The 57,671-nt window shown below is 42.3% G+C and carries 57 protein-coding genes (1 of these 57 running past the window's edge); 22 read left to right on the plus strand and 35 right to left on the minus strand.

All coding sequences use genetic code 11. The features are described from left to right. Nucleotides 1-364 precede the first annotated feature (364 nt). The 3 genes from AB1401_00005 to AB1401_00015 all read left to right on the plus strand — a co-directional run bounded on the left by AB1401_00005 (nucleotide 365) and on the right by AB1401_00015 (nucleotide 4,103). Nucleotides 365-1,798: a hypothetical protein gene (locus AB1401_00005; protein ID MEW6613844.1), complete on the plus strand. Its 1,434-nt coding sequence runs from the start codon at nucleotides 365-367 to the stop codon at nucleotides 1,796-1,798. 148 nt (nucleotides 1,799-1,946) lie between these two features. Continuing rightward, on the plus strand, nucleotides 1,947-3,611 hold the full coding sequence (locus tag AB1401_00010) for a methylmalonyl-CoA mutase family protein (GenBank protein MEW6613845.1): 1,665 nt from the start codon (nucleotides 1,947-1,949) through the stop codon (nucleotides 3,609-3,611). 72 nt (nucleotides 3,612-3,683) lie between these two features. Then, nucleotides 3,684-4,103 (plus strand): cobalamin B12-binding domain-containing protein, encoded by a 420-nt coding sequence (locus AB1401_00015; GenBank protein MEW6613846.1) that lies wholly within the window; start codon nucleotides 3,684-3,686, stop codon nucleotides 4,101-4,103. Nucleotides 4,104-4,222: 119 nt separating this feature from the next. Here AB1401_00015 and AB1401_00020 read toward each other — a convergent pair whose 3' ends face one another. Next, complete coding sequence (locus AB1401_00020) at nucleotides 4,223-6,232, minus strand: PAS domain S-box protein (protein ID MEW6613847.1); 2,010 nt, start codon at nucleotides 6,230-6,232, stop codon at nucleotides 4,223-4,225. Then, entirely contained in the window at nucleotides 6,214-6,405 is a 192-nt protein-coding gene (locus tag AB1401_00025; GenBank protein ID MEW6613848.1) for a hypothetical protein, read from the minus strand. Before AB1401_00025 ends, AB1401_00020 begins: the two co-directional genes overlap by 19 nt. Before the next feature lie 275 nt (nucleotides 6,406-6,680). Between AB1401_00025 and AB1401_00030 the strand changes: the two genes are divergently transcribed. Next, nucleotides 6,681-7,691 carry an ABC transporter ATP-binding protein gene (locus AB1401_00030; protein ID MEW6613849.1) on the plus strand — a complete coding sequence of 337 codons (1,011 nt, stop codon included), beginning with the start codon at nucleotides 6,681-6,683 and terminating at the stop codon, nucleotides 7,689-7,691. Here AB1401_00030 and hemC read toward each other — a convergent pair. The 6 genes from hemC to AB1401_00060 all read right to left on the minus strand — a co-directional run bounded on the left by hemC (nucleotide 7,662) and on the right by AB1401_00060 (nucleotide 13,417). Next, nucleotides 7,662-8,597 carry a hydroxymethylbilane synthase gene (gene hemC, locus AB1401_00035; protein MEW6613850.1) on the minus strand — a complete coding sequence of 312 codons (936 nt, stop codon included), beginning with the start codon at nucleotides 8,595-8,597 and terminating at the stop codon, nucleotides 7,662-7,664. The two genes, AB1401_00030 and hemC, sit on opposite strands and share 30 nt — an antisense overlap. Nucleotides 8,598-8,636: 39 nt before the next feature. Then, nucleotides 8,637-9,350: a cyclic nucleotide-binding domain-containing protein gene (locus tag AB1401_00040; GenBank protein MEW6613851.1), complete on the minus strand. Its 714-nt coding sequence runs from the start codon at nucleotides 9,348-9,350 to the stop codon at nucleotides 8,637-8,639. Nucleotides 9,351-9,525: 175 nt separating this feature from the next. Further along, a protein-coding gene (gene prfB / locus AB1401_00045; protein ID MEW6613852.1) for a peptide chain release factor 2 occupies nucleotides 9,526-10,660 on the minus strand; the annotation gives its coding sequence in 2 pieces (ribosomal slippage) (nucleotides 9,526-10,572 and nucleotides 10,574-10,660; 1,134 coding nt in all). A gap of 43 nt (nucleotides 10,661-10,703) precedes the next feature. Beyond that, the gene (gene lnt, locus AB1401_00050) at nucleotides 10,704-12,272 is read right to left on the minus strand and encodes an apolipoprotein N-acyltransferase (GenBank protein ID MEW6613853.1); all 1,569 of its coding nucleotides are present in this window, start codon (nucleotides 12,270-12,272) and stop codon (nucleotides 10,704-10,706) included. 125 nt (nucleotides 12,273-12,397) lie between these two features. Then, a complete protein-coding gene (locus AB1401_00055; protein ID MEW6613854.1) occupies nucleotides 12,398-12,586 on the minus strand; it encodes a hypothetical protein in 189 nt (62 codons plus the stop codon). Nucleotides 12,587-12,775: 189 nt separating this feature from the next. Then, on the minus strand, nucleotides 12,776-13,417 hold the full coding sequence (locus AB1401_00060) for a CBS and ACT domain-containing protein (protein ID MEW6613855.1): 642 nt from the start codon (nucleotides 13,415-13,417) through the stop codon (nucleotides 12,776-12,778). A gap of 205 nt (nucleotides 13,418-13,622) precedes the next feature. Here AB1401_00060 and plsY point away from each other — a divergent pair, with 205 nt between their 5' ends. From plsY to AB1401_00100, 8 genes are all read left to right on the plus strand, one after another. Beyond that, entirely contained in the window at nucleotides 13,623-14,207 is a 585-nt protein-coding gene (gene plsY / locus AB1401_00065) for a glycerol-3-phosphate 1-O-acyltransferase PlsY (GenBank protein ID MEW6613856.1), read from the plus strand. 97 nt (nucleotides 14,208-14,304) lie between these two features. Then, the gene (gcvH, locus tag AB1401_00070) at nucleotides 14,305-14,691 is read left to right on the plus strand and encodes a glycine cleavage system protein GcvH (protein MEW6613857.1); all 387 of its coding nucleotides are present in this window, start codon (nucleotides 14,305-14,307) and stop codon (nucleotides 14,689-14,691) included. A 40-nt stretch (nucleotides 14,692-14,731) separates the two neighbouring features. Beyond that, on the plus strand, nucleotides 14,732-15,748 hold the full coding sequence (locus AB1401_00075) for a hypothetical protein (protein MEW6613858.1): 1,017 nt from the start codon (nucleotides 14,732-14,734) through the stop codon (nucleotides 15,746-15,748). Between the two features lie 197 nt (nucleotides 15,749-15,945). Next, nucleotides 15,946-16,743, plus strand: a complete 798-nt coding sequence (locus AB1401_00080; protein ID MEW6613859.1) for a TPM domain-containing protein — start codon at nucleotides 15,946-15,948, stop codon at nucleotides 16,741-16,743. Nucleotides 16,744-16,767: 24 nt separating this feature from the next. Next, the gene (locus tag AB1401_00085; GenBank protein MEW6613860.1) at nucleotides 16,768-17,499 is read left to right on the plus strand and encodes a hypothetical protein; all 732 of its coding nucleotides are present in this window, start codon (nucleotides 16,768-16,770) and stop codon (nucleotides 17,497-17,499) included. Nucleotides 17,500-17,583: 84 nt separating this feature from the next. Beyond that, a complete protein-coding gene (locus tag AB1401_00090) occupies nucleotides 17,584-18,159 on the plus strand; it encodes a LemA family protein (GenBank protein MEW6613861.1) in 576 nt (191 codons plus the stop codon). A 190-nt stretch (nucleotides 18,160-18,349) separates the two neighbouring features. Then, the gene (gene fusA / locus AB1401_00095) at nucleotides 18,350-20,425 is read left to right on the plus strand and encodes an elongation factor G (GenBank protein ID MEW6613862.1); all 2,076 of its coding nucleotides are present in this window, start codon (nucleotides 18,350-18,352) and stop codon (nucleotides 20,423-20,425) included. A gap of 12 nt (nucleotides 20,426-20,437) precedes the next feature. Further along, nucleotides 20,438-21,043, plus strand: a complete 606-nt coding sequence (locus tag AB1401_00100; GenBank protein MEW6613863.1) for a hypothetical protein — start codon at nucleotides 20,438-20,440, stop codon at nucleotides 21,041-21,043. 7 nt (nucleotides 21,044-21,050) lie between these two features. Here AB1401_00100 and AB1401_00105 read toward each other — a convergent pair whose 3' ends face one another. Beyond that, nucleotides 21,051-21,806, minus strand: coding sequence for an ABC transporter permease (locus tag AB1401_00105; protein MEW6613864.1), 756 nt, complete (start codon nucleotides 21,804-21,806; stop codon nucleotides 21,051-21,053). Then, nucleotides 21,803-22,795 carry an ABC transporter substrate-binding protein gene (locus tag AB1401_00110; protein ID MEW6613865.1) on the minus strand — a complete coding sequence of 331 codons (993 nt, stop codon included), beginning with the start codon at nucleotides 22,793-22,795 and terminating at the stop codon, nucleotides 21,803-21,805. The genes AB1401_00105 and AB1401_00110 overlap by 4 nt, the downstream gene beginning before the upstream one ends. Before the next feature lie 399 nt (nucleotides 22,796-23,194). Between AB1401_00110 and AB1401_00115 the strand changes: the two genes are divergently transcribed. Together AB1401_00115 and hisI are read left to right on the plus strand one after the other, a co-directional pair. Beyond that, nucleotides 23,195-23,647, plus strand: coding sequence for an MOSC domain-containing protein (locus tag AB1401_00115; GenBank protein ID MEW6613866.1), 453 nt, complete (start codon nucleotides 23,195-23,197; stop codon nucleotides 23,645-23,647). Nucleotide 23,648: 1 nt separating this feature from the next. Next, on the plus strand, nucleotides 23,649-24,044 hold the full coding sequence (gene hisI / locus AB1401_00120; GenBank protein ID MEW6613867.1) for a phosphoribosyl-AMP cyclohydrolase: 396 nt from the start codon (nucleotides 23,649-23,651) through the stop codon (nucleotides 24,042-24,044). Nucleotides 24,045-24,060: 16 nt separating this feature from the next. On the opposite strand, the gene AB1401_00125 is transcribed toward hisI, so the two are convergent. From AB1401_00125 to AB1401_00140, 4 genes are all read right to left on the minus strand, one after another. Beyond that, nucleotides 24,061-25,245: an acyl-CoA dehydrogenase family protein gene (locus tag AB1401_00125; GenBank protein ID MEW6613868.1), complete on the minus strand. Its 1,185-nt coding sequence runs from the start codon at nucleotides 25,243-25,245 to the stop codon at nucleotides 24,061-24,063. A 17-nt stretch (nucleotides 25,246-25,262) separates the two neighbouring features. After that, complete coding sequence (locus AB1401_00130) at nucleotides 25,263-26,399, minus strand: acyl-CoA dehydrogenase family protein (protein ID MEW6613869.1); 1,137 nt, start codon at nucleotides 26,397-26,399, stop codon at nucleotides 25,263-25,265. A gap of 135 nt (nucleotides 26,400-26,534) precedes the next feature. After that, nucleotides 26,535-26,657 (minus strand): hypothetical protein, encoded by a 123-nt coding sequence (locus AB1401_00135; GenBank protein MEW6613870.1) that lies wholly within the window; start codon nucleotides 26,655-26,657, stop codon nucleotides 26,535-26,537. Next, entirely contained in the window at nucleotides 26,654-27,982 is a 1,329-nt protein-coding gene (locus AB1401_00140) for an integron integrase (GenBank protein ID MEW6613871.1), read from the minus strand. Before AB1401_00140 ends, AB1401_00135 begins: the two co-directional genes overlap by 4 nt. A gap of 259 nt (nucleotides 27,983-28,241) precedes the next feature. Between AB1401_00140 and AB1401_00145 the strand changes: the two genes are divergently transcribed. The 6 genes from AB1401_00145 (at nucleotide 28,242) to AB1401_00170 (ending at nucleotide 31,764) form a co-directional block, all read left to right on the plus strand. Continuing rightward, nucleotides 28,242-28,709, plus strand: coding sequence for a hypothetical protein (locus tag AB1401_00145; protein ID MEW6613872.1), 468 nt, complete (start codon nucleotides 28,242-28,244; stop codon nucleotides 28,707-28,709). A 173-nt stretch (nucleotides 28,710-28,882) separates the two neighbouring features. After that, complete coding sequence (locus AB1401_00150) at nucleotides 28,883-29,293, plus strand: hypothetical protein (GenBank protein MEW6613873.1); 411 nt, start codon at nucleotides 28,883-28,885, stop codon at nucleotides 29,291-29,293. A gap of 106 nt (nucleotides 29,294-29,399) precedes the next feature. Continuing rightward, on the plus strand, nucleotides 29,400-29,735 hold the full coding sequence (locus AB1401_00155) for a type II toxin-antitoxin system RelE/ParE family toxin (protein MEW6613874.1): 336 nt from the start codon (nucleotides 29,400-29,402) through the stop codon (nucleotides 29,733-29,735). Further along, nucleotides 29,732-30,031, plus strand: a complete 300-nt coding sequence (locus tag AB1401_00160; protein ID MEW6613875.1) for an addiction module antidote protein — start codon at nucleotides 29,732-29,734, stop codon at nucleotides 30,029-30,031. The genes AB1401_00155 and AB1401_00160 overlap by 4 nt, the downstream gene beginning before the upstream one ends. Nucleotides 30,032-30,191: 160 nt before the next feature. Then, a complete protein-coding gene (locus AB1401_00165; protein ID MEW6613876.1) occupies nucleotides 30,192-31,031 on the plus strand; it encodes a metallophosphoesterase in 840 nt (279 codons plus the stop codon). A 97-nt stretch (nucleotides 31,032-31,128) separates the two neighbouring features. Beyond that, nucleotides 31,129-31,764: a DedA family protein gene (locus AB1401_00170; GenBank protein MEW6613877.1), complete on the plus strand. Its 636-nt coding sequence runs from the start codon at nucleotides 31,129-31,131 to the stop codon at nucleotides 31,762-31,764. An 18-nt stretch (nucleotides 31,765-31,782) separates the two neighbouring features. Here AB1401_00170 and AB1401_00175 read toward each other — a convergent pair whose 3' ends face one another. Both AB1401_00175 and AB1401_00180 read right to left on the minus strand, forming a co-directional pair. After that, nucleotides 31,783-32,532 (minus strand): MBL fold metallo-hydrolase, encoded by a 750-nt coding sequence (locus tag AB1401_00175; GenBank protein ID MEW6613878.1) that lies wholly within the window; start codon nucleotides 32,530-32,532, stop codon nucleotides 31,783-31,785. A 21-nt stretch (nucleotides 32,533-32,553) separates the two neighbouring features. Beyond that, nucleotides 32,554-32,739, minus strand: coding sequence for a DNA gyrase inhibitor YacG (locus tag AB1401_00180; protein ID MEW6613879.1), 186 nt, complete (start codon nucleotides 32,737-32,739; stop codon nucleotides 32,554-32,556). A 202-nt stretch (nucleotides 32,740-32,941) separates the two neighbouring features. On the opposite strand from AB1401_00180, the gene AB1401_00185 reads away from it, so the two are divergent. Further along, on the plus strand, nucleotides 32,942-34,840 hold the full coding sequence (locus AB1401_00185; GenBank protein ID MEW6613880.1) for a SurA N-terminal domain-containing protein: 1,899 nt from the start codon (nucleotides 32,942-32,944) through the stop codon (nucleotides 34,838-34,840). Between the two features lie 194 nt (nucleotides 34,841-35,034). Further along, entirely contained in the window at nucleotides 35,035-35,235 is a 201-nt protein-coding gene (locus AB1401_00190) for a cold shock domain-containing protein (protein MEW6613881.1), read from the plus strand. A gap of 112 nt (nucleotides 35,236-35,347) precedes the next feature. On the opposite strand, the gene AB1401_00195 is transcribed toward AB1401_00190, so the two are convergent. From AB1401_00195 to AB1401_00285, 19 genes are all read right to left on the minus strand, one after another. Further along, complete coding sequence (locus AB1401_00195) at nucleotides 35,348-37,687, minus strand: VWA domain-containing protein (protein MEW6613882.1); 2,340 nt, start codon at nucleotides 37,685-37,687, stop codon at nucleotides 35,348-35,350. A 7-nt stretch (nucleotides 37,688-37,694) separates the two neighbouring features. Beyond that, the gene (locus tag AB1401_00200; protein ID MEW6613883.1) at nucleotides 37,695-38,621 is read right to left on the minus strand and encodes a transglycosylase SLT domain-containing protein; all 927 of its coding nucleotides are present in this window, start codon (nucleotides 38,619-38,621) and stop codon (nucleotides 37,695-37,697) included. Nucleotides 38,622-38,847: 226 nt separating this feature from the next. Then, entirely contained in the window at nucleotides 38,848-40,023 is a 1,176-nt protein-coding gene (locus tag AB1401_00205) for a CaiB/BaiF CoA-transferase family protein (protein MEW6613884.1), read from the minus strand. A 133-nt stretch (nucleotides 40,024-40,156) separates the two neighbouring features. After that, nucleotides 40,157-41,335 (minus strand): acyl-CoA dehydrogenase family protein, encoded by a 1,179-nt coding sequence (locus tag AB1401_00210; protein MEW6613885.1) that lies wholly within the window; start codon nucleotides 41,333-41,335, stop codon nucleotides 40,157-40,159. 154 nt (nucleotides 41,336-41,489) lie between these two features. Next, complete coding sequence (locus AB1401_00215; GenBank protein ID MEW6613886.1) at nucleotides 41,490-42,686, minus strand: acetyl-CoA acetyltransferase; 1,197 nt, start codon at nucleotides 42,684-42,686, stop codon at nucleotides 41,490-41,492. Between the two features lie 146 nt (nucleotides 42,687-42,832). Further along, on the minus strand, nucleotides 42,833-44,281 hold the full coding sequence (locus AB1401_00220; protein MEW6613887.1) for an OB-fold domain-containing protein: 1,449 nt from the start codon (nucleotides 44,279-44,281) through the stop codon (nucleotides 42,833-42,835). A gap of 446 nt (nucleotides 44,282-44,727) precedes the next feature. Beyond that, complete coding sequence (locus AB1401_00225; GenBank protein MEW6613888.1) at nucleotides 44,728-45,057, minus strand: hypothetical protein; 330 nt, start codon at nucleotides 45,055-45,057, stop codon at nucleotides 44,728-44,730. A 130-nt stretch (nucleotides 45,058-45,187) separates the two neighbouring features. Further along, nucleotides 45,188-46,012, minus strand: coding sequence for an SDR family oxidoreductase (locus AB1401_00230; protein ID MEW6613889.1), 825 nt, complete (start codon nucleotides 46,010-46,012; stop codon nucleotides 45,188-45,190). Nucleotides 46,013-46,052: 40 nt separating this feature from the next. After that, entirely contained in the window at nucleotides 46,053-46,487 is a 435-nt protein-coding gene (locus AB1401_00235; protein MEW6613890.1) for a MaoC/PaaZ C-terminal domain-containing protein, read from the minus strand. A gap of 25 nt (nucleotides 46,488-46,512) precedes the next feature. Then, on the minus strand, nucleotides 46,513-46,959 hold the full coding sequence (locus AB1401_00240; GenBank protein ID MEW6613891.1) for a MaoC family dehydratase N-terminal domain-containing protein: 447 nt from the start codon (nucleotides 46,957-46,959) through the stop codon (nucleotides 46,513-46,515). Nucleotides 46,960-47,303: 344 nt separating this feature from the next. After that, nucleotides 47,304-48,332 (minus strand): C-terminal binding protein, encoded by a 1,029-nt coding sequence (locus tag AB1401_00245; GenBank protein MEW6613892.1) that lies wholly within the window; start codon nucleotides 48,330-48,332, stop codon nucleotides 47,304-47,306. A 255-nt stretch (nucleotides 48,333-48,587) separates the two neighbouring features. After that, the gene (locus AB1401_00250; protein ID MEW6613893.1) at nucleotides 48,588-48,983 is read right to left on the minus strand and encodes a pyridoxamine 5'-phosphate oxidase family protein; all 396 of its coding nucleotides are present in this window, start codon (nucleotides 48,981-48,983) and stop codon (nucleotides 48,588-48,590) included. Between the two features lie 33 nt (nucleotides 48,984-49,016). Further along, the gene (locus AB1401_00255; protein MEW6613894.1) at nucleotides 49,017-49,421 is read right to left on the minus strand and encodes a Zn-ribbon domain-containing OB-fold protein; all 405 of its coding nucleotides are present in this window, start codon (nucleotides 49,419-49,421) and stop codon (nucleotides 49,017-49,019) included. Nucleotides 49,422-49,425: 4 nt separating this feature from the next. Continuing rightward, nucleotides 49,426-50,589, minus strand: coding sequence for a thiolase domain-containing protein (locus AB1401_00260; protein MEW6613895.1), 1,164 nt, complete (start codon nucleotides 50,587-50,589; stop codon nucleotides 49,426-49,428). Between the two features lie 32 nt (nucleotides 50,590-50,621). Beyond that, complete coding sequence (locus tag AB1401_00265) at nucleotides 50,622-51,785, minus strand: acyl-CoA dehydrogenase family protein (GenBank protein MEW6613896.1); 1,164 nt, start codon at nucleotides 51,783-51,785, stop codon at nucleotides 50,622-50,624. A gap of 41 nt (nucleotides 51,786-51,826) precedes the next feature. Continuing rightward, nucleotides 51,827-52,606: an enoyl-CoA hydratase-related protein gene (locus AB1401_00270; protein MEW6613897.1), complete on the minus strand. Its 780-nt coding sequence runs from the start codon at nucleotides 52,604-52,606 to the stop codon at nucleotides 51,827-51,829. Nucleotides 52,607-52,635: 29 nt separating this feature from the next. Then, complete coding sequence (locus AB1401_00275) at nucleotides 52,636-54,630, minus strand: FAD-dependent oxidoreductase (protein ID MEW6613898.1); 1,995 nt, start codon at nucleotides 54,628-54,630, stop codon at nucleotides 52,636-52,638. 57 nt (nucleotides 54,631-54,687) lie between these two features. After that, complete coding sequence (locus tag AB1401_00280) at nucleotides 54,688-56,349, minus strand: methylmalonyl-CoA mutase family protein (GenBank protein ID MEW6613899.1); 1,662 nt, start codon at nucleotides 56,347-56,349, stop codon at nucleotides 54,688-54,690. Between the two features lie 152 nt (nucleotides 56,350-56,501). Further along, nucleotides 56,502-57,671 carry the 3' portion of an ABC transporter substrate-binding protein gene (locus AB1401_00285; protein ID MEW6613900.1) on the minus strand. 36 nt of this gene lie beyond the right edge of the window, so only the last 1,170 of its 1,206 coding nucleotides appear in the window; its start codon lies beyond the right edge, outside the window — the gene reads right to left on this strand; its stop codon occupies nucleotides 56,502-56,504.

The following is a 57,671-nucleotide window of genomic DNA, read 5'->3' on the forward strand; positions in this document are numbered from 1 at the left end:
TTCAAATCGCATCTTCCGAACCTCCTGTAATATCTCTGTCCGTCCCATACGTCACCTCCACTGGTGACCATTGTAAACCGGACAGATTATGTGCTACAATACAGGACAGTTTATTTGTTTCTGACAGTTAATCAAAAAACCCTTGCAACCTTGTATAATAAAAAGTAATATACAGAGAACTTTTGTAACTATTCAGGCAGGCGCAAAGGCACAGAGTACCAAAGGCACAAAGTAGGAAAAAACAACGAAACGACCCTGATATGCTTCGTGCCTATGTGCCTTTGCCACTTTGTGCCTGAGTAGTTACGAACTTTTCAAAGATTTCATACAATACCTTTTTGAAAGGAAAAGAAGGGAGGAAACAATGAATCCAATTAACCATATGAGAGACTATATCGAACAGCTCAAAAAAGAAGGGTCCATCAGAACGGAGCTGCCGCCCAGAAAAGAAGAGAGATTCTATAACCCGGCCATTGAGACCTTGCCACGGGATAAGATAGAGGCAATAAGGGACAGCCACATACGCTATATAGTCAAATGGGCATACGAGAAATCCGAGTTCTATCGCAGACTGTGGGACGAGAAAGGAATCAAACCCGATGACATTAATGGCTATGAAGATCTGGAGAAACTGCCCGTATGGAGAAGGGATTCTATACTGAAAGACCAGAAAGATAACCCCCCGTATGGCACCAGGGTAGCTAATGACCTTCTGCCATATGTTAACAAGCTGCACAAATCTGTAGAGAGTTCTGGAACCAGGGTTTTGCTGCCCTGGACATTGGAAGAGTGGAGTATATTTCTCCAGGAGGTTTGGGGAAGAGCATTCTGGATATGCGGATGGAGGCCAGGTGGAGTATATATAGTTCACGTCCCCCTGGAAAGGGGTGATACAAGCAGTTCTCTGACGATGCTAAGCCTGAAGAGATTGGGAATTTTGACGTATGCGGAAGATTACGTAGGATTTATGAGGGACAGAGAAGATGCGATTAATTTTACCTCTCTTTTAAAAACCAACTTCAAACCAATTTGTACCCTCCTCAGCCCAAATTTTTTCTTAAAGCTGGGACACCAATTTGAAAGGATGGGGATTGATTCTCCCTTTGATATAGTCAATATCAAGGGAAAGGCTATTACACCAAAAATGCGTCAGGAGATAGCATCACTCCATAAAAAGGCAATGTTGAATTACGTATACGAAACAACGGAATTAATCCTCTTCCCAGAGTGTTCATGGTCAGCGGAGAGGGGACTGAGTCAGATACACGAGCCCGAGGACCTGTATGTTTCAGAATCTGTTGACCCTGAAACCGGTAAAAGGGTCTTTCAGGGAAAAAGGGGAGAATTAGTGGTAACATCTCTCTTTCATCATACCATGCCCCTTATCCGGTTCGGAACAGAAGATGTTATCCCCAATGAGTGGACTACAGAGCCTTGCGGATGTGGGATAACACATAAGAGATGGCTTGCACCGGTCATTGGGTCTGTAAAAAATATCTTTAAGGTTAGGGGTAAAGAATTTCTACCATGGGATGTTGAGTTGATCATAGCTGACATACCCAGTACAACTATGGTCTATCAACTAATACTGGATGATTGGAATATGGACACTCTTAAATTAAAAGTGGAAACCTTCAGGGATCTTCCTCACCAAGATTATGAAAGGGAAGTAAAGAAGATACTAGTAGAAAAACTGGGAGTCCCTGTTGCCTTAGAGTTGGTTCCATCCAAGACAATCCCTGTATATCCTGGTAGTTTTAAGTTTGAAAACGTTGTTGACGTCAGAGGGAGAAAATAAAGGGAATCTGGGTCGAACTGCTAATTATGGGGAAAGACTCAAATAAGTTGACTGTCATTGCGAGCGGCAACGAAGCAATCCCAGAAGATTGCCACGTCGTTGGCCTTTGGCAAACTCCTCGCAATGACTGCTTTAAAGGAGGATATTAATGGAGGACAAGTTTGAAAAACTCGCAAAGGCATATAAAGAGGGGGCGAGTCGACTTAAAACATGGTCGGGATTTGAAGTAAAAGAGGTTTATAAGCCCGAGGATGTAGAAGGGATTGATTACAATAAGGACATAGGCCCCCCTGGTAAATATCCTTTTACGCGGGGGATACACTCCGATATGTTCAGGGGGAGAATCTGGACTAAACGGGAGGTCTGTGGCTACGGTACTCCTGAAGACGTTAATGGTAGGGTTAAGTACCTGATTGAACAGGGGCAGACAGGGTTAAACGTGATCTTCGATTTGCCTACAAATTTTGGAATTGATTCTGACCACCCCTTTGCTGAAGGGGATGTCGGGGTCCTCGGTATGCCATACAACTCATTGGTCGATATGGAAAAGCTGATGGAAGGTATCCCCATGGAGACAGTGAGCATGTCTCTTATTGCCTCATCATGTAGCGCACCTGTGGTAATGTCTCAGTACGTGGCACTGGGCAAGAAAAGGGGATTAGATATATCGAAGTTTAGGGGTACTATCCAGAATGATCCTGCCCACCACTATTACAGCGGGTACAGGGACAAATTTTTACCTATAGATGTAATGGTCGAAAATGCGATAGATATTGTAGAGTACTGTGCGAGATACATGCCATCATGGTATACGATGAATATAAATATGTACGACTTGCGTGAACAGGGGATAAATGCTGCCCAGGAGATTGCCTTTGGTTCAGCTTTTGGCATTGATTACGTGAAGAAAAGTTTAGAGCGGGGGCTGGATATAGATAGTTTTGCACCCAGGATTGCCTTTTACTGTTCTGCCCACATAGACTTCTTTGAAGAGATAGCAAAGCTCCGGGCTGCACGGAGGCTATGGGCAAGAATCATGAAGGAGAGGTTCGGGGCAAAAGACCCAAGGTCATGGAAGTTCAAATTCGGTGTTCATACTGCTGGCTGTTCACTCGTTCCCCAACAGCCTTTAAATAATATAATTCGAGTGGCATACGAAGCTATGGCTGCTGTTCTCGGTGGGGTGCAATCACTCCACTGCTGTTCCTACGATGAACCTATCTGCCTCCCTACTGAGCAGTCTCACAGACTGGCATTGAGAACCCAGCAAGTCCTGGCATATGAAACAGGGGTAGCAAGCGTGGCTGATCCCCTGGCAGGCTCTTATTACATTGAAAACCTCACCAACAGGATTGAAGAAGAAGCAGTAAGCATTATGAACGAGATTGAAGAGATGGGTGGTATGATAGCGGCGGTAAAGAGAGGTTGGTATGAAAAGGAGATAGAAAAGGCATCACTAGAGTATCAGAAAGAGGTAGAAACTAAGGAACGACTTGTCGTCGGGGTAAATGAATTTACCATACCACCTGAAGAGGATACAAAAGAGGAGGTTCATGTAACCCCGCCTGAATCAATCACAAAACAGATAGCGAATGTGAAAAAGCTTAAGGAAACAAGAAACAAGGAAAGGGTTAAGAAACAGTTAGACATTTTATACAGGATGGCACAGGAGAAAGAAAAAAGGGAGAATCTGCTTCCCTTCATAATAGATGCTACATCTTCCTATGCTACTATAGGTGAAATCTTGGGGACTATCAGGATGGCAAACGGATTGAGTTATGATCCCCTTGATATAGTGAAACCGCCGTTTTAGGCAATAGTAGGGGCAAACCTGCGTGTTTGCCTCAAAAGGGTTGAGAAGTTGATAAGGGAGCACAGAATCGCTATGAATTTAAAGAAAAAAACAAAGGTTTTAATTGCCAAGGTTGGGTTAGATGGTCACGACAGGGGTGCCAGGGTGATAAGCCAGATGTTAAGAGATAAGGGGATGGAAGTGGTTTACACAGGAACACTTCAAACGCCTCACACGGTTGTTAAGACTGCCGAGGAAGAAGATGTGGACGTTATTGGGCTAAGCTTCTTAGCTGGAGGGCATATTCCCCATACCAAAAGCATAATAAACCTTCTTAATGAGAAAAAGCTGGACAATATACTTATAATACTTGGAGGGGTAATCCCAAAACAAGATATCCCCATCCTTAAAGAACTCGGTGTAAGTGAGGTCTTCAGGGCAGATTCGGGAGTAGAGTCCATTGTTAAACACATCCAGGAAAATACCAGATGTAACCCTACTCGTAACAGTTAACGATTCTCAGTTAACAGTTTACGGTAATTATAACAGCAGGCTTAAGCCCGCTGTTATATAAAGCTTGAAGCATTTTTGCCAACTGTTAACTGCAAACTCTAAACTGTTAACTGATATCCTTACTCATGGATAGTTATTCTATCGCCACCTAATCGTTTCGCAGTGTACATGGCATTATCCGCATGCCTAACGAATGTTTCCAGGTCATATTCTAAGCGGTATTCAACCAAACCAATACTGAAAGTGACATCAACCAATCCATTATTATTAAAGGATGTCCTTATCCTTTCAGCAACTGGTAATGCCTGATCTTTGTCAGTCTCCGGCAAGACAACTACAAATTCATCCCCGCCATACCTGTATCCTGAATCAACATTTTCACGGATACTATTAGCAACTACCTTTCCAACCTCATATAAAACCTTATCGCCTTCTAAATGACCATACGTATCATTGTAATACTTAAACCTATCGACATCGAATAATAACAGAGAAAGGGGATGTTTGAGCCGCTTAGCCCTCTCTACCTCTCTCTTCAATTCATTATAGAAATGCCTCTGGTTATAGAGCCCTGTTAAGTTGTCTGTTATTGAGAGCTTTTCTAATTCTTTTTGCAGCTTTTTATTTTCAGTGATGTCTTTATAAATCCCAAGGCTGCTTATAATTTCTCCTTTATCATCCCGTAAAAATGAGACAGAAACACTTATAGGGATAGTGCGACCATCCTTTGTTATAAGGGCAGTTTCGTAATTTCTCAATTTCCCTTCTTTGCGTACCAGCTTCATTATCTTCCTTGCTTCCCCCATTCCCCCAACATAATACTTCGATATATGAGTATCCAGGATATTTCCCCTCTTATAACCCAGCATTTCCTCTGCCCCTTTACTAGCAAGGGTAATATTACCTTTGTTATCCAGTGTAGTAATCCCGTCTATTGATCCCTCAATAACACTCTCTAAAAAGTCCTTTATTTTCCTTAACTCTATTTCTATCCTCTTCTTTTCTGTTACATCCTTACCTATTGCGACTATCCCAACCGCTCTACCCTCTTTGTCTCTTAAAAGATCATAGGACATACTAAGGGTAATGGGCGTCCTGTCTTTTTTGATAAAGTCTAATTCTCCAAAATGCAGCCTGCCTTCTTTCTTGACAATCTTACCGATTCTCTTTGCCTCCTCCAATCCGCCAGCATAATACTGTGATATATGGGTCTCAAATACCTCCTCCTTTCCATAACCAAACATCCTCTTTGTCCCACTATTTGCAAAGGTGATCTTTCCATCCATATTAGTAACAACTATGGAATCTGTTGAACTCTCTAAGATTCTCTCCAGAAAATCCCTTGTCTCCTTTAACTCATTCTCCGTCCGCTTCCGCTCGGTGATATCACGTCCCTCAGGCACTAAATATTTAACTTTTCCCTTTTCATCATAAATCGGGTGCATACTAAATTCGATCCAAATCAGGCTGTCAGCCATATGGGCTTGAATCTCTTGGACCAATGTCTTTCCTGAAGCACATGCCTCTATATTTTCCTTAATCACTTCTCTTGCTTCCTCGGAGTATGCCCACCAATAGGTATCATAAAACATCTTTCCCACAACATCTTCCAGTTTGATTCCAGCAGCAAGCAGAGGCGTATTGTTTACAAATATAAGTTTTCCAGTGGGTTCCAAAACGCCAACAAAAGTCAGCATGTCGTTCAAGGTGCCAGAAAAGAACTCTTCCCTCTCCCGCAGGGCATCCTCCATCCTTTTCATCTTCGAGATGTCTCTGGCCATCCCCAGTGTACCTGTTATCTCGCCTTTAGCATCTCTTAAGAAGGATATAGAAACCAAGGTGGGGATTTCTCTCCCATCCTTGGATATAAAGACTATCTCATAGTTCTTTATCCTCCCATCTTTCTCCAATGCCCTCATTATCCTTTTTGCCTCTTCTTTACCATCTTTATAGAATAGCGATATATGCCTCCCAATCGCCTCTTCGTTCTTGTAGCCCAAAAATTCTTCTGTCCCTTCCCCCAAGAAGGTTATTATCCCCCTTAAATCCGTAGTCACCATAGGATCTACTATACAATTTATCAGACTTTTCATGTACTCTTTAGTCAGTGTTAATTCTTCTTTTCCCATTCATTCACATCCTCCGGGGTATGTATTCCAACCCCTAAAAAGGTGATAAAAACAGCAACTGTTAAGCCGACAATAATATTCGACCTGTCAAAGAAGAAAGCCAGGTATAATGAAGAAATAAGCACAATCAAAGCGGCTACAGGAATCAAAAATTTTGCCCGAATGTTTACCAATTCTAATATCTCCCTTCCCAGATTGATTTACAGGACTTCATCTCCCTCATTTTATGCTTTGAAAAACTATGTTCTTTCAGACCTGTCAGGCAGAAGCCCTTGACATAAAAAACAATTTAAGTTATACATGCGTAAAATGAGCTATTTTTTTATCGAAAATCCTATAGCTCCTGTTTTTGCGAGTTCGCCCAAGGTGCCAAAGCACTTTCCTGAAATAATGAGATTGCTTCGCCCGCCTCTGACGGGCTCGCAATGACATCAAAGGATCGCTTAACTTGAACCTTCAAATCCTTGAATCCTCGAACCCGAATAAAAGATTACTTGATATTATAAACCTGGAGACACACTTCATCACAGACCAGGGGACTGTAAGGGCCGTTGATGAGGTGAGTTTACATCTGGATGAGGGAGATACCCTTGGCTTAGTAGGAGAATCAGGGTGCGGAAAGAGTGTAACTGCCCTCTCTATTATGCGATTGATCCCTAACCCGCCAGGAAAGATTGCGGGGGGTGAAGCAATTTTTGAAGGCCACGACCTCTTTAAGCTCAAAGAGGCTGAGATGCGTAAGATCAGGGGGAATAAGATATCCATGATATTCCAGGAGCCTATGACCTCTCTAAACCCCGTCTTCAAGATCGGAGATCAGATCTCAGAAGTTATAAGGCTTCATCAGGGTGTTTCAAAAAAAGATGCCATTGATATATCCGTGAGTATGTTAAAACTGGTTGGGTTCCCATCCCCGGAGAGAAGGATAAAGGAATATCCCCACCAGATGAGCGGAGGAATGCGGCAGAGGGTGATGATTGCTATGGCTCTATCATGTAAACCAAAATTAATGATTGCCGACGAACCGACTACCGCTCTTGATGTAACAATCCAGGCTCAAATTATGGATCTGATGAGTCGGCTTAAAGCAGAAATGGGGATGTCAATTATACTCATTACACATGACCTAGGAGTAATCGCAGAGTCTGCGGAGTCCGTGGCTGTTATGTATGCCGGTAAAATAGTAGAATATTCTAACGTAGTTAACCTTTTCGGAAACCCCAAACACCCCTATACCAAAGGGCTTATGACCTCATTGCCAAGAATAAATGGAGGCGGAACAGGCAAAAAAAGATTAGAGGTTATACCGGGAATGGTGCCCGGACTATCAGATCTCCCCAAAGGATGCAGATTTTCCCCAAGGTGCAAGTATGTTATGCCTGTGTGTACTGAACAGAACCCTATCCTAAAAGAGCACACAGAAGGACATCTAGTAAGCTGCTGGACGTACCTCTCTTAGAATCTCTCCTGCCCCCTTAGCCAACAGCTTTTCAGCCAGTTTCTCACCCAATATAACCGGATTATTAGGATCTCCTTCCACGCTGTCTCTTAATATTACTCTGCCATCTATACTGCCTACTATACCACAAAGAGCTAAAACCCCGTCATTGATTTCAGCCAGGGCAGCTATTGGAACCTGACAGCCTCCCTCTAACCTTTTCAGGAATGTCCTCTCTGCTATAATTGAGGTTTCCGAATCAGGAGAATTCAGAAAATCTACAATCTCATTGCTCTTATCATCATCAACCCGGATTTCAATCCCAAGAGACCCCTGCCCTATAGCTGGAAGCATAATCTCGGGCGGGATAAACTCTGAGATTCTATCTTCCCAACCCATCCGTTTTAACCCTGCGGCAGCCACAATAATGGCATCCAGAGGATGGGTCTTTAACTTTTTCAACCTTGTGTCCAGATTACCCCTCAGGGCTACCACGTGAAAACTTTTGCAGAAATGCAGAAGTTGTGCCTGCCTCCTCAAGCTGCTCGTTCCTATCCTGGAATTTAGAGGCAAGTCTCCAAGTTTTATATTATCCCTTGAGATCAGAGCATCTCTGAAATCTTCTCTTTCTGTTATTGCCTTTATAATTAAGCCCTCTGGCAAAACCGTAGGGACATCTTTCATACTATGAACCGCAATATCTATCCTATCATCTAAGAGGGCATCTTCAATCTCTTTTAAAAAAAGCCCCTTACCCCCCACTTTTGCTAATGGAACATCTGTGATTTTATCTCCTCTGGTCTTTATCTTTTCCAAGCTGCACTGTATACTCGGGTATCTCTTCTCTAACTGTTCCTTTACCCAATTCGCCTGCCATAATGCAAGCCGGCTTGAACGTGTACCGAGCCGTATTCTATCCTTTACCATAGTCCTTCCATAACCGTTCGCATTCAGCCAAAAAGGGTTTTACTCTAAATGAAACCACTTACGGTTATTTAGCCACCATTTCCCCATAGAAACAATCTGCTCATTTAGAGACCTGATTCTTGTACTACATATCTGCAATATTTTCATCGTCATCTTTATAGCCAAGTCCTTGTCTTCCTCAATTATTTTAGAAAAATCCAGGTCACTGATTTCCAGAATACGGGTGTTTGTCATGGCAACAATGGAAGCTGAAGGAGGAAGGTTATCAAAAAAGGACACCTCTCCAAAGACATCACCGTCTTCTAAAACAGCTATGGTCTTAGCTGAACCCCCAGTTATATCTTTCAAAACCTTAACTTCTCCTGAGTAGATAATGTTTAATGTCCCTTTTTCTTTCCCTTCGGTTATTATCGATTCATCTTTGGCATAAGCAACATCCTTGCAATAGGGAAGAATCTTCCCAATCTCCTTCTCATTGAAACCATTAAAAAAAGCCAAGTTTTTTACACTATTGACTTTAATATCCGTGGCAATCTCTATCCTTCTTCTGAATCTCTTTTCTGAGATTATCAAATTGCTCAAAGGGCAATAGTTAATTATTCCTGATACAAAGGAGTATATGCCAACGAATAAGGCGATAATCCTGGCAGTGAAGCTTAAATACTCGCCCCCATAAAAGAAAACAGCACCAATAAGTATTACGCCCCCTAAAACCCGAAGCCCTCTGTCCATTGTGTATTCTTTTCTTCCCAAAAAGATTCACCCCCTTATTACTGAAATTATAACCTTTCACAGAATTCCCAATGAGAACTTTGAAAAACTATGTTTCTTTTGAGGTAACTATTCAGCTTTTATCTAAAGCCCTGTATTTTAGACAGCCGATCCGCCTCGAATCCTTGAATCCTTGACCCCTTGAATCCTCATGGTTTCACCAACTTTTTTGGAGATGATCCTTATTGGAAAGTAAAAAGGCATCAATTAACTGATCGATACCTCCATCCAATACAGCGTCTACATTACCTATCTCTTTGTTTGTCCTATGGTCCTTGACCATCCTGTAAGGATGCAGTATGTAAGAACGTATCTGGCTTCCCCATGCAATCCCCTTCTTATTGCTATGGAGTTCACTCATCTCCTCAGCCCTTTTTTCCAGCTCCAACTCGTAAAGCTTGGATTTAAGAACCTTCATTGCCATAGCCTTGTTCTTATGCTGAGACCTCAAATTCTGACACTGTACCACAATACCTGTTGGGAGGTGTGTAACCCTCACTGCCGAATCGGTTTTATTGACATGTTGCCCACCAGCTCCGCTGGCTCGAAATGTATCAATTCTTAGCTCATCATCATTTATATCCACATCGAACTCATCTTCAATGTCAGGGTATACGAATACAGAGGCAAATGAGGTATGCCGCCTCCCACCAGCATCAAAAGGTGATATCCTAACCAGCCTGTGTATCCCTATTTCTGCTTTCAGAAGACCGTAAGCATAATCTCCCTCCATAGTAAAGGTTACACTCTTTAGCCCTGCCTCATCGGCACCCAGGTAATCTATAATCTCTGTCTTAAACCCCTTACTTTCAGCCCATCGTAAATACATCCTCATTAACATCTGTGCCCAATCCTGGGCTTCAGTACCACCAGCCCCGGCATGAATGCTAACAATAGCATTATTAAAATCATTCTCTCCTCCCAGCATCCGCTTGACCTCCATCTCCAATGCCTCTTCTTCTATCCTGTCAAGGCTTGCTTCGATCTCAGCAACAGTTTCTTCATCACTCTCCTCTTCTACAAGTTCCAGGAGGACTCCCACATCCTCAACTTTCTTTCTCTGCTCTTCCCACTGATTTACCAGATTATGAAGAGCTTTACCCTCTTTTAAAACCAGCTGTGCCCTTTCTTTATCGTCCCAAAAATCAGGTTTTGCCATCAACTTTTCTATATCCCCTAAACGTAAATTTATCCCGGCTATATCAAAGATGGCCTCGAAGATCATCCATTTTCTTTTTCAGCTCTTTAAACCTCTCTTGAACGTCGTTTAACACTTTTGGTTCTCCTCCCATTTGTCCCGTTTAGAGATAAATCGTCCTGTAGTTTTTTAACATTTCACTTGAATCCTTGACCCCTTGACTCCTTGAATCCTTTCCTCGTGACTATTATTAATATTAATGTAATTCCCAAACATATCCTGGCAAAAATGTCTCCATATCTTGTATAAAAGGTATGGATCTCAACTAAAGGAACCCTGTCTACGAGAAACCCTTTTGTAAATATCTCTGTTGTAGCTCTTATCTTTCCCGTAGCATCGATAAATGAACTGATGCCTGTATTGGCAGCCCTGGCTACAAAGACCCTGTTTTCAACTGCCCGAAAAGTCACCATAGAAAGATGCTGATATGGAGCGGACGTCTCTCCAAACCAGGCATCATTGGTTATATTTACTAAAACATTTGCCCCTTTTTTGACGAATTTTCTAACCAGGTCAGGGAAAATGCCCTCATAACATATAAAAACGCCAAGTCTTCCCATGGGAAATTCCAATGGCTCAACCCTTTTACCTGAGGAAAAATCACCGATCCCTTCAACAATCTTATCAATAAAATACAGATACTTACCAAAGGGGACATACTCACCCAAAGGAACTAAATGGATCTTATCGTACCTCCCAAACAGATCGTTATCAGGTGAAATTAAAAAGGCACTGTTGAAATACTCTATCTTCCCCCTACTCTCCTTATAGGCAGGACTTCCGAACAGAAGGTATGAATCAGTTTCTTTAGAGATATCAATGATCAGATTCCTATACTTATCATAAGATTGGAAGAAAAAGGGGGTGGCCGCCTCCGGCCAAACAATCAGACTGGGACTGGACTTAGCAGCCTGATAACTCAGGTCTCTGTATATTTTAAAGGTACTGTCCTGAAATGCAGGATCCCATTTCCTGCTCTGATCGATATTACCCTGTATAAGCGCAACCTTTATATCTGAGAATGTTTGAGCCTTATCACTGACATCAGATAGCCGCCACCCTCCGTAACTAAAAGCTATCATCAAGAGAAGAAAGGTAAAGGCAGCCTCTTTATAAAACCTTTGCTCATTCTTTGAAAACCGGCAGTAAGATATATTAAACAATAGAGCATTTACTAAGACAATTAAGAAACTTATCCCATAGACCCCAGTAATATCAGAAACCTGGATAAGGGGCAGAATTAAAAACTGGGAGTATCCCAAACTCTCCCAGGGGAAACCTGTAAACAGGAAAGACCTGACATATTCTAAAGAAACCCAGATAAATGGGGCTGTAGTGACTTCCTTTAAACCAATCCTGCTCTCAATATATCTTACCAAGAATGCAAAAGCACCAATGAAAAGACTTAAATAAGATACAAGAAGCAGTAGAACAAAAACACTGAGTATACAGTTAAGGTTGCCATAACGAGAAACCGCAACGAAAACCCAGTATACCAGACCCAAAAAGAATACAAAACCAGTGATTGACCCCAGATAAAAACTATGGTGCAGTCTCTTTCCCTGAATTGCATAGAACAATGGGATAAGCGAAAACCAGGCAATTATTTCCAGATTAAACCTGGGAAATACAGTAACGAGCAATAAACCAGAAGATACAGCAAGTAATATGTCTCTCGATGCTATAGATGATTTATCCTTGATCACTGCCCTTCTTTATTACTTCTGAGTAACTTTAAAAAGTTACTTCTTGATAAACCGCCCCTGCGGGGCGTGGGTCGCTAACGATTAAAATTTCTCGATTCGCTGAAATGACGAGTTGTTGAGACTTCTTACTTGGCTTTATCTTCGAATTTATCTTCCATTATTTGATGAAATAGTTTAACAGCTCTATCCAACTGACTTTTTGAAAAGTATTTAGCCCTTTCGTGAAAATACTGACAGGCAGGATAACGTATACTAAAATCCGACACATCCTTCTCAATTGATTCAATCTCTTTAATAAAATCCTCTTCTTTCACTTGAAAATGTCCCTCTTCCTCTCATTGCGAACCCGCCAGAGGCGGGCAAAGCAACTCTCCCCTTTTTTTTCAACAGCACACTTAAGTGTGCTGTTATAGGGGTCGCTCACCTATAGCGAACTGACATTTTCTATGTCCTTTGTGTCTCTTTGAGGCATGCAGAGTTCACCTTATAAAATACCCCCAATGTTATCCACTTACTGCTGATACTACCTCATAGCCGTTATCTTCAATAGCTTTGGCGATAGAGTTTATGTCATCTGTATCCAGACGGAAATAGTAAACCCTTTTTTCCTTTCCTTCATGGGGTGACATACCAACGCTTATAATTTCAGCACCATTTTCTCTGATTATTTTAGAGACATTTTGGAATGCTTCAGCATCCTCACCCAAAGCTACATCTACCCTTGAGCTGTATTTTATAACTCCCATAATCTCTATAAATACCTCTAATATATCGGTCCCTGTAATCATCCCAATCAGCTTATCCCCTTCCACAACAGGCAGTCCTCCAATCTTATAATGCTGGAGAAGTATTGCCGCCTCTTCCACGTCGGTCTGGGGAGTAACTGTAATAGGGTCTTTTGTCATAATCTCCCCCACAGTAGAGAATTTTGATGTAAAATAGTATGTCTGTTCTGACCCTTCAGATTTTGACGGTATTAAAACCTGGCGAAGATCAGTGTTCGTTATGATTCCTACGAGTTTTTCGCCGTCTAATACCGGGATATGACGTATTTTTTTGGACTTCATGAGTTCAAAAGCCTTTTTAACATCGTCCTTAATCTTAATTGTTATAACTTTCCCCGATATTATGTCTCCTACTAACATGACAGTTACCTCACCATCTCAAGTTTTGTTATTCATGTTTATAGTACTTTTGTTGTAATATTCTATTCCAAAGGTTACATTTTGTCAATGCTTATAAAATCTTTGCTGCTTGACATACATGGCAAAATCATTTAATATCTTTCTTAAATTCTTAGATCAAATCTGTTCTTCCAGGTAGGACTTAAGGAAGAAAGATGAGGCCAATATGACTTCCTTAGGAATACTCCTTGTTGTCTTTGCCTATCTTTTTGGATCCATACCTACGGGCGTTATACTTTCCAGACATTTTGGTAAAATAGATATCAGAAAGGAAGGTAGTGGAAATATAGGAGCAACCAATGTGTACAGAACTCTGGGAAAGACCCTGGGAGTATTAACCCTTATAGGGGATGTACTAAAGGGAATGATACCTGTAATCACTGCCATCTGGCTACTAAAATCAGAGGGCTGGATAGGTCTAACAGCCCTTTCAGCCTTCATCGGTCATATATACCCAGCTTTCCTGAAGTTCAAGGGTGGCAAGGGAATAGCTACAGCACTGGGTGTCTTCGTAATCATTGTTCCGTGGGCTATTTTATTGGCTTTTCTCGCATTTGCAGGCACGCTATACAAATGGAGATATGTATCTCTTGGTTCAATGGTAGCCGTAGTAAGTCTCCCCATCTGGATCATTGTCCTATCCTATTCAAGTATCTACGCTATTTATAGTATTATTATAGCCTGTTTAGTAGTCTACCGACATAAAGAGAATATTCAACGACTAGTAAGGAAAGAAGAATCTCGTTTTTAAACGCCTTTTAATTATTTTTCAAGAAACCGAGAAGGATACTGAGGTAATTCAGCAGATGAGGTTTTGACAGTATAGAATAACAGGAAAGGAACATATAATGAACTTACCAGAAGAGTTGAAATATGGTAAACAGCATGAGTGGGCAAAGGTTGAAGGCAATCAGGTTACTGTGGGAATTACTGATTTTGCCCAGAGCGAACTTGGAGAAGTAGTATACATCGAACTCCCGGCAAAGGGAACAAGCGTACAGAAAGACAAACCCTTTGGTATAATAGAATCAGTAAAGGCAGTCTCTGATCTGTATTCTCCTGTGAGTGGTAAGGTAGCAGAAGTGAATGGCGGATTAGAAGAATCCCCGGAAATAGTGAATGATGACCCTTATGGAGAAGGATGGATGATAAAGATTATACCTTCAGATATATCTGAACTGGATACCCTCCTTTCCGCTAAGGAATACGAGGAGTTTTTAAAAGAGGAAAAGTAAGGGCACGATTTATCGTGCCCTTAAACAAGCGGAGACCACTGTGTCTTTCAGAAGGAAGATAACCAGTACAAAATTCATCGGTTTTCATGGAATCCTGGGATTTCTTGTCCTGATATGCTCTGAGTTTCTAATGCTGAAAGGAATAGAACCCTTTTCTACATGGTTCTATTCCTTTGCATGGTGGTCATATATACTGATTATAGACAGCATTATCTACAGGATAAAGGGGAACTCCTTAATAATAAACAGAACCAGGGAGTTTTTCTTATTAATGCCCTGGTCTATAGTTATCTGGCTTATCTTTGAACTGGCAAATCTTTCCCTTAAGAACTGGTATTATATAAATGTACCAGATATACTCTGGCTAAGGTGGGCAGGATACGCCATGGCATACTCTACCGTATTACCAGGGATATTCGAAACTATGGAACTCCTGGAATCGTTAAATATTTACAAAAATACCTCTATAAAAAGAATTGCCATAACCCCAAAATGGTATCTTATTTTTTATATCACAGGAACGGTTTTCCTGATCGCCCCCCTTGTCCTTCCAAAGTACTGTTTCCCTTTAATATGGGGGAGTTTTTTCTTTCTGTTGGAACCTATAAACCACAGATTCAACGGGAGATCTCTTTTAAGAGATTGGGAAAGTGGAACTCCCCGAAAGTTCTATTTATTCCTTACAGCAGGGTTTATCTGTGGCGGGTTATGGGAATTCTGGAATTACTGGGCAATGACCAAGTGGATTTATACCGTACCCTTCTTCGATGAGTTAAAGCTATTTGAGATGCCCCTTCTGGGCTTTTTGGGGTTTCCGCCCTTTGCAGTAGAGTGCTACGTTATTTATAATTTTATCTCCCTATTCCGATATCATCGGGGATGGGAGGAAGACAGTTACATGGTAAATCCTGATAAAAAAACCCCCGTTAGACTAGTTATACTATTGACCGTTATATTACTTGTATTCTTTGCAGCAGTGTTTTATAGTATCGATTCCAAGACTGTAAACTCATATAGATCCCATGTCAACTACCATCGGCTAAAGCCAATGGTTTGAGGGTTCAAGTCCGCCATAGGCGGAAAGGGGTCAAGTGATCAAGGGAGAATTTTCTCTTTACTACTCTCGAATCCTGGAATCCTTGACCCCTCGCACCCTTGTAGCGCAAAAGATCGAACTTAAGTCTTTCCGCCTCAGGCGGAAGTGTTTTTCTCCCATTCCCCGAAGAAGACAACAAAAAAGGATAATACAACCAAATGAAAAAAAACCTCTTTTTAAAAAATATATGCCGGCTAAGATTTTTACCCTTTATATGCGGGTTAATCTTATTAGCCAACCTAGGTACAGCCAAAGCGGAGATAAAATATCCAAAGCCCACAGGGGCAGTCAATGACTTAGCAGGTATTATCTCCCCGGATTACGAGAAACAGATGGAATCATTGTCCCATGAGGTTTTGCAAAAGACCGGAACTTCCATAGTCGTTGCAACAGTGGAGACTGTGGGAGATATAGACTATTCTATATACGCCAATGATCTCTATCAAGCCTGGGGTATAGGGAAAAAAGGAGAGGACAAGGGTGTCTTGATTTTCCTTGCCTTAAAAGAGAGGAAACTCAAAATTGAGACAGGCTACGGTGTAGAAGGAATCCTACCCGATGGGTTGGTGGGTCAAATAAGGGATGATTACATGGTACCTTACCTGAAGAAGAACGAGTTTGGGCAAGGCATATTGAATGGTCTGACCATACTGGCTGCCATAATTGCCAAAGATGCTGGGGTTAAACTGAGTGGCATGGATGACCAGCCAATAGTTAAAATGCCTGTATCGAAAAAGCGAATTTCAGCACTGGGATTTCTTCCCATCCTGTTCTTCATAGTACTCTTCCTGATATTAGCCCGATCCAGAACCGGCGGAATATTGCCCTTATTGTTATTGATGATGATGGGTGGCAGAGGAGGAGGATTTGGAGGTAGTTTTGGCGGTTTTGGAGGAGGCTTCGGTGGCTTTGGCGGCGGTAGTAGTGGTGGTGGTGGAGCCGGCGGCAGTTTCTAAAAGTTAAAACAAGGAGATGGAGCGATGGTAAAAATACCAAAGGAACCCAAAGAGATATTTCAGGAAATAACAAAGGACTTTCAGACAGCCTTTGGCAACGATCTCATGTCTATAATTCTCTACGGCAGTGGAGCCAGCGGAGACTACGTTCCTAAGAGATCAGATTTGAATTTTCTCATAGTTTTAACTGAAGAAGGGATAAATACGCTGGAGAGATCCTTTGAAGTTCTATCAAAATGGCGGAAAAGGAAGGTAAGTATTCCTCTCTTTTTAACAAAGTCTTATATAGCATCTTCTCTTGACACGTTTCCTGTCGAATTCTTGAATATGAAGATGAATCATATATTGGTCTATGGAGAAGACGTGCTTGCGAACCTTTCTTTTGAAAAAGGAAACCTTAGAGTACAGTGTGAAAGAGAATTGAAGGCAAAACTCCTACAGTTGAGGCAAGGGTACCTGGATGCCTCTAAAAGAGTGAGAAATCTGAGTCTCCTTATAGTCAGCTCAATCCCGGCTTTCATCGCCATATTCAGGGCATTACTCTATCTAAAAGACATAGAAGTGCCTGTCAAAAGGGAAGATACAGTCTCTCGTGTCTGCGAAGAATTTGATCTGGACCATGGGCTATTTTCAACCCTTCTCGGTGTTAAGAATAAGGGGAAAAAATCCTCAAAAGGGGAGATGGATTGGTTAATACACAGATATATAACTGAGGTAAGACGGCTCTCATTAATTGTCGATAAGATGGATATGTGATCCAGACATTAAGACTATAGACCTCAGACATTAGACTGAAGGCTGAATAGTTACAACTAATCTTAATTTTAACAGGAGGGAAAAATGACTAAAACAGGTAAGATATCGCTTATAGTAATAGCAATCATAGTAATCTTTCTTATCTCAACCTATTCTTTTGTAAAGGGGACGTATAACAGATTCGTAACCCTCGAAGAGGGAATAAAAGGTGCGTGGGCTCAGGTGGAAAATCAGCTTCAGAGACGCTATGACCTGATCCCTAATTATGTGGAAACCGTAAAGGGCTATGCCAAACATGAAAGAGAGGTCTTAATCCAGGTAACTGAGGCCAGAGCGAGCGTTGGAGGGGCAAAAACCGTCCAGGAAAAAATTCAGGCAAATAATCAATTATCTACGGCTTTAAGCAGGCTCCTGGTAGTTGTAGAAAGGTATCCTGATTTAAAAGCCAACCAAAACTTCATCCGTCTACAGGATGAACTTGCCGGAACCGAAAACAGAATTGCCGTAGAACGAATGAGATATAACGAGGCAGTCAAAGTATTCAACATCAGGATAAGATCATTCCCAGCAAACATCCTCGCAAACATATTCGGTTTTAAAGAGGCAGCCTTCTTCAAGGCTCCAGAAGAGGCAAAGGCAGCCCCCAAAGTAAAATTTTAATCAGGAAGTCTTTCAGAGGAAACCATCTGAGTCTCTGGTAGTTAACTTAGGAATGCCGCCAGCTTTTGTAGTTTGTATGGTCAATGCTTTTATCAAGGATATTTCTATTTAGGCTTGACTTTTCAAAACGAAGTAAAATAGAATGACCTTTTTAAAAAATCGACACCCATTGTTTTGAAAAGGAGATTTCATGAAAAAGCTCGAGGTGAATAAACTTAGGAATATAGGTATTGTAGCCCACGGTGGAGCCGGAAAAACTTCCTTAGCAGAAGCGATGCTTTTCAATGCAAAGACAACTGACCGCATGGGAAGAGTTGATAATGGAACCTCAATAATGGATTATGAACCTGAAGAGATAAAGAGAAAAATTACCATCAGTTCATCCCTGCACCATTTTGGTTGGGAAAAACACAAGGTGAATATAATAGACACCCCTGGAGATACAAATTTTAGTAACGACGCTAAAAACTCTCTATATGTGGCAGATGGGGCAGTAGTGGTTATCGATGCAATCTCAGGCATAAGAGTACAGACTGAAAGGCTCTGGCAGTATTGTGATGAATTCAGACTTCCCAGAATAATCTTCATAAATAAGATGGACAGGGAAAGGGCATCTTATTCCAACCTTCTTGATGATATAAATAAAATCCTTGGAAAGAAAGCAGTAATTACTCACATCCCGATCGGTGCAGAAGAGTCCTTTAGAGGTCTTATAGACCTGATGAAGATGAAAGCTCTGGTTTATGAAAACGACGGTAGTGGAAAGTATACTGAAAAAGAAATCCCTGGAGAACTCAGCGAGGAGGCTATAAATTTGAGGGGAAAGATGATAGAAGATATAGCAGAGACATCAGACAAGTTATTGGAAAAGTATTTAGAAGGGGAAAGTCTGAGCTCTGAAGACATGTATCAGGGGTTGAGGGAGGGAACACTCGATATGAAGTTCGTCCCTGTAATATGTGGTTCAGCCTTGAAAAATATTGGAGTCCAACCCCTGATGGATGAGATTGTTCACTGTCTCCCTTCCCCACTGGAAAAGGGGGAAAATAAAGGCAAAAATCCCACCACAAAGGCGGAAGATGTCCGTAAGCCTAATGAGGAAGATCCTTTCTCTGCCCTGGTTTTCAAGACAATAGCTGACCCTTATACAGGAAAATTAACATTATTTCGCATCTATTCTGGCACTATGAACTCTGATTCAACGGTATACAATTCTTCCAGGAAAGTAAAAGAAAGAATTGGACAGATATTTCAGATAGAGGGGAAAAGTCAAAAACCAATAGACTCTGCCGGTGTTGGCGAGTTAGTGGCAGTGGCAAAACTTAAAGATACCAGTACAGGAAACACCCTCTGTGATGAAAATGCCCCTATAACCTTTGAAGGAGTTACCCCTCCACCACCAATAATATCTTTTGCTATTGAGCCAAAGACCAAGGGAGATGAAGAAAAGGCTACTATATCCTTAAATAAGCTTATAGAAGAGGACCCTACTATCAGAATTCATCGGGATGAACAGACCAAAGAAATCATACTATCAGGAATGGGGCAGGTTCATCTGGAGGTTATCTTAGAGAAGTTAAAGAGAAAATTCGGCGTAGAGGTAGGGTTAAAATTGCCCAAAGTTCCTTATAAAGAGACAATCCGTGGAAAAGCAAAGGTACAGGGGAAATACAAGAAACAGTCCGGAGGGAGAGGACAGTATGGAGATGCATGGTTAGAGGTGGAACCCATGCCCAGAGGAGCAGGTTTTGAATTCGTCGATAAGATAGTGGGGGGCGTAATCCCCAGACAGTATATCCCGGCAGTAGAGAAGGGGATTATTGAGACCATGAATGAGGGTGTAATGGCAGGATACCCGGTAGTAGATATCAAAGCTTCATTGGTCTTTGGGTCTTTCCATACTGTGGACTCATCTGAGATGGCATTTAAGATAGCCGGTTCTATGGCATTTAAGAAAGGATGTCTGGAAGCCGGCCCGGTTCTATTGGAACCTGTCATGAATATGAATATTACCGTTCCAGATGAAAATATGGGCGACATTATTGGAGACTTAAACAGCAGGAGAGGCAAGGTTTTGGGCGTGGAAGGAAGGGATAATAGCCAGATAATAAAAGCCCAGGTCCCTATGGCTGAGGTCTTAACGTATGCCCCTGATTTGAGTTCAATGACAGGAGACAGAGGAACGTTTACTATAGAGTTTTCTCATTATGAGGAGGCGCCGGCACATATCAGCGAAAAGGTTGTCACAGCCGCCAAAAAAGAGTAAAGCAAGTTAGTTATGAGCGAAGATTTCAAGGATAATACGGATAAAGAAAATCCAGCTAAGGATACCAAACGTATCTCTGATCTTGAAACTCCAGAAGAAATCACAGACCAGGATACAGAGAAAGAGGGAATAGAGAAGGAAGAGGGAGAGAAAGAAGGTGAAGAAGGAGAAGAAGGGGAAGAAAGGAAAGAAGAGAAAAAGTTCCTTAGCTTATATCAGAGGGTTCAGATAATGTCTGTTCCTGAAAAGATTCAACTTGCCCTTAAAGGAGATAAAGAGGCAAGGAGTCTCTTGATCAGAGACCCGAATAAACTGGTGTCAACTGCTGTAATAAAGAGCCCCAAAATATCAGAGAGCGAGATTCAGCAAATCGTTCAATCAAGAAGTGTAACCGATGAAATCCTGCGGATTATAGTTCAGAACAGAGAATGGATGAGTAAATACAAGATAAAGGTAGGGTTAGTTAACAATCCTCTAACTCCCCTTACTATATCTTTGAATATTTTGAATAACCTACGGGAGCGGGATTTACGCCTCTTGTCTAAAAATAGAAACGTCCCAGCCGCCTTATCCAGAACAGCAAAGAAATTATGGGACGAGAGGTCAAAACACCAATAGGGATAACCTACCTCCATCTAAGAAGCCCTGCTTCTACCAATCTCAGTACCCTGTCCATCAGGTATCCCAATAATCCTATTACCACCATCCCGGCCAGAATATCATCAGGTCTTTGGATATCCCGCGCTGTCATAATCATATAACCCAACCCATAGCCCGTTTTAACCCCTGTGAATTCAGCTGCTACTAATGTCATCCATCCAATACCCAATCCAATCCTGAGTCCTGTTAAGATTAAAGGCATAGCCCCTGGCGCTAAAACCTTAAATAGGACTTCCTTTTCTTTTGCTCCTAAACTACGGGATGCCTCAACCAGTAAAACATCCACAGATACTATTCCAGCCATGGTGCTCAATAAAATTGGAAAGAATGCCCCTAAGAATATTATAAAGGCTGCCGATTTTATACCAATCCCAAACCATAATACTGAAATTGGTATCCATGCAAGAGGTGGAACAGGCCTTAACATCTCTATTATAGGATCCACCATCCTTTTAAGGGGTTTTGACCAGCCCATAACTATGCCCAGGGGTATACCGATCATTGCTGCAAATAAAAAACCCCAGAAGACACGATTTAGACTCTCCAGTATGTGCTGCATAAGTCTGTACCCCGGTGGTAACCCCACTATTAAAAGATCTCTAATCCCCAAAAGTACATCTGCCGGAGATGGGCATTTATACCTTGGAATGACACCAAAGTAAGAAAGAAGCTGCCAGACAACTATCATACCAACCAATAATATATATCTTGAAAGCCTCATCTCTTTATAATCTCCTTAAGAATCCTTGAGTCAATAAACGTGCGGGTAAAGGTCTTTGGGCTTGTTATCTTTATATAACCAAGCCTATTCAAAAAATCCACATATTCTACTTCACCTTCTATGCTAGGTTCATAGTCAAACTCTATATTCTTCACAGCCTGCCTGATTGTGACTTCATCCATTCCGGTATACTTCATTCCTATCTTTACAGCCTCTTCAGGGTGGTTTTTTATATAATTCGTTGCATCCACGTGGACCTTTACTATCTTTCTTACCAATTCAGGGTGTTCCTCCATGAATTTTAAGTCGGCCACCAATACACAACAGGGGTGATGTTCCCAGATATCACGAGAAGTTACGAGTATCCTCCCTATCCCTTTTGTAACGGCTTTTGCTACATGGGGCTCCCATGCAATAAAGGCATCAATATCTCCTGCTTTCAATGCCCATATCATCTCCGGGGGCTTAATCACTATGATTTTTACTTCATTAAATCCTAAACCATTCCTGATTAATGTCTTTCTTAAGAGAAAATCCTGTACTGTTGAGAAGCCCGGAATGGCAATGGTCTTTTCCCGAAGGTCATTGATACTCTTGACATTAGAGGCTCTATTCACTACCACCGCTGACCCTTCCTTATTGGCCTGAGCCAAAACCCTTACATTGGCTGTGTTATTGGCTACAGATGTTGTCGCAGGGGCTTCGCCTACATAACCAACATCCAAACTGCCTGCAGCGAATGCACTCACCTCCTCCGGTCCAGCCTTAAAGATACCACCAATCTCCATGCTAACACCTTCTTTCTTAAAAAGACCCCTTTCAAAAGCAACAAAAGCGGCTAGCTGATGCAAATCGCTCTGGAGGTACCCCATCCTTACTTTTACCTCAGTTTTATTTTTGCCTGTACACGAGAGGAGTAAAACTGGCAAGAAGAGTAATATTATGGTTATTACAAGATATTTAAAGTTCCTGTTATTAATACAACTCATTTTAAAAACCTCATTGCAGATAAGCTTTCAGTTCTTCCTCAGTTATCGGTTGCCAGTTGTCAGCGATCAGCCATTTTTCCTTTTTCCTGATCCCCGTTAACTGGAATCCGTGAACCGTTACAAGAATACAGAAAAAAGGATTGAAAGGCAAATTATTTCCACCCTAAAAACCCGGCAAATTATTCTTGACATTGCCTGATGATGACATATACTTCCATCAGCTTTTGACCTCTTTTGGAGTTCTGAGTAGCTAATGCCAATTTGCCTTCATTTAATGTAATTATGTCGGGCGAGACGCCCAACCTACTCAACGGTAGGACAGGTGTTCCGCCTGTCTGTAATATTAATGAAATAAAAGTAGTATAACATACGATATGTCAAAGGAAAGAGTTAATGCTCATGGAGAATAATCTTACAACAGGAAGGGTGATTGCTGTCTGCATCAGCAAAGATAAGGGCACCAGGAAGGAAAATATAAACAGAGGCAAAGTAATCAAAGGCTTTGGCTTTGAAGGCGATGCCCATGCTGGCAATTGGCATCGTCAGGTCAGTCTGCTATCTATTGAAAGTATCCAAAAGATGAGAGAAAAAGGGTTAGATGTTGGTCCTGGAGATTTTGCTGAAAATATAACCACACAGGGGATTGATTTATTAAAGCTACCCATTGGAACGAAACTCACCGTAGGCAAACATGCCTTACTGGAGGTAACCCAGATTGGCAAAGTCTGTCATACCAGGTGCGCTATCTTTTATGAGGCTGGCGACTGTGTGATGCCAAAGGAAGGGATCTTTGCAAGAATACTGACAGATGGCATAATAGAGATTAAGGATGAAATAAAGGTGGTGAGGTGATATGAGATTAGTATATGAGATAAAATTTGATGAAAAGGGGCTGGTACCAGCCATTATTCAGGATTACAAAAATAATGAAGTGCTAATGCTTGGTTATATGAATAGAGAGGCAGTCAGTAAAACCTTAGAATCTGGTAATGTTCATTTCTGGAGCCGCTCGAGAGGCAAGATGTGGGTTAAAGGAGAAACCTCAGGGCATACACAAAAGGTCATGGACATATTCTTCGACTGTGACATGGATACGATACTGGTAAAGGTAGATCAGAAAATAGCAGCATGTCATACTGGATACAGAAGCTGTTTTTATAGAAAGGTAAAGGGCAATAACTTAATAATCTGTAGTAAAAAAGTATTTGAGGAGAAAGAGGTCTATCAAAAGTCAACTGCTATCGGCTAAAGCCGATACAATAGCTCTATTTACGGGGCAACTTAAGAACCTGGGTTGCTATCACTGTTCGTTGGATCTCTGAAGAGCCGCCCCAGATAGTCAAACTCGCTGAGTTGATCCAGCCCATGGTTGCCTGATGTATGGAATTATCAAACTCCTCAAGGTTATACCAGGACTGGCCATAGGGTCCTACCGCCTCTATATTCAAGTCCATTACACGCCGATAAAGTTCGGAACCATAAACCTTTAAAAATGATGCCTCAGGACCAGGTGCCGAGCCGACCTTTAACTGCGACAGTATTCGGAAGAAGGTATATAAAAGGGAGTTGCAGTCTACCTCCAATGCGGCCAATTTCCTCCTGAAAACGGGATCCTGCATCAGTGGTTTCCCTCTATAAATGGTTTTTTCTGAGTTTTTACGGACTGTCTCGATGGCATAAATCAGTTCGCCTACTGGAAAGGCGTTTAACCGTTCATGTTGCAGGAGCGCCCCTGCAAGTTTCCAGCCTTCACCCATCTTACCCACCAGATTCTCTCTCGGGACACGAACATCATCAAAGAAAACCTCACAGAAAGGCGCATGGTCCGTCAGTGCCTCAATAGGGCGTATAGTTATGCCAGGGGTTTTCAGATCTGCAAGCAAGAAGCTGATACCTTCCTGCTTTTTTCCGGATGAATCAGTTCGCACAAGCAAGAAAATCCAATCCGCATGGTCCGCCATGCTTGTCCAAGTCTTCTGCCCGTTGAGAACAAAGTAATTCCCTTCAGGGACAGCCTTCAAATTCAGACTTGCCAGGTCCGATCCCGCATTGGGCTCTGAAAATCCCTGACACCAAATGGTCTTACCGGACAACATGTCGGGAATGAATCTATCCTGTTGTTCTTTGGTTCCATGCTGTAACAGCAACGGGGCTAACATTCCGAGCGAAACGAGTTTGGTTTTAAGCCTGGGCGCACCGCAATGGCTATACTCATAATTGAAGATAAATTGTTCTGTCTCACTGAAACCTGCACCGCCCATTTCTTTAGGAAACTCCGGAGAAATCCACCCTTTTTCATAAAGAGTCTTGTGCCACTTAAACATCAGATCATGTTCAAGGGTACTTCCGCCAAGTGTTTGGTCTTTAACATCAGGGGGGGTATTCTCTTCAAACCATTTCCTCACTTCCTCCCTGAATCTTTCTTCATCACTCGAATAGGAAACTTTCATCTTTTTAACCCCCTCAATTAATAACCGCTTAGTCTTGTATACCGATCGAGATGATAATCGGTATCCCCAAAAAGGATTTCAGATACCTTTGCCCGCCTGAGGAAAAAACCGATATCTCCTTCATTCGTGAATCCAATTGCTCCAAACAGTTGAACAGCCGCCTTGGTTATCTCTATATAAGCGGAAGAACACTTTGCCTTTGCTATGGATACTGCCAATGCCCTCTCGTCGGTCTTTTCGTCTATTGATGCAATGGCATAATATACAGAAGAGACTGCCAATTCCTTCTGAATAAACATGTCTGCTGTCTTGTGCTGAGGCGTCTGGAATGTCCCGATCGGCTTCCCGAACTGCGTCCTCTCGGAAAGATACGCAACCGTCAAATCGAGACTGGATTTCATTCCTCCGACCATCTCCGCACAAATGCCTGCAGTTGCCTGATCAATTGCCTCAGACAGCAACGGATATCCCCGGCCCACTTCACCGATGACATTGCTCCCAGAGACTGAGACGTCTCTTAATTCCATGATACATGCATTACGTCCATCCATTGTCTTCAAAGGAGTAATCTTTACTCCGGCATCATGGGAGGAAACCATAAAAAGGGTAATGCCGTCTTTATCTGCCACTGACCCGGATGTGCGGGTTGAAACCACGAACCTGTCAGCGGAGAGGCCGTCGAGCACGAATATTTTCTTGCCCGAAATGAAATATGCATCGCCTCTTTGCTCGGCTGAGGTTGCACAGAAATTGATATCGTATCGTCCATCATCTTCAAGATATGCGGCGGTTATCATCAAGTCACCGGAAACCACCCCGGGTAACACCTCATGCTTTTGCGATTCGGAACCACCCATCAGCACAAGGTTTCCCCCCAGCAATACATTTGATATCCAGGGTTCCGGCAACAGTCCTCTGCCGAATTCTTCCAACAACACCATTACAAAAGCAAAATCCAGTTCAAGCCCACCATATTCTTCAGGGTATATAAGCCCCATCCACCCCAGTTCGGCCATTTTTTTCCATACCTCTTTGGAGTATCCCAACGGATCATTACGCAGTGTTCTCAAACGATCAAATGAATGGTCCTTTTTGACGAAGGAGGCAACACTCTCCTTCAAACTTAGGTGTTCACTACTGAGTTCAAAATCCATACTTTATCCCCTCTATCTATCTCCTACTTAATTATATTGTTCTCTTGCTCAAGTACTCCTCGTATTCTTTACCTTATATTTATTTTCAACCAGAAAGAAAGTCAACACTTTTTTAACTGAAATTCTCTGAGCTTTTTAAATTAAGCCCTTTCCTGCTTTCTTTATCAGCCACTTGGTATTCTCCATTAAGCCCAGAGCGTGCCGGAACTGGGGATTGAAATCAATGGCCGCAGTGTTTTGAACTTTTCCTGTCATCATATCGTATCACCGTTTCCATGTTCAGTCTGCTCCTCCCTGTGGCGTAAGAGGGTATCCAGCGGACTCATCGGCGCTTTCGACATATTCCTGAGGACATGGGTATAAATCATGGTCGTTTCAACGTTCTTGTGACCGAGAAGTTCCTGAACCTCGCGGATGTTAACACCGTTCATCAAAAGATGGGTAGCAAAACTGTGGCGCAGGGTATGGACACTGGCATGCTTCACAATCCCAGCCTTCCTTACCGCCCCTGCCACTATTTTCTGAATTGAACTGGGACTGATATGGTGACGGCGCACCTTGCCGGACCGAGGATCAACGGAAAGCGAAGCGGCGGGAAAGACATACTGCCAGCCCCATTCTTTTGCCGCGTTCGGATATTTACGGTCGAGAGCTTCCGGCAGATGTACCTCACCGTAACCCTTCTCAAGGTCTTTTTCATGAATCTTCATCACGTGACACAGATGTTCTTTCAGGCTTTCTTTAACCGCTTCGGGCATAACGGTCATCCTGTCTTTATCCCCCTTGCCTGCCCTGACAATAATGGAATTTAATCCGAAATCAATATCCTGAACCCGCAGCCGTGCAAGCTCCATTAACCTCATACCTGTACCATACAGCAGTTGAATGATGAGCAGATCCTTGCCCCCTAATTTGCTAAGCAGTCCTTTGACTTCTTCCTGTGTCAGCACTACTGGTATCTTGGGCCCCCTTTTGGCGCGCACCGTTTTGCTGAGATCATGAAGATTAATCTTCAGCACGTCCCGGAATAGAAACAGCAGAGCATTGAATGCCTGATTCTGAGTGGATGATGATACTCTTTGCCTTATGGCAAGGTGGCTCAGGAAATCCCTCAGATCCGTCTCATCAGCTCCGTCTTTTTGCCAATGCTTACCTTTTGTACCTGTCACGTAATTGTAAAACCGCTTGAACCATTCCATATAGCTCCGTTCTGTACTGTATGCATAATGCTTGATTCTTAAAGCCTCCCGGAGTTTCTGCCGTGTTCCCTGGTAATCAGGAAATCTGTTCTGAGAAATGAATTCCGCATTTGGTGATAATAACGATGTGTCACCGGAAAGAAAATGATTGATATAAAGCCTGATAGCGTTATCTGCCTGTTCCACCTGCCAGCCCTGCAACTTCTTTTCTCTTTCAAGGGAGTCAAGAAATATCTTTATTCTTAAATCCAGGTTCTTGTCCTGATGCTCATTGGAAAAAGAAAGGAACTTACTTGCCCAGAGGGCATAAAAAGGAACATGGACTTTCAGCGCCAGTTTATATTCAACAAGATATTTTTGGAAATCGGGCAAAATATTGGTCACTGAACAGCCCCTTGATAAAAGGATGATTTTATGCGGATTACGTTTTTTATGATAATAAACATATCATCGGTATATTTTCAAGAATAATTTTTGACTTTTATTAGCAGTAGGTATAAAATTCATTAAAGTTATGTGTGTCAGTACGGGAATTAAGTATTACGTATTTTAATCGTTGTGTGTGAAATAATAAAGGCAAAATGGCATAATAAAAAATCATTAACCAGGCACCTATACTAAACCCAATACAGAGGTAATGCCAATGCTTGAGTTTTTTATTGCCCTTCCCATTGGAGCAATTATCGGATGGATAATTCGTGAAATTGTTAGCGATCGGTTGGCTCGTGATAGAGCCTTGGAAGCTATTGACGCTACCCATCGAAACGCCATTGAGCTTATTCATATCAACAATAGAAAACTTGCTGGGATGCGTTTGCGTGATGCTTTTAATCCTGAACTTGCCAAACTCCAACATTCGGAGAAATACCACTTTCTTCAAATTCCCCACATATTGAAAGTTGCCCTTGAAAGGCATCAAGCTGCAATTAATGAATTTAGGTTTTTCCTTGAAGGGGATGAACTCGATTCCTTCAACAAAGCATGGGATGAATATCATTGCGACCGTTATACACACAAAACAGACCTTGATAAACATATGCCATTGTCTGCTAAAGACATTCAAACATCCATAAGTCAGATCCAGGCTATTCTTAAATTTACAGAGAATTAAATACATAAAATACCTCACACAACCTGTTAATCCAGCCGATTCGCTATCGCTCACGGCTGATTACCTTGTTACACAAAATGGAACATATTCATAATTTCACCGAGACAGAACAAAGAATTCTTTCTGATATCCGACGGTGTCTTGAGTCCGTCCGAGGGATTACCAGCCAGGATGTGACATCTGCTACCGACGGTGCCAGTGTCTTGAACAAATTACGACAGGTCGCATACGAAGACATTAACCAAATACAGCATGAGGAAATGATTCTAAGAGCTGCACGTTTGCTTCAAAGCACGGAGTTTCCCGATCAGCAGATTGACTGGTACTGGAACCCCCGCCAAACTGGCGATAATTCGGAGCCCGACCTAAGAGCCATCAGAGGCGGTGAAATAGTGATTTCCGCAGAAATTACTGCTTCTGAAAAGCCCGTAGGGACAATCGATACGCATATACGCGACACCCTTACAAAATTAAATAATATGCCGGGGCGGAAGTTTTACTTCGTGCGGACTGCATCGATGGAACAACGAGCCAAGACGAAAGTCGAAAAAGGCAGATATGCAATTGAAATCAAAAGGATTTGACAACCCAACAAAGCAATCCAGCCGATCGCTTACAGCTCCGGCTGATTTTACTCGTACGCCCTAATAAAACACTTGACATTTGTTGTTTTAAAGCTACAATATAGTTATGGGTGATTCCAAAATAGAACTTCTCGAATATTTAACCGAAGACGGAGAAAACCCCTTCCATAACTGGCTTAATTCACTGAAAGATCGATTCGCACGTGCGCGGATTCGAGTTCGATTGAATCGTGTAAGACTTGGAAACTTTGGTGATTGCAAACCTGTTGGAAAAGGAGTGAATGAGTTGCGAGTGGATTATGGTCCAGGATATCGGGTTTATTATGGAAAATCGGAGACGACCATCGTGATTTTACTATGCGGAGGTTCTAAAAAATCTCAGTCAAAAGATATTCAGTTGGCTCAAGCATATTGGGCCGATTTCCAAAGGAGAGCAAAATGAAAAAAGTAACAGAAAAATACGAAACTAACCTCAGAGAAGATCTTCTCGATCCTGTTGAGGCCGCAGAATATTTAAATGCCGCATTGGAAGATGGTTCCCAGGAAGTGTTTTTAATGGCGTTAAAAGACGTTGCAAACGCAAAGGGCATTTCTGAAATAGCACGAGAAACGAAACTGAACCGTGAAAATCTTTATCGAATTCTTTCAACACAAGGTAATCCAAAATTAAAAAGTTTGAGTTCTGTTCTTCATAGCGTTGGGTTGAAACTGTCCGTTGAAGTAGAAAATCAAGTTTAAGCACTATTTGGCAAACATATTGCTTCAGCCGTCCTCGTAAACTCGGCGGATGAACTTAAGCGTTGAGCCTGTAGAAAAACCCTGGATTTCTCCAATAATTACTTTATTAGACGGCAGATTTATGGTACCATCACTACAATAATATGAAGGCAGACTGGCTATGAAGGTACTTTACACATCCGATCTCCATGTAGATGAGGAACACTACCAAAAACTCCTTGAGCTACAGAGAAAACAGAGGGTAGACCACCTCATTATTGGTGGAGACTTGATCCCAAACAGACCTGGTTTTCATGACCGCATTTATAACCAAAGGGACTTTATAAAGCAGTTCCTTTATCCCTATATTTCAAAACTAAAAAACACTAAACCAAACCTGGGTATTTATCTAATGATGGGGAATGATGATACAGCAGCCAATATGGACCTTCTTGAGGGAATGGAAAAGGAAGGAATAATAAACCTTCTTCACAAAAGACATCATATTTTAGATGCAGAAATTCACCTTGTGGGATATGGATATGTGCCTATCACGCCTTTTTCCCTAAAGGACTGGGAAAGATTTGACACTAATGATAAGGTGGTTGCCGAAAGTCCCCGAAGATCTTTTCTGAGTACTAAACATGGTATGAACCAGATAGACCTCTATGAGGTAATAGGGAAAGAAAAAACCATAGAAGAAGACATGAAATTCTTAGCCCATATAAGCGACCCCAAAAAGACCATATATGTTATGCACGCTCCTCCTCATAATACCGCTTTAGATAGACTTTTCAACGGAACCTCATGTGGAAGCAAATCAATAAGAAATTTCATTGCGAAGCATCAGCCTTATCTCACCCTTCACGGTCACATTCATGAATCACCTATGATTTCAGGGATATTTATGGAAGAGATAGGAGATACTATCTCTATCAACCCGGGACAACGACAAGACAGATTACATGCTGTTGTATTTGAAACAGGAGACGTTAAGGGAACTCTTGATTATTTTCACTAGTTTGAAAAATTCTAACAAAAATGCTTGCCAACTCAATTTAAATCTGTTTAAATATTAACCTATACTTCTATAAAAATAATTAAGGGGAATATACCTAATGGTCAGTAATCCAGGAGTATTAGATATTTTATTCCTTTTTCTGGCAACTCATTCTGAACTTTTCATATATCTTGCTTTATTTTCTGTTCTGATTTTAGCTGGTTTGGGGGTACCTATACCAGAAGATGTAGCTCTCATTGGAGGTGGATTCCTGGCATATGGTGGCTTCAGCAACTTAACTATTACCTTTATAGTCTGTTTTTTCGGTGTTATACTGGGAGATATTGCAGTATTCTCTATGGGAAGAAGATGGGGTGATAGCGTAATAAAACATCGCCATTTTGTGAGGGTAATCTCTGAGAGAAAGCTAACTCACGCAAGAAACTTTTTTAAGGCACATGGTAGCAAGACAATTTTCATGGCACGATTTATCCTGGGGTTCCGTGTCGTTGCCTTTGTTACCGCAGGGATTCTAAAGATGAAGGCGTCTCATTTTATTACTATAAACACCCTGGCTGCTTTGATAAGTGTTCCAGTACTGGTATTCATAGGGTATTTATTTGGTGCAAATATCGACGTAGTAATCAAAGTAGTTAAGAGAGCGGATGTGCTAATCATTATCTCTCTCTCTTTAGTGATAGGTTTAACTGTAGTATATCACATTTGGAAGAAGAGAAAGAAAAGCAGTCTATAATATACCTCACATACACGCCTATTTCAGAACCTTCACCCTTGACAAAAGGTCATCACCGCATACAATAGGGTAGCCATGCCCGGGGTAAAGACTTTTCACTTTGAGATAAGCCCTTATATCATTAAAAGATCTCTTTATCTGGTTGTAGTTACAGCAAAAAAGGTTTAATTCCCCTTTTCCATCCATATTCAGAATAGTATCACCCGAAATAAGAATATTTTTCTTTTCATGCCACAGACAGGCACTGTCAGTGGTATGCCCTGGGGTTGAGATAACCCTCCAATCCAGGGTATAGGGTATAGTGTCACCATCTCCGAGCCAATGATGAACCTTGTACCTCACAGATACCTTTTCTCTCAAGAATGGTAAAGGTATCCCCACTTTATCATCCAGTTTAATTTCGAGAAGAGATGGGATGTGACGGTCCAATTTCAAATATACAGGAGGAAGATTCCCAAACCATGCTCCAACAGGAGGAATGCATATCTTTTCTTTTCTATTGAAAAAATCTTTGACCTTTTTATAGAAAGCCACTTCAGCGCCAGGTAATTTATCTAACAGGTATGATATCCCTGATACATGGTCTATATGAAAATGGGTTGAGAATATAACGATCGGGCATTTTTCCTTAGGAGAGAGCCCATCAATGCATCTAACTATATTTTTCACCTCTTCAGAAGATCCCACGTCAACAAGGATTAAAACATCTTTCTCTGAAATAAGATAACAATTTGAGAATCCACCGCTTATTAAAGTTACATAATCCACTAAACAATTTCCTTTAAAGCTCTAAGGATCTTTTTCTTCCTTATCATTTTTATCTCCATTGATAGACTGCCCTGAGATGACATAACCACTGTCAAACCATCTGCCAAGGTCAATCAGCTTACACCGCTCAGAGCAGAAGGGACGGAATGGATTTGCCTCCCACTCAACCTTCTTCCCACATCTAGGGCATCTTACCTTCATAGGCATTCCTTCAAAGGATCTTTATTGACAAATTTATTTTCTTTTAAAACAACCTTTCAATTACCAATTTTTTTGCCTGATTGTCAAGATAATAAGCATCTGAAGTTTCAGTCATAAAAAAGTTGCTTTTTTTGTGACAATGGGTAAAATTACTAATCTGATATATGCCCAAATTTAAGAAAGATTAATCACACGAAAGGTAAATAATATGCTTGATCTAATGAGAAAACATGCTAGATCCTGGTTCATACAGATAGCCCTCTTTGCTGTAATACTAGTTTTTGTCTTTTGGGGAATCGGGAGTTTTAGCAAGGACAAAAGCAATAGAATAGCAACTGTCAACAATAACCCCATAACAATCCAAGAATACAGAGAAACCTATGAAAATCTGTTAAAGAGATATCAGGATATCTACAAGAATGATCTCTCTGAAAAAATGATTGATCAGCTAAATCTCAAAGAAATGGCTCTGGAAGGTTTAATAGAAAGGGCCCTTTTGATACAGGAAGCAGATAGGCTGGATTTAAAAGTAACTCAGAAAGAACTCAAAGAATCAATTATGAATCACCCTGCCTTTCAGAAAGACGGGAGGTTTAATCATTACCAGTATGTAAACTTATTGAGATACCACAGGATGACACCCGAGGAATTTGAAGCATCTCAAAAAAGGGACATCTTGATAAAGAAGGTTGAATGGGTCATAAAAGATAGTGCAAAAATATCTGACAGGGAAGTACTGGATGTCTACACCTTAGAGAATGAAGGTGTTAATATCGAATTTATCAGGTTAGCAGCCTCCTCTTTTACAGACAAGGTAAAGGTGTCAGATGAGGAAGCAAAGGATTATTTTTTAAAGCACAAAGAAGCGTACCAAACACCAGCGAAGGTAAACGTTCAGTATTTGAGTTTTAATCCAAAGAACTATGAGCCCAAAGTCCAGATTACAGAAGATAATATAAATGATTACTACCAAATGAACACAGAAAAGTTTACTCTGCCAGAGAAAATACAGGCAAGACATATATTAATCAGAAGTTTTGCTGATGATGATCCTGAATCGGTTAAGAGGGCGGGAAAGAAAGCGGAAAAGGTTCTTTCTGAGATACAAAAGGGGGCAGATTTTGCCACATTAGCCAGGGTATACTCAGATGATCCTTCGGCAAAGAAGGGCGGAGAGTTAGGTTATATAGATAGAAAAAGTTTAATGGGACAGATCAGAGAGGCTATATCTTCCCTTAAGAAAGGAGAAGTTAGCCCAATTATTAAGAGTCCTTTCGGCTTTCACATACTAAAGATTGAAAAGATTCTAAATTCAAGAACCATGCCTTTAAAGGAGGCAAGGTCACAGATTGTTTCCATATTGAGGCAGGAAAGGGCACAGGAATTGGCAGATGAGAAAGCAGAAAACGTTAATGCAATGATTAATGAAGGAGGAAACCTTAAGAAACTTGCCTTCAATATAAAGATGGATTTACATGAGACAGGCTTCTTCGCTATAGGAGAAAGCATAAAGGAACTGGGCAGAAATAAGCCTTTTTCTGATGCCGCTTTTTCTCTTAAAAAGGGTGAGATAAGTCAGTTGATAAAATCCTCGGGTATAAATTACATCCTGCAGGTGGTTGAAAGGGTAGAACCTCGAATACCCGAACTCCACGAAGTCAAAGATGGGGTAAAAAAAGATGTACAAAATGAAAAAGGAAATGCTATGGCCAAAGCAAAGGCAGAAGAATTAGTAGAAGAGTTACGGATGGGTAAAAAATGGGAACACCTAACTTCTGAAAATAAATTAAGGGTTGAAGAAACAGGGTTTTTTAAAAGAGGGGACAGTATCATACCAAACATTGGATACTCTGAAGAGATTAAAGAATATGCATTCTCTTTAACCCCAAATAATCCCTATGCTAACAGGGTGTTCCATACTAACGATACTTACTTTATAGTTAAATTGAAAAGTAAAAAGGATGCAGATGAAGAAAAATTTAATTCGGTGAAGGATAGGCTCAAGAAAGTGCTTATTGAACAGAAAAAAGAAGAGATCTTTCAAACATGGATCAATAGTCTAAAAGCCAGCGCAAAGATTGTGAAAGATTTAAACAACATTAGGTGATGAAATGCCATGGCACATGCTATTTTTTGCTTGACACAGAACCCTTATTTCGCTATAAAGGATGCTATATTAAATGATCCGTATAATTAATTTAGTTGGTTCACGGGTCGGTTACACTCACAAAGATTATCCCTTTGTCAGAGTTGCGACCTGAGTTTTGGGATCATAGAAGTTTTATAAAGGAGGCCATTGCTTTGGTAGAGGGAACTGTAAAGTGGTTTAGTGACAAAAAGGGATACGGTTTTATCAGTCAGGACGAAGGTGGAGATATTTTTGTCCACTATTCATCCATCAACACGACCGGATTCAAGAGCCTTGCTGAAGGTGACCGGGTAAGTTTTGAAGTTGAAGAGAGCAACCGGGGACCTGTGGCTAAAAACGTAAACAAGGTCTAGTTTACTGCGGTTAAAGTAATCTAAAAAGTATAGATTCTAACGTTTGGAGATACTAAAGGTACTTAAATATAAAACCAGGTATTGCCAAATATAAGCAGGTTTTTACATACGGTTAAAGATAGCTCCTTTCTTCAAGCAATGCCGGGGTAAGTTCCTTTGCCCCGCCGATAACGTAAATTCTTCCTTTCCCAATCCTGGAAATTTCTCTCATAAGCCATGGATTTGCCGATTTCTCATTAATACAGATAGATGATATAGTTATACCTTTTCTAATAGTCTTCGAAGCCTCTTCCAGACAGTATCTTTCAGGAAAAGGTTTGGGGGCATTCGCATCTCCATCAGAAACAAGAACTATATGCTGTTTCACTTCTCCCCTTTTGTGTTGAGTTAAAAGGGAACGGGACTTTGAAATGCCATACCCGATGTTAGTGAAGGCATTTTCATGAAGTTCCAGGTCTAAAACCTTCTTTGCAACCAAATACGGATTACCAGTAATTTCTACCACTATATCAGCCATATTTGAGAAAGTTACCACACCAATCCTGTCTTTATAATGGGTGCAGGCTAAGGCAAGTGCAACAGCGCTCTCTTTTGCATACCACAGTTTATCCAGTTGAGACATTGTCCCTGAAAGGTCTATGGTTATTGTAATCTCCAACTTCTTTCTAATATCCCTTTTCTTTACCATTATATCTTCTCTGGCTATATGATCACGCCGATTTTTAATGGCTTCTCTGATAGTATCCTTTATAGACACATCCCTGTATCTGTCACCAAATCTGTATCTCCTGAAACCTACTATCCTTCCGTCACCAAAGTTCAACCTCTTCCCAGTTTTGTGCCGCCCATCTCCTGATGAATTGTAGTAATCCCAGTATTTCGGGACCAACTTTTCAAGGAGCATCGTGACTGCTTTCCTGGTCATGTCCCATCCCTTACCACTCTTTTCAAGGACGTTTTTGTCCTCAAGCATATCCAGAGTCTCCTTAAGGGCAAGTTCTTCCAACTTTTTTTTGTACTCTTCAAACATTTTGTCCTTATTTTTCCGTACATTTTCTATCTCCCAGAGGAGGTCTTCCGTTATATCCTTTCTATTCCCCGATTGAATATCCTCATCGAGCCGCTCTACCGCCTTTTTGTGTATTTCAGCAAGTTTAGATTCTGGAAACCTATGGATCCTCTTTAGTAATAAGTCAAAATACCCCAGTTTTAGAGGTTGTTTGAATCTCTCAACCCGCATTATCTCTTCGATAAGATCTCTAACCTCTTCCTCGGTCAGAACAATACCATATTTCTTTTTATCACTGCCATATAGGACTTCATCTACTATCTCCCCAATAATCTCATCAGGCTCCCTTACGGCTTCTGCATGAGGGGCTATGGTTATCCTGTGAGGCAAGGAGACTCTTGAAGCTGCTTTAAGGATTTCATTCTCCTTTTTTGAGCTTATACGCTTGTATATCGGGATCAACTCAGCAAATTTGACTTCCCCTCTTGTACTAACGCCTCTTTTTATATCAGGATGATCTCTTGTTTTGTGGACAATTCTCATTATATTATCCTTTAGGCTATCATCCAGATCTTTTCCATCGAAGAGAATCTGTCCCTCTATTCCACGGTTTTGAAGATAATATAGTTCTACAATATCAAAGTGATCAATCATATCTATAGGCAGAGACCTCAATGCCCCTTCTCCACCTGTAGCAATGATTAAGGTATCCAGAGGAATTCTTTCTTCGTAGCCACCAATAGTTATGGAATCTTCCAGAGCGTTGAGAACAACATTCAATACCCTTTCCGGTATTCTGTCTACAAAGTCTAAAAGCAAAAATCCTCCATTGGACCTCAGGAGTTTACCCGGCGTAAATGCTCTTATGTCATGGAGTCCGTAAATAATAGCAGCCTCGGGATCCAGCCCACCTATCAAGTCTTCTGGAAGCAACTCAGGACTTCCCTGAACCCTCTTTACTCTTTGAGAAGCAGGTATAACTTGAAGCTCTATCTCCAATTCCATTTTCCTATTCATGCACCAGGGACAAAGGGGCCTTTGGGGGTAACAATTTACGGGGCAGTCTTTTATAACCTCTATATCACCAAGAATATTGCTAATCTTCTCTGCCAGCACCGTCTTTCCACTTCCCGGGGGCCCAAGAATAAGCAAGTGGTGGCCTGAATAAAGGCTTGTTATTATTTCTTCTTTCTTTTTGTCCTCCAGATGAAAACCATCAAATAGCCACTTTTTAGTTTCTTTTAAAGGAGTAGCTTCAAGACGGTCTCTAATCTCACTTCGTAACAAATCAGGCTCCTTCCTTACTATCGGCGTACTGGTATAAATAATATCAACAAAACTTACGAAAATTATCGTGATCTTGATAACACAGGAGGGGTTAAATACAGAGGTGATCTTTAAGCGAAAAGGTTCTTCTTTGACAATAAAGGTAAGAAAGGGCATAAAAACTCTATTTTTCTAACCACCTCTTAAAATTCTCTGTAAATAGTCCAGAATTTCCCTTGGGTATTCTTATCAAATGCTTACCCGGGGGCAGATAATATCCTCGTATTTCAGGATTTAATTCTTTTATTTCTTTAAAAAACGAGTTTGCCGCCTCAGCAATTACCCTTATGTGGACATTAAAAGGTATATCAACCCATACTTCATCGAATTCAGTAGGATTGTAATATTCATCTTCATCGAGGTCAAATCCATAATTCTCGGGGTTGGAAAGGATGATCTTCGCAGCAAGTATCCTGAAGACAAACCGTTCTGTCTCTAAAGGCAGATTCAGCTTGTAATAGTTATTCACCCCCTGCTCTCTTATCTCCTTTTTAATCCTGTTTTCACCACAATTATAGGCAGCAAAGGCCAATGCCCAACTATCAAAGGTTTCATAAAGATAGCTTAGATAGTCTATTGCTGCATCCGTTGATTTAGAAAAATTCAGCCTGTCGTCAAACCACTCATTAACCCTCAAATTGTACCTTTTTGCTGTTCCATCTACAAACTGCCACGACCCTGCTGCGCCTTTTGCAGAATAAGAGTATTTTATTAAAGAACTTTCAATTACTGCCAGGTATTTTAAATCCTCTGGAAGACCTTTTTTTGTGAGTCTGGCTTCGATGTACGGGAAATACCTCTTGGATCTTTTAAGCCACATCACGACTTGAGGTATGTTCCCAACGGATACAACAAATTCCCTGTCTAACATTTCCCACACACTCTGATTATCCAGCGGAACTGTCTCGTTACATAGGGTGAGTTTCTTCGAAGATCTGTATTCTTTCAGGGAATTGATGGGGTATTTAAATGAGTCTTCTGCATTTAAATGAGAGACGGTAAAAATAAAAAAATATATACTTAAACAAAATGCTCTTAGAGTAATATTCATCGCTTGTGTCATCCCAAAATTATGTTTTGAAACATGGTCTCTCTACAAGACCCTTGAAAATGCCGCCTTTGTCAGTACAGGCTTGCCCCCGTATCGAGTACTGTGCAGGCACAGAATCCCAAGACACCTTAAAAAGACTGGATTCCTGCTTCCGCAATGACAATTTGATGAGTATCAGGAAAAATTCAAAGCACTATGAGAATGGATTTTGAATAAAAGAGATAGCCTAGATAACCCCTTTTTCTATCATCCCTTTTATATCCTGGTCTTTATAGCCCAAACTCTTTAGAATTTCCTCTGTATGCTGACCTAATGTCGGAGATGGTGTTCTTATCGTTCCTGGTGTTTCAGAGAATTTAAATGGGAAACCCACCGTCGTTACCTTGCCTTCTACAGGATGTTCCATCTCTAGCAACATTTCTCTATGTTTAACGTGGGGGTCCGCCATCATATCTTCTGCATTATTTATAGGGGCATAACATATATCCTTCCCTTCAAAGAGTCCTAGCCATTCCTCCCTGGTCTTCGAGAGAAAGACCTTCTGTAAGTCATCCATGGCTTTTTTCTGACCTTCTCCCATAGCAAACTGGTATTCTTTTAGATCTTCTCGACCGATCAGTTTCAAAAGGTTAATCCAGAATTTGTCCTCGATATTGCCCAGAGAGATGAACTTCCCATCCTTTGTCTTAAATACGTTGTAGCAGGGGGTCTCTCCCGTAATACCCAGCGTCTCTGAACTATGAGACCGTAGGCTTGCAATAAGACTGGCAATATTCATCATATTATAAGATACCATACAGTCGGTCATTGATACGTCAATGTACTGCCCTTTGCCCGTCCTATCCCTAGCAATGATACCTGCTAAAATTGAAAAGGCAGAGAATATGCCTATACTCATGTCTGCAATGGGTATCCCTGGTATCACCGGTGCTCCTGTGTGTCGGCCTGTGGCTTCAAGGATACCAGCCACACTGATATAGTTCATATCATGCCCCGGTCTATCCTTATAAGGGCCATCTTGACCATAACCTGTAGATGAACAAAAAACGAGTCTGGGGTTTATCTCTTTCAAATCATCATAACCCACCCCCAACCGCTTCATCACCCCGGGCCTAAAACTCTCAAAAAGGACGTCGTATTCTTTGACTAACTGGCGAAGTATCTCCTTTCCCTTTTCTTCTCTGAGGTTCAAGGTCATACTTTTCTTGTTACGATTCGCCATTAAAAATACTGCACTTTCTTTCTTTAATTTAGGGGGCATCCATCTCATGTAATCCCCTATTTTCGGTTCTTCTATCTTAAGAACCTGGGCTCCCAAATCAGCCAGCATTAAGGTACAGTAATTAAAAGGCAGCAACCTGGACAGATCCAGTATCTTTATTCCTTCTAAAGCATAAGCCATTTTTGTTTCCTTTCTCTTTTTATTTTCCCTTCTATTTGATGGACTTGTAAAAAGTCAAAATTGGGATGGCAAAGTAATCTGCCAGAGGCGGACAGATAGACTTTTTACAAAGCCATCTGTTAAGTCAACTTTTTTAAGCTAACAGGGTACCTGCAATTACGCTCCTTTGTATCTCATTCGTACCCTCAACAATCTGTAACAATTTCGCGTCCCTTATCCGTCGCTCCATAGGATAATCCTTCATATAGCCGTAACCCCCTAAAACCTGAGCTGCCTCAATAGTTCCTCTCATGGCTACATCCGTAGCAAAGCACTTACACATAGCCCCCAATCTGGACAGTTCCAGTCTCTTTGATTTGATCTTCTGCCATCCTGGTTCGGCAGTAACCGCGTCTATTTGAGAAGCAGCTTTGTATGTCAGTTGTCTTGCCGCCTCCAGCTCCATTGCAATATCTGCCAGTTTAAACTGTATAGCCTGTAAGGTTGCAATGGGTTTGCCAAATTGTATCCTTTCCTTGGCATATTCTATAGCATAATCTAAAGCACCCGCCAAAAGTCCCACACCAGCAGCGGCAACCATAGGACGGGTCTTATCCAGAGTCTCCATAGCTATGTAAAACCCCTGACCTTCCTGTCCCAGGATATTCTCTTTAGGAATCCTGCAATCTTCCATTATAACCTCACACGCAGGTGTAGCTGTATTACCCATTTTTTCTTCTTTCTTACCAATGGAGAGGCCCGGGCTGTTCTTCTCCACTATGAATGCGCTTATCCCTTTTACCCCTGGGGACTGAGAATCCGTCTTGGCAAAGATAGTTATAACATTTGCCCTGTCTGCATTGCTTATAAAACACTTTGTTCCATTTAACACATAGCTATCACCATCGAGAACAGCTTTAGTTTTCATAGATGCACTATCCGACCCGGCTGATGGTTCTGTAAGACCAAATGAAACAAACCATTCCCCGGTGGCTATCTTGGTAAGATACTTTTCTTTTTGCTGAGGACTAGCGGCTATCACTATGGGTTGTGCACCCAAGTCCTGGACCCCTGCCAGCATACAGCAATTTGAACATGCCTTTGCCAGTTCTTCAACAACTATTATAAAAGTCAGAAAACTACCACCGCCTCCCCCAAATTCAACCGGGAATGGTATCCCCAAAAGACCATTTGCCCTGAATAATTCTACAATATCATCGGGAATATGACCTGTCCTGTCGATTTCTTCAGCCCGGGGAGCGATCTTTTCTTGAGACAACCTCCTCACACTATCTCTCAGCATTAGCTGCTCTTCCGTTAACTGGTACTGCATATTTCCCTCCTTATCCCTTTTATCATTAACTGCCAACTCTCTTCACAGAGGGTTCTGAAAAGGAAGACTTTTCAGAACCCTCAAACAGAAAACCCATCTTTAACCATGCATACACCAACACTACTTATGTGCCCAGGACATTGTCTTCTTTTATCTAAAGACCCGCGATGCAAACACTGATGAGATTCATAGCCGGAAAACCACCCATATTGTGGGTAAGCCCTATCTTGGGATCCTTTATCTGCCTTTCTCCTGCCTTTCCCTGAAGCTGTTTGTATATCTCATACATCATTCTCAGTCCGCTAGCCCCTATGGGGTGACCAAAACACTTCAAACCACCATCAGACTGACAGGGAATCTTCCCGTCTAAGTCGAAGAACCCATCTCTAACATCATCTCCTGCCTTGCCTCTGGGTGATATTTGCAGGTCTTCATAGGTCACAAGCTCAGTAATAGAGAAGCAGTCATGAACCTCAAATAAACTCAGTTCTTCTCTGGGGTTCTTTATCCCCGCTTCCTCATATGCCCTTGCTCCACATCGGAAGCCTGTCTCAACATAGCTACCATCCCATTTCGTGTACATCAGTTCCTCTCCTGAACTTATTGCAATCTGGAGGGCCTTGATGCGGACAGGATCGGGTCTGAAACTCTTCGCCATGTCGGCACGGCACAAAATAGCTGCAGCAGCCCCGTCACTCACTCCACAGCAGTCAAACAGGCCTAGAGGCCAGGCGATCATTGGGGCTTTCAAGACCTGTTCTTCCGTCACTTCTGTTCTCAGATGCGCCTTCGGATTCTTTACCCCGTTCTTATGGCTTTTTATAGATATCCTCGCCAGTATCTTTTTCCCCTCTTCCGGATCGATACCATACTTGGCAAAGTATCTTGTAGCCATCATGGCAAATCCCCCGGGTGCAGTCAGCCCAGGCATGATCAGCCGGTTCTTCGTTCCCAAGAGGATAGCCATATCCGGAAGACCTCCATAGCCTGTATCTTTGAGTTTTTCACAACCCAACGCAAGGGCTATGTCGCATGCGCCGGAAGCAACAGCGTAAGCAGCCCCGCGCAAGGCCTCGGAACCCGTGGCACAGAAGTTCTCAACCCTGGTAACGGGCAGGAAAGGCAGCTTTAATGCCATACTCAACGGTGCTGCGGACTTTCCTACGTTTACCTCATCAAAACACGACCCAAACCAGGCTGCCTGGATTTCTTTCCTGTCAATCCCTGCATCCTCAATAGCTTCTTGAAATGCTTCCACCATTAAGTCTTCTGAACCTGCCTCCCATCGTTCACCAAACCTGGTGCAACCCATACCTATAATAGCAACCTTATCTTTTATACCATCAGCCATTTCTGCCTCCTTAATATCTTACATATCGGGGGTTCCTCCCCCGAATTTACTTTCTTGCATCATCCATCAGTAGCAGCTAATACAGGGCTACAGAAACTTTCAAGCGGCTACTGACGGGACAGCTTACCGGAATGGGGCTAGATCCCCTATTCTATAACGGGAACCATTTTCCAGAAGTAACCGTGAATCCCCTTCTGCTCATCAACGTACTTCCTGCGGAAAGTCATCTCCACCTGCATGTCAACCTTGACAGATTCGAGGTCTGCATCGGTCATGTCAAACCAGAACCTGCCACCCCCTTCAAAATTCACGAAACCATAAATTGCCGGTGGATTCACACTGTATGCCAGGTTGTCCGCAGTATAGGTGAAGAGAGTCCCTTTCCTGTTGGAAAAAAGATAGTCTTCCATCTGATCAACCGCCAGACAATCTGGATTTACACATATTCTCTGTGCCGGGAATTGGGGAGTGCCACAACTTTTACATTTCGATCCACATAGCCCAAATATCTGTCTCCGGCTCCTCCAGAGTTCTGATATTGCTGTTGCTGCTATGATTTCCCCACGAATCCCCTTTTCTAAAGGGATAGTATCACGGAAACTGATAGCCTTGTTGTAATTGTTTAGTTCTCTCCTGGTAGCAAGGTGTTTCTTAACACCCCTTATATTGCCCCTTACTTTCTCTATTTCATCGGTTACCTTAAGCAATATAGCATCACTACCATTACCAAAGCTGGCAACAACAATATTGTCACCCGGCTTCGCATCCTCAAGAGCAGCTACAAGCAACAAGAACGGATTACTCGTCCCTGTATAACCTATTTTATCGATCATCGGATCTTGTATCTTAGCCGGATCCAGTCCCAGTTTCTTCCCTATCCCCTTATGATCAGCCGCGTAGAGACAAGGATAGGCTACTTTGGCTATATCTTTCACATCCAGTTTGCATTTCTTGGCTAGGCCGGAAATAGCCTCAAGAATGAAATTCTTATAGCCTACATCCCTTATAAACCTGTCCTCCCACTGGCGATCAAATACGTGCCCCTCGCCTCTCCAGTGATCCACAAAATCATAGGATACTGAATGAGAGCCTTCGAAGCTAGCAATAACCCCGCTGTCGCCAACCGCCAGAGAGGCAGCCGCATCGCCGAAGAGTTCCTCCTGGGCACTCCCCGGCTTGCCCACGCGGCAATCGGAAGCAGAGACTACAACGTTCTTTGCTGACCCTGCCTTTACCGCATCAATTGCCGAAAGGAAGGCGGTAGTTCCTGCCTTAACCGAGGTTGTAAAGTCGGCTGTTCGTATGTCCGATCGGAGAGAAAAAGCAGTTGCCATTATCTCTGCAACCTGTCTCTCCTTGTACGGGGAAGTGGTAGTAGCAAAATAGAGGGCATCTATCTTTTCCCTGTCTACGCCATTCAAGCAGTCCATACCCGCAGCCACAGCCATGGTTATACTATCTTCGTCACAATTAGCCACAGCTTTTTCCCCCGGCATGTAAGTTGCCGGATTTAACCAACCCATAGCTTTGTAAACAATTCCCCTGTTTATCCGATACCTTGGAATATAAGCACCGTACGAGGTTATACCTACCATATCAAATCCTCCTTTTTGTATTGAATGTCCAAGAACTCCTCAAGTTAAAATATGTCCAAGCTTCCCTACATTCTCATCAACGTATGAAACGTAAGATAAATACCACCTCCTTTACAGGAAAACCTGCAAGAACTTTGAAAAAGTATGCCTGCCTGTGCTGTTGGTACGGTAGACAGGTTTCTTTTGGAAAAGCATCTTTGTAAACGAATTCATGATTTTTAGGAGGCTCACCTTAGCGAGCGAAATGCAGAAGATTCCCGTCTTTGTCGGGTTTGACTTACCAGAGACGAAGAGTTTGTTCCGCCTCGGGCGGATTCAATGGAGCGGGTATGGATGGGTCAAAAAATGCCTGCCTGTGCGATGTACGCAGACAGGTATGCTGAAATGAAAAGGGATGCTCCTATCAAACCCCTCCTACCAGCAAAGGTAGTCGAACAAAAACAGTATTACCAGAACTCAACCTGAGTAACCGCTTCCTTTTCTTTAAGAATCCGAGCAAGCTCCGTCTTAGAACTCTCGTCCACTATAGTTTCTACCTCTGATAACGATTTACCAGCTTCATCCGTCTTCTTTTTCCATGCGACAAGGTATCCGGGTATCAAGGCATATCTGCAACCACTAACCCCGCAGCAGGAATTGTCTATAGCAGCATGGCCTATCACATAGAGAACTTCTCTTTCTCCGTAATTAAGCCGTTTTTCTTCTTCCAGCAGATAGTATCCGGCAATAAATCTCACTTCTTTATTCAGCTCTTCGTGGGTATAAATACGCCTCACTTTCAGCACCCCTGATGTCTGAAAAAACGCCAACCACGTGTACCTCAACTCAGTACACTTCGTAGAATTAATCACACATCATAAACCAGAACACCCTGCCTTAAAAGACAGGGTGTTCTTTAATATAAATCTAAAGCGCCATACCGCCACTGCAAATAAGAAGCTCACCTGTTATATAATCGGAAAGGGGTGACGCTAGAAACAGTACAGGTCCGGCAGCTTCTTCGGGTGTACCCGTTCTTTTCAATGGAATCATAGATTTCATAATATCCCTCGAAGTCTTTGGAATACCTACATCTATCTCTTTGTCTCCCACCTTGATTTTTGAGACCAGTTCCTTTTCTCCTGTCAATCTTGTATCTATAACACCATAAGCAACAACATTGACATTGATATTAAATGCTCCCCATTCCTTAGCCATTGTTTTGGTAATCCCAACGAGGGCTGCCTTTGCTGCTGAATAGTTTACCTGACCTGCGTTTCCATAGACACCGGCAACGGATGTGATATTCACTATCTTTCGGTGTATTCTCTTACCTTCCTTGAGTTCTTCCTTTGCTGCTTCTCTCATATATGGAGCAGCAGCTCTGATGATACGGAAAGGAGCTGTAGCATGTATGTCAATCATAGCATACCACTGCTCATCCGTCATTTTTTGGATTACTGAATCCCATGTATATCCTGCATTATTAACCAGGATATCCAGTTTCCCCAGCTCTTTAATTGTAGTGTCCATTAATTTTCCAGGGAAATCTTTATCGGTTACACTGCCTGGAAAAGCTACCGCTTTAACCCCCATCTTCCTGATCTCTTTCGCTGTTTCCTCAGCAGGTTCAGGATCCAAATCATTTATTACAACAGATGCACCCTCTCTTGCAAAGAGGGTAGCTATCGCCTTCCCTATACCACGGCCAGAACCCGTGATGATAGCAACCTTACCTTCTAAAAGTGCCATATTTTGCCTCCTTCAGGGAATTGACATCGATCCCGTTACTTTATGACTTTGATGGCAGGGCAGCCGTTGCTTTGCCAGCTATAACCGTTTCTCCCCTTTGGTTCTCAGAAATCAGATCTATATCTATGCAGTTGTTTCCATCTTTTGTATATTTGTTACTTACAGTCCCCTTAACCGTTATAACATCCTTTGGTTTCGTAACTGCTCTGAAGTTGACCCCAAATTTCTTTAAAGCCTTATTCCCCAGCCAATCCGTAAGTGCCTGGCCAACCATAGCCATACTGAGCATTCCATGCCCTATGACCCCTCCGAAACCTGCCTTTTCTCCAAAGGAATGAACCGTATGAATCGGATTAAAATCACCAGAAGCCCCAGCATACATAACAAGCTGGGTCTCTGTAATGGGTTCTTTGACCAAGTTTGGCATACTGTCCCCAACATTAATGTCCTCAAAGAATACCTGTTTTCCTCCCATGATTTCACCTCTTTTTTTGTCAATTTTATCTTCTCTCTATCAGGGTCATCGTTTCTACTAAAACCTTCTCTTTGTTCTGATTTGTGTAAACGCATTCTAAAACTACGAAGTCCATCGTTCCGCCTTTACTTGCCTTCTCAAAAACATTGGCGATTTTAACTTTCCCCGTTACAGTGTCCCCGGGTTTAATAGGTTTAAGATACTCATATTCCTGTCCACCGTGCAGCACCCTCACCAGGTTCATCTTCAGGTCGGGCACAATCATACCCAACAACCCCCCGGCCATAGAAAAGACCGTTGGAAATGTCGGGGGAAGGGCTAATCCTTCAAAACCTGCCTCCTTAGCAGCTTTTCCATCATAATAAACGGGATTCTTGTCTCCTATAGCCGTTGCGAACTCTCTTATTTTACCCTTCTCCACCTCAAAACTGAATTCCGGATACTCTCTTCCAATTACGCTTTTATCTATCATTTCAGTCACCTCCTTCTAAACTTGAATCCTTATGGTCTTAAACTGCAATCCTTTCATACATATCAGCAAATAAATTGAGACCTTTGAAAAACTGCTAATAGTAGCATTTTGACCCATTCGCTTTCCTCAGGGCAGGCCCCTTCGTCTGTCATTCCGAACGAAGTGAGGAATCCTGTCTTTCTGCTCAGGATAAACTCAAATCTTGAACAGATTAAAACCATTAAGATTTCTCGTCGCTATTGCTCCTCGAAATGACAAAATTCAAAGGTCTTAAATTGGTAGCATAGATACATTTTCAAATCAAGAAAAAATTTATGTTTGAACAAGTTTCTCAAGGGTTCTGATTAAGTTTTACCCCATTTTTGAATGTATTTCTCCTTTACCTCGGGATTCAGCCAGCCAACTGGCCATTCCCCCTTTAAAACCCGGGCTACCTCTATCGCCGGACGGTGGGTAAGTTCTAAAAAAGCCGGTATCGAAAAGTGACCAGAATGGCCTGTCACAATAAAGTTGTCGAGCTTCAACAAAGGGTCATCCTGAGCAATAGGTTCCTGTTCCGTAACATCCACAGCAGCCCCGGAGATTATACCCTCTTTAAGTGCTGTATACAAAGCTTTACTTTCAATAATAGGCCCCCGTGCTGTGTTGACTATGAAGGCTGTGGGCTTCATCTTTTTCAGTTCATTCAATCCTATCATATGCTTTGTTTCTGTGGTAAGAGCACTGTGAACAGACAGAACATCTGATTCTTTGAGGAGTTGATCTAAATCCATCCGTTCAACTCCCAATTCTGATAAAATGCTCTCAGGTGCGTAAGGATCATAAACTATGATTCTCATATCAAAGCCCTTTGCTTTTGGAACAAGGGCTCTTGGAATTCGACCGAATCCGAGAAGCCCTAAAGTTTGCCCTTTCAGCCGAGACATCTTTGGCCATATCTGCTTTTGCATATCCGGGTCAGGTTCACTTTTCCATCCTCCACTTTTCACAAATTCATTAAGTTTGACTATCTTTCTGGTGCAGGAAAGGATAAGAGCCATAGTGTGGTCTGAAACCTCTTCCAGACAGTAATCAGGTATATTGGCTACCAAGACGCCATGTTCGGTAGCTGCAGCTACATCAAGCTTGTCATAACCAATTCCCATGCTCTGGATAAACCTGCACCTGATCAATTTTTCAATCACCTTTCTGGAGAATGGCTGAAAAGTAGCTACCCCTATTATAGCATCGGCATCGTGGGCTGTATCGATGAGTTCATCCTCGGACATACAAAACTTCTTAACCACCTCAACATCCAATCCTTCCCCTTTAATAAGCTTTTCATAATCTGGCGCCATAGGAATATCGAAGACCTGAGCTATCTTAAAACCCATTTTACCTCCCCCTTTCCCGATTTGAGACCTTTGAAAAATGCCCAATTTATCATTGCGAACGAAGTGAAGCAATCTTTGTGCCCTGCCCTGAGATTGCTTCGCCCCGATTTGTCGGGGCTCGCAATGACTGAAAGCGAGTTTTTCAAAGGTCTCGATTTAAGAGAATTTAAGAGATTGTTAAAAAAATATCCCTTTCTCTCTTAACATGGATTTTTTACCTGAGCAAAAGCATGTATATACCGATACCAAAAAGTGTTATTTCTTGGCTGCATCCCTGGGGTTTACAGTAAAAACCTCATCAACTTTAATTGTTCCAACCCCTTTAACATCCAATTTCATTTTTTCTTTTACGTTTTTTGCAAATTGGTCAAAAAGTGGGCCGGAGGTCTGAAACCCCTGAAACGTACCCTTCACCTGATACCCTGCTGGCGGAAATTTAAAGGACAGGGCAGTAGCTTTCTTTGTCTCCTCGAGATTCTTATTGGTTTTGCTCCCAAATATGTCTGCGAAGGCTACGGTTTCATCATCAAGCGCTGACAACGTCCCTTTAGGAACAACATTCACAATGCCTTTTTTGTCTACTGTAGCCAATACCTTCGAAGCACCCTGATCATTAAACATATCCATAACTTCCTTTGACATTTTAGCCATTGTTTTTTCTCCTTTCAAAATGAATTAAATACACTAACCTTCCAATTTAAATGCCAATGCTATCCCATCACCTGCAGAAAATTTATCGCCTTTTACTACCTTGTACCCGATTGACACTTTTTTGCCTATAAGGTCCATACCGGCTTTATCAGGATCAAGGTCAACAATATTACCCATAATCCACGGCCCTTCATCTAACTCTACCATACCAACAATATATGGAGCCTCAAACCCTTCAGGCGGGACTCTTATTACAGTATATGTCTTTATTTCACCTTTACCACTCAGATTAACAATATCCATGTCTTCACTGGCACACTGGATACAAACCTTTTTGGGCGGGACTGTGTACCCACCACATTTGTTACACTTAAGGCCTAAAAAACTGCCACTCATTAACGCCTCTTTATATTTATTATAGGTCAATTTGTATTCCACTTTTCTACCTCCTGAATATCATATTGCATACTGTCGCAAGATCACCGCCAAGGGTATCTATCATACCTATCTTTGCCCCTTTGATCTGTCTCTCACCGCACTCTTCTCGCAGCTGCTTTACTATCTCGTAAGCCTGAGCAGCTCCGGTAGCTCCAATGGGATGTCCCTTTGCCTTCAGCCCACCTGATGGGTTTATAGGTATTTCACCTTTAATAGATGTTTTACCTTCTTCAACGGCCTGGCTACCCTTTCCGAACTCAAAAAAGCCCAGACCCTCCGATGCAAGTATTTCTGCTATCGTAAAACAGTCATGCAACTCACAAACATCTATATCTTTTGGTCCAATTCCTGCCTGCTTATAGGATTGTTTGACGGCTGTCTCTCTTGCCTTTATCCTGGTAAAATCCTTTTGAGTATAGAGGGGACCCGCTGATCCCTGCCCCACTCCTGCGATATAAATAGGCTTCTTGGTAAGCTCTTTTGCCCTATCGGCAGAGGCAAATATCAGGGCAGCCGCCCCATCCGAGAATGGGCAGCAATCAAGTAATTGCAGAGGATCTGCAATTACAACACCAGATAAAACCTTCTCTACTGTTATCTCTTTCCTGAATTGGGCTTTAGGGTTTAACACTCCATTCTTATGATTCTTCACAGCAACCATTGCCATCTGCTCTTTCAGCTTTTGAAGAGGAATTCCATACTTCTTTGAATAAAGATGGGCTGCCATTCCGAATGCCCCTGGAAAGGTAATACCGGCAAATCCCTCATAACGGCTATCACTCCCCATAGCAAATGTCCTGGTAGCCATGGGGGTTCCCATAGCCATCGCCTTCTCTGTTCCCCCCACTAACACTATGTCATAGAAACCAGATGCAACCCACAGATATGCATTCCTCATTGCCACCGTAGCAGAGGCACATGCCCCTTCAAACCTTGTGGCAGGCACATTCGGTATCCCAATATCGGCTGCACACATAGGCGCCATATTCATCTGACCTTCCTCAAAATCTCCAAGAACGTTCCCCAAGAACAGCGCCTGGATGTCCTTGGGTTCCAGATTCGACTCGGTTATTGCATCCATTGCTGCCTCTGAGAACATCTCAATTTGAGTCTTTTGTGACATCCCAAACTGAGTCATGCCAACTCCAACTACTGCTACTTCTCTCATCTTAAATCCTCCTACCAGAACATTCTAATGTTTTACAGCAGAGTATTAGCGATAACTACTCTTTGAATCTGATTCGTACCCTCATAGAGCTGGGTTATCTTTGCATCCCTCATCATCCGTTCTACAGGATACTCTCTTATATAGCCATATCCACCAAGAACTTGAATGGCATCTACAGTGACTTTCATGGCCGTATCAGAAGCAAAATTCTTTGACATGGATGAAAATCGAATGACCTCAGCAGGCAATCTGCTCATATCCTTAGCCTGCTTTTCAAGTAATGATGCTGTTTTGTATAAAAGCTGCCTTGCTGCCTCTACCTGAGTCGTCATATCAGCCAGCATAAACTGTATACCCTGAAAGGTAGTGATAGGTTTGCCAAATTGCTTTCTCTCCTTCGCATATCCAATAGCATAGTCAAGGGCACCCTGGGCTATGCCAAGGGCCTGAGCAGCTATACCCGGTCGGGAGAAATCCAGCGTCTTCATACAGATTGCAAATCCCATCCCTTCGTCACCGAGAAGGTTCGCAGCCGGTATCCTGCAGTCCTCAAAGATTAGTTCTGTTGTATCACTCCCCCTAATCCCCAATTTTTTCTCGTGCTTGCCGACGGAAAATCCGGGGGACCCCTTTTCAACGATAAAAGCACTCAAAGCTCTGGAAGACTTTTCTGTATTGGGGTCTGTCTTGGCAAAGACAGAGTAAACATTTGCAATACCGCCGTTTGTAATAAATATCTTGGTGCCATTCAGGATGTATGCATCTCCGTCTTTTACTGCCCTTGTCTGAATACTTCCCACATCGGAACCTGCACCTGGCTCGGTTATAGCACATGCACTAAGGTGTTCTCCGCTGGCTATTTTTGGAAGAAACTTTTGTTTCTGTTCCTCACTACCCCCTAAAAGGATTGGCAGCAAACCCAATTCCTGAACAGCAGGGATAAGTCCGGTACTTGCGCATGCCTTCGATAACTCTTCAATAATGATACACAATGCCAGGGGACCTGATCCCATACCACCGTATGCCTCGGGGACATCGGCACCCATAAGGGCGTTTTCCTTGAGGAGTTCTAAAATATCCCACGGGTATTCTTCTGTCTCATCTATTTCGGCTGCCCTGGGAGCAACCTTATCCACCGCTAGTTTCCTTACTGTCTGGCGGATCATCTCTTGTTCTTCAGTCAGATCGTATTGCATTTTTCCCCTCCTTTGCGGCTATTGGGTAATCCATCTGCCTATTATCTTCCCTTGAATTGTGCCTTACGCTTCTCTAGAAATGCCTTTGCCCCTTCCTTTTGATCTTCAGTTTTAAAGAGTTCGCCAAAGAGTTTTCTCTCTAATTTCTGACCTTCGTTAAGGGTCATATTAACACCTTCATCTATAGCCTTTTTAGCATACTTTATAGCTACAGGACCTTTCTCCATAATCTTCTTTGCCATATTCTTTGCCTCTGAAACGGTTTCTCCTTTTGGGGCTACCCTATCCACAAGGCCGATTTCTTTTGCCTCAGAGGCACTTATCATGTCGCCGGTAAATATGAGTTCCTTCGCCTTACCTTTCGATACCAATCTTGGAAGCCTCTGGGTACCGCCTGCACCCGGAATAACGCCCAGGTTTACCTCTGGTTGTCCAAACTTTGCACTCTCAGAGGCAATCCTGATATCACATGCCATAGCCAGTTCGCAGCCTCCCCCCAGAGCCATACCATTAACTGCACAGATAACCACTTTCTCAAGACCCTCGATTTTGTCAAAAACCCCCTGGAGTTCCTGAGAAAACCTCTCACCCTCTTTTTGTCCCAGTTGAGGGAACAGACTTATATCCGCTCCCGCCACAAAGATCTTCTCCCCTGCCCCGGTTAGTACAACGGTTTTTACATCCTCATTCTTTGCCAATTCATCAAAAACCTCGTCCAGTTCACAGGTGGTCTTTTTATCCAGTGCATTCGCCGGCGGATGGTTAATAGTAACAACAGCTATACCCTCTTCGACCGCATAACTCACAAATTCCCGACCCATTATTTACCCTCCTTCTTAGGTTATTTCCCTCATATCTGTCTGCCAATAACTGCCCCTTCGTATATTGCGTCTAAAGCCTTCCTTGGTTCTTTGCAATCGCCAATGGCATAAAGCTCCTTTACCTCTCCCTGCAACTCGTTAAAGAGTTTATTGTCCGACTCTGAACCAACAGCAAGCACTATGGTATCAGCCTCTAACAACTCCTGATAGTCTCCCTTTTTGATCTTCACCCCGTTTTCTGTTATCTCTTCAACCTTTGCCTCAGTTACTATATTAATACCATGATTCTTTAGCCGCTTTCTCATTACCCAGAGGGACGTCTTACCTATATCCCTGCCGATCTTTTTAAACATCTCGACAATTGTTATATCCTTCCCTCTTCTGGTTAAAGATACAGCAGTTTCAGGGTCCAAGGCACCATAGGAACTTAAGAATACAGCAGCATCAGGGGTAACAGTACCCTTCGTGGCTAAAAAGAGGGCTGTTTCACACCCAATTGCCCCTCCGCCTGCAATTACGATTCTTTTCCCTATTCTTGCCCTTCCTGCAAGGACTTCTTTGGCTGTGAAAACATTATCACGCTTTATTCCGGGGATATCAGGCAGTTTGGGTGATGCACCGGTCGAAATTACTACAGCACCAGGTTTCAAGTTTTTAACCATTGACTGAGTTACATCTTTTTCAAGGAATAGCTTTACATTCAGCTTTTCCAATTGTCTTGAAAAATATCTGGTTATATTTTCGAATTCCTCTTTCCCGGGAGGAACAGCAGCGAAATTCAACTGACCGCCAAGTGCTTCTCTACTCTCATATAGTGAAACATCATGGCCTCTGAGACCCAATACTCTTGCCGCCTCCATACCCCCGGGGCCTCCTCCAATTACCATAACCTTCTTCTTCCTGCCGGCTGGTCTTATCTCGAACTCCTTCTCCCTTCCAACGCTTGGATTCAGCATACAGGTGACAGGTTTAAGAGAAAATACATTATCAAAACAACCCTGATGGCAGGCTACACACTTCCTAATCTCTTCATATCTTCCTTCCCTCGCCTTATTGGGAAACTCCGGGTCAGCAAGAAGTGGCCTTCCAATCGCCACAAAATCTGCTATCCCATCACTCAGTATCTTTTCTGCAAATATCGGATCATTAATCCTCCCTGAGCCAATAACCGGAATCTCCACCTCCTCTTTAATCCCTCTGGCAAGATACAGGAAAGCACCATGGGGGACTGAACCTGTGGTTAAAGGCACATCTGTTTCGTGACCACCCCCTGTTACACTTATCGCATCTATCCCTGCCTTTTCGAGCTCCCTTGCGATAACCTTCCCCTCTTTCAGAGTATTGCCTCCGTCCAGAAACTCGTCTGCTGAAATTCTGCATATCAGGGGATAATCCCTTCCTGCCTCTTTTCTTGTTTGCTCAATTATTTCCAGGAGGAATCTCAATCTGTTTTCTATCTCACCCCCGTATTGATCTATCCTTTTATTACTAACAGGCGATAAAAATTCCCTTATAAGATAACCGGAACAACAGTTAAATTCGACGGCATCAAAGCCTGCTTCCTGTGCCCTCTTAACTGCCTGGGCAAAGCAAGTAACAATTTCCTTAATCTCTGATATTGATAGTTCTCTTGGGATTTCTCCGGTAAGATTAGACAAAACAGCAGAAGCAGATATTGGTTGCTCCCCTATAAGTGACGAGGGGGCATATTTACCCCCATGATATATTTGAATGCCGATCTTAGCTCCATGTTTATGCACAGAACTGGTCAATTTTTTTAAACCTGGGATGAATTTGTCCTCAGCAATACTAAGGAGGGTTGGCATACTTCTGCCTCTCGGCTCAATATACCCCCCTGCAGATATAATCAGCCCCACCCCTCCTTTTGCCCTTTCAATGAAGAAATCTATCATTCTCTGGGTAACAGATTCATTATCCGTATAATTCAAACCCATTGCAGGCATAATGATTCTGTTTTTTAATTCCATATTACCGATACGGGCTTTCTCGAATAATTTGTCCACCAACATTCCTTTACATAAAAACCCCTTCTCCCCGAAAGCAAGAAAGAGGCTTCCTCATCAAAAGGGTGAGCTCAATACCCCCATTGTATCATAATGATAACCGAATGCCTCTCTTATTGTCCCATTTATCTCACCGATAGTTGCATATGCCTTCACTGCATCTATTATAAAGGGGAGAAGGTTTTCCCCTGATCTCTTCTCTGCTACTTTCCCAAGCTGCATCAGGGTCTCTTTCAACTTTTCGTTATCCCTGGTCTTCCTCAACTTCCTGATGCCTTCAATCTGGGTCTTTGCTGCTTCACCCGAAATCTTATGGACAGCACCTTCTATGTCCTCTTCAGGTGGTATTATGAACTCATTCACCCCAACAACTATCCTATCCTTGCTGTCTATCTCCTTCTGGTATTTGTATGCTGCTTTTTCTATCTCATTATCCAGCCATTTGCTATCCATGGCAGCGGTTATCCCACCCATCTCTTCAATCTCATTGATTATCCTGGTAGCCTCCTCCTCTATCATATTCGTGAGGTTTTCAATATAGTAGGAACCTGCCAGAGGATCGGCCACATTGACTACACCTGTTTCATAAGCAAGAACCTGCTGGGTTCTGAGGGCTATCCTGTGAGCCTCTTCAGTAGGCAGAGCTATTGGCTCGTCATAAGAACAGCAGTGTAAAGACTGGACTCCGCTGAGAACAGCTGCCAGCGCCTCGTAAGCAACCCGAATGATATTATTCATGGGCTGCTGGGGAACCAGTGAACAGCCAGCAGTATGAACCCCGAACCTGAATTTCATCGACCCTGGATCCTTTGCCTGAAATTTCTCCTTCATTATCTTTGCCCAAAGCCTTCTTGCCGCTCTCAGCTTAGCTATTTCCTCAAAAAAGTCTATGTGAGAAGAACAATAAAATGCCATCCTGGGGGTAAATTCATCTATTTTCAGCCCTCGCTTCAGGACCGCCCTGATGTATGCTATTGCCATAGAAAACCCAAATCCGATCTCCTGACAGGCATTTATCCCTGTTTCCCTCAGGTCGTATAAATTCACATTTGTCGTATACCAATTGGGCATATTTTTCGTACAGTATTCTATTATATCAACTGCCGACTGAAGGCAGAGGTCCGTATGGGCTGTGTTGGGAGCATACCCGCAGTACCGACCTTTTAAGGGTTCATTTTGAATGGTTCCCCTTACCCTGGATATATCAACCCCTCTCTTCTCTGCAAGGGCTATATATTGAGCCAGCACGATGGGGGCAGTACATGTGGAAACAACTATGGATACACTGACTTTATCGATGGGTATCCCTTCCATGAGAGTCTCCATATCCTTCAGGGAAGAGAGAGGAACACCAATAACTCCGATCTCTCCTTCTGCCGATGGATGGTCAGAGTCTATCCCGAGGGCAGTAGGCAGATCATTGATAAAATTCAAACCACTCTGTCCTTCCTCTGTCAGATATTTAAGCCTCTTGTTTGTATCTGCAGGGGTCCCAAACCCGCAAAGCTCCCGCTTGGTCCAGACCCTGCCCCTGAACATGTCTGAATGGATACCTCTTGTGTAGGGATAATCACCAGGATTACCTATATCTTTGGAATAGTCAATTCCACTGAGGTCCTCAGGGGTATAAACTTCTTTCACAGGAAAACCGGACCAGGTCTTTAAGCGTTTCGCCCCTTCGTAATACGCCTTTTCTAACTTCTCAAACTTGTCCTCCATATATAATGACCTCCTGGGAGTTAATGCCACCTACCAAAAACCTTTACCGTACCTCACTGTAACTAACTCATCAGTTCAATAATAAAGCGCAACATCTATCCCTCCCTTCCTTTAGTCTTGTGTTAAGGGTGTCACAGTATCTTCTCTGGTTTTCAATCCTTGAAAGCTGGTTCTCTAAAGTCAGTAATCGGGATAAAAGTCTGATTCTTTACGTCTACTTTATACAATTTGCTCATCGTTCCGCCTTTATGATTATTCTTGCTGTAACTTATGGGCGCCGAAATTTCACCGGTACTAAAGTTTTTAAAGGTTTCATAACCCTCTACCAGAGTATCAGGACTTAGGTTTTTGCCTGCCCTTTTTAGCCCCTCTGCACAGATCAGTGCAGTGAGCCACCCCTGGCTGTAACTTCTTATCATCCACTTCGTCCCAGGATGATATTTCGTAGTAATCTTTCTCAGTTGAGCCATTCCAGGGGTATTATCACTCCAGTAACCGATGGGGCTTGTCGCCAAAGCATCCTTCATGGCATCTCCAACAACTTTTATATTCTCCTCGTCACTCACATAAAATGTCCCAAAGACCTTGCTTCTTAAAGAATATCTCTTTGCAGCCTGAAAGAAGCAAAGAACAGCACCAACGGCATTATGAAGGATTATATAATCCGGATCTGATTTCTTTAAAGTCAAGACCTGGGGGGTTGCATCGATCTCGGTGAAGTTAATTACTGCTTTACTACTCAATTTTAAGTTATAGTTTGTAAGATACTCTTCTGTGGCCCGCAAGCCGTTTTTACCGAATTCATTGTCTGCATAGACAAAGGCTATGCTGGGGTTTTTTGCCTTCAGATCCTTCACGATATAGTCTACGCAAAGCTTTATCGTGTCATCATAACTCGCCGTTGGTGTGAATACGTATTTTCTAACTGGACTTACCAGTCCGTCTGCAAGGCTTACGGGTATTACAGGGACCTTATGCTTCTCAATCTGGCTCAGAAGGGCAAATGCCTGACCTGTCCCTCCGATAAAGAGAAGGGACAGAACTGCATCTCTAAAGATCAGTTTCTTAAAACCAGCGATAGCACCGGGAATTGTATAATGATCATCCTCAACAATGAGCTTTATTTTCCTGCCATTGATCCCCCCTTTATCATTGATATTTTGAAATAATGTTTTTGTTGCCTTGGTATAGGGGATACCAACGGGGGCAGCCACTCCCGTCTGGTCCCCAATTAAACCAATCTTTATGGTGTCATCCGATACACCTCTGACATCTCCTGCATAACCCTGCCTCGTACCAATACATAGGACGCAAATTACTGT

The organism is Thermodesulfobacteriota bacterium, from assembly GCA_040757775.1.
GTDB lineage: Bacteria > Desulfobacterota > UBA8473 > UBA8473 > UBA8473 > UBA8473.

Coding starts and splice junctions, on each gene's coding strand:
- AB1401_00170 (MEW6613877.1), top strand. CDS start 31,129: ATGGTCAGTAATCCAGGAGTATTAGATATTTTATTCCTTTTTCTGGCA.
- AB1401_00195 (MEW6613882.1), bottom strand. CDS start 37,687: ATGCCCTTTCTTACCTTTATTGTCAAAGAAGAACCTTTTCGCTTAAAG.
- AB1401_00270 (MEW6613897.1), bottom strand. CDS start 52,606: ATGGGTCGGGAATTTGTGAGTTATGCGGTCGAAGAGGGTATAGCTGTT.
- AB1401_00100 (MEW6613863.1), top strand. CDS start 20,438: ATGAGCGAAGATTTCAAGGATAATACGGATAAAGAAAATCCAGCTAAG.
- AB1401_00205 (MEW6613884.1), bottom strand. CDS start 40,023: ATGGCTTATGCTTTAGAAGGAATAAAGATACTGGATCTGTCCAGGTTG.
- gcvH (MEW6613857.1), top strand. CDS start 14,305: ATGAACTTACCAGAAGAGTTGAAATATGGTAAACAGCATGAGTGGGCA.
- AB1401_00105 (MEW6613864.1), bottom strand. CDS start 21,806: ATGAGGCTTTCAAGATATATATTATTGGTTGGTATGATAGTTGTCTGG.
- AB1401_00145 (MEW6613872.1), top strand. CDS start 28,242: ATGCTTGAGTTTTTTATTGCCCTTCCCATTGGAGCAATTATCGGATGG.
- AB1401_00265 (MEW6613896.1), bottom strand. CDS start 51,785: ATGCAATACGATCTGACTGAAGAACAAGAGATGATCCGCCAGACAGTA.
- AB1401_00220 (MEW6613887.1), bottom strand. CDS start 44,281: ATGGTAGGTATAACCTCGTACGGTGCTTATATTCCAAGGTATCGGATA.
- AB1401_00280 (MEW6613899.1), bottom strand. CDS start 56,349: ATGGAGGACAAGTTTGAGAAGTTAGAAAAGGCGTATTACGAAGGGGCG.
- AB1401_00130 (MEW6613869.1), bottom strand. CDS start 26,399: ATGGATTTTGAACTCAGTAGTGAACACCTAAGTTTGAAGGAGAGTGTT.
- AB1401_00200 (MEW6613883.1), bottom strand. CDS start 38,621: ATGAATATTACTCTAAGAGCATTTTGTTTAAGTATATATTTTTTTATT.
- AB1401_00080 (MEW6613859.1), top strand. CDS start 15,946: ATGAAAAAAAACCTCTTTTTAAAAAATATATGCCGGCTAAGATTTTTA.
- AB1401_00165 (MEW6613876.1), top strand. CDS start 30,192: ATGAAGGTACTTTACACATCCGATCTCCATGTAGATGAGGAACACTAC.
- AB1401_00215 (MEW6613886.1), bottom strand. CDS start 42,686: ATGGCTGATGGTATAAAAGATAAGGTTGCTATTATAGGTATGGGTTGC.
- AB1401_00110 (MEW6613865.1), bottom strand. CDS start 22,795: ATGAGTTGTATTAATAACAGGAACTTTAAATATCTTGTAATAACCATA.
- AB1401_00230 (MEW6613889.1), bottom strand. CDS start 46,012: ATGGCACTTTTAGAAGGTAAGGTTGCTATCATCACGGGTTCTGGCCGT.
- AB1401_00020 (MEW6613847.1), bottom strand. CDS start 6,232: ATGGGAAAAGAAGAATTAACACTGACTAAAGAGTACATGAAAAGTCTG.
- fusA (MEW6613862.1), top strand. CDS start 18,350: ATGAAAAAGCTCGAGGTGAATAAACTTAGGAATATAGGTATTGTAGCC.
- AB1401_00010 (MEW6613845.1), top strand. CDS start 1,947: ATGGAGGACAAGTTTGAAAAACTCGCAAAGGCATATAAAGAGGGGGCG.
- AB1401_00260 (MEW6613895.1), bottom strand. CDS start 50,589: ATGAGAGAAGTAGCAGTAGTTGGAGTTGGCATGACTCAGTTTGGGATG.
- AB1401_00180 (MEW6613879.1), bottom strand. CDS start 32,739: ATGCCTATGAAGGTAAGATGCCCTAGATGTGGGAAGAAGGTTGAGTGG.
- AB1401_00160 (MEW6613875.1), top strand. CDS start 29,732: ATGAAAAAAGTAACAGAAAAATACGAAACTAACCTCAGAGAAGATCTT.
- AB1401_00015 (MEW6613846.1), top strand. CDS start 3,684: ATGAATTTAAAGAAAAAAACAAAGGTTTTAATTGCCAAGGTTGGGTTA.
- AB1401_00135 (MEW6613870.1), bottom strand. CDS start 26,657: ATGATGACAGGAAAAGTTCAAAACACTGCGGCCATTGATTTCAATCCC.
- AB1401_00240 (MEW6613891.1), bottom strand. CDS start 46,959: ATGATAGATAAAAGCGTAATTGGAAGAGAGTATCCGGAATTCAGTTTT.
- AB1401_00125 (MEW6613868.1), bottom strand. CDS start 25,245: ATGAAAGTTTCCTATTCGAGTGATGAAGAAAGATTCAGGGAGGAAGTG.
- AB1401_00090 (MEW6613861.1), top strand. CDS start 17,584: ATGACTAAAACAGGTAAGATATCGCTTATAGTAATAGCAATCATAGTA.
- AB1401_00155 (MEW6613874.1), top strand. CDS start 29,400: ATGGGTGATTCCAAAATAGAACTTCTCGAATATTTAACCGAAGACGGA.
- hemC (MEW6613850.1), bottom strand. CDS start 8,597: ATGGTAAAGGATAGAATACGGCTCGGTACACGTTCAAGCCGGCTTGCA.
- AB1401_00185 (MEW6613880.1), top strand. CDS start 32,942: ATGCTTGATCTAATGAGAAAACATGCTAGATCCTGGTTCATACAGATA.
- AB1401_00245 (MEW6613892.1), bottom strand. CDS start 48,332: ATGGGTTTTAAGATAGCTCAGGTCTTCGATATTCCTATGGCGCCAGAT.
- AB1401_00250 (MEW6613893.1), bottom strand. CDS start 48,983: ATGGCTAAAATGTCAAAGGAAGTTATGGATATGTTTAATGATCAGGGT.
- AB1401_00235 (MEW6613890.1), bottom strand. CDS start 46,487: ATGGGAGGAAAACAGGTATTCTTTGAGGACATTAATGTTGGGGACAGT.
- hisI (MEW6613867.1), top strand. CDS start 23,649: ATGAGATTAGTATATGAGATAAAATTTGATGAAAAGGGGCTGGTACCA.
- AB1401_00060 (MEW6613855.1), bottom strand. CDS start 13,417: ATGTTAGTAGGAGACATAATATCGGGGAAAGTTATAACAATTAAGATT.
- AB1401_00115 (MEW6613866.1), top strand. CDS start 23,195: ATGGAGAATAATCTTACAACAGGAAGGGTGATTGCTGTCTGCATCAGC.
- plsY (MEW6613856.1), top strand. CDS start 13,623: ATGACTTCCTTAGGAATACTCCTTGTTGTCTTTGCCTATCTTTTTGGA.
- AB1401_00085 (MEW6613860.1), top strand. CDS start 16,768: ATGGTAAAAATACCAAAGGAACCCAAAGAGATATTTCAGGAAATAACA.
- AB1401_00005 (MEW6613844.1), top strand. CDS start 365: ATGAATCCAATTAACCATATGAGAGACTATATCGAACAGCTCAAAAAA.
- AB1401_00210 (MEW6613885.1), bottom strand. CDS start 41,335: ATGCAGTACCAGTTAACGGAAGAGCAGCTAATGCTGAGAGATAGTGTG.